General features: G+C 42.6%; 44 protein-coding genes. 29 read left to right on the forward strand and 15 right to left on the reverse strand.

From position 1 onward, the window contains the following. Positions 1-229 precede the first annotated feature (229 nt). The 21 genes from FHW89_RS07700 (at position 230) to FHW89_RS07800 (ending at position 18,424) form a co-directional block, all read left to right on the forward strand. Positions 230-2,098: a DNA topoisomerase 3 gene (locus tag FHW89_RS07700; protein ID WP_172334455.1), complete on the forward strand. Its 1,869-nt coding sequence runs from the start codon at positions 230-232 to the stop codon at positions 2,096-2,098. A 235-nt stretch (positions 2,099-2,333) separates the two neighbouring features. Then, a complete protein-coding gene (locus FHW89_RS07705) occupies positions 2,334-3,512 on the forward strand; it encodes an alpha/beta hydrolase-fold protein (RefSeq protein WP_172334456.1) in 1,179 nt (392 codons plus the stop codon). Positions 3,513-4,012: 500 nt separating this feature from the next. After that, entirely contained in the window at positions 4,013-5,344 is a 1,332-nt protein-coding gene (locus tag FHW89_RS07710) for a hypothetical protein (protein ID WP_172334457.1), read from the forward strand. Between the two features lie 490 nt (positions 5,345-5,834). Further along, the gene (locus FHW89_RS07715) at positions 5,835-6,437 is read left to right on the forward strand and encodes a phosphatase PAP2 family protein (RefSeq protein WP_172334458.1); all 603 of its coding nucleotides are present in this window, start codon (positions 5,835-5,837) and stop codon (positions 6,435-6,437) included. 143 nt (positions 6,438-6,580) lie between these two features. Further along, positions 6,581-7,066 (forward strand): hypothetical protein, encoded by a 486-nt coding sequence (locus FHW89_RS07720; RefSeq protein ID WP_172334459.1) that lies wholly within the window; start codon positions 6,581-6,583, stop codon positions 7,064-7,066. Positions 7,067-7,087: 21 nt separating this feature from the next. Further along, positions 7,088-7,753 carry a hypothetical protein gene (locus FHW89_RS07725; RefSeq protein ID WP_172334460.1) on the forward strand — a complete coding sequence of 222 codons (666 nt, stop codon included), beginning with the start codon at positions 7,088-7,090 and terminating at the stop codon, positions 7,751-7,753. After that, positions 7,734-8,531, forward strand: coding sequence for a sensor histidine kinase (locus FHW89_RS07730; RefSeq protein ID WP_172334461.1), 798 nt, complete (start codon positions 7,734-7,736; stop codon positions 8,529-8,531). Before FHW89_RS07725 ends, FHW89_RS07730 begins: the two co-directional genes overlap by 20 nt. A gap of 169 nt (positions 8,532-8,700) precedes the next feature. Further along, on the forward strand, positions 8,701-8,865 hold the full coding sequence (locus FHW89_RS07735) for a hypothetical protein (RefSeq protein WP_172334462.1): 165 nt from the start codon (positions 8,701-8,703) through the stop codon (positions 8,863-8,865). Continuing rightward, entirely contained in the window at positions 8,865-9,152 is a 288-nt protein-coding gene (locus FHW89_RS07740; RefSeq protein WP_253952207.1) for a response regulator transcription factor, read from the forward strand. The genes FHW89_RS07735 and FHW89_RS07740 overlap by 1 nt, the downstream gene beginning before the upstream one ends. Before the next feature lie 135 nt (positions 9,153-9,287). After that, positions 9,288-9,935, forward strand: coding sequence for a response regulator transcription factor (locus tag FHW89_RS07745; RefSeq protein ID WP_172334464.1), 648 nt, complete (start codon positions 9,288-9,290; stop codon positions 9,933-9,935). A 359-nt stretch (positions 9,936-10,294) separates the two neighbouring features. Further along, complete coding sequence (locus FHW89_RS07750; protein WP_172334465.1) at positions 10,295-10,609, forward strand: hypothetical protein; 315 nt, start codon at positions 10,295-10,297, stop codon at positions 10,607-10,609. 65 nt (positions 10,610-10,674) lie between these two features. Beyond that, the gene (locus tag FHW89_RS07755) at positions 10,675-11,226 is read left to right on the forward strand and encodes a hypothetical protein (RefSeq protein WP_172334466.1); all 552 of its coding nucleotides are present in this window, start codon (positions 10,675-10,677) and stop codon (positions 11,224-11,226) included. A gap of 7 nt (positions 11,227-11,233) precedes the next feature. Next, positions 11,234-12,055 carry a hypothetical protein gene (locus FHW89_RS07760; protein ID WP_172334467.1) on the forward strand — a complete coding sequence of 274 codons (822 nt, stop codon included), beginning with the start codon at positions 11,234-11,236 and terminating at the stop codon, positions 12,053-12,055. Then, positions 12,040-12,459 (forward strand): thiol-disulfide oxidoreductase DCC family protein, encoded by a 420-nt coding sequence (locus FHW89_RS07765; RefSeq protein ID WP_172334468.1) that lies wholly within the window; start codon positions 12,040-12,042, stop codon positions 12,457-12,459. Before FHW89_RS07760 ends, FHW89_RS07765 begins: the two co-directional genes overlap by 16 nt. 48 nt (positions 12,460-12,507) lie before the next feature. Beyond that, positions 12,508-13,332 carry a lipase family protein gene (locus tag FHW89_RS07770; protein ID WP_172334469.1) on the forward strand — a complete coding sequence of 275 codons (825 nt, stop codon included), beginning with the start codon at positions 12,508-12,510 and terminating at the stop codon, positions 13,330-13,332. 133 nt (positions 13,333-13,465) lie between these two features. After that, positions 13,466-14,320, forward strand: coding sequence for a lipase family protein (locus tag FHW89_RS07775; protein WP_172334470.1), 855 nt, complete (start codon positions 13,466-13,468; stop codon positions 14,318-14,320). Between the two features lie 39 nt (positions 14,321-14,359). Continuing rightward, positions 14,360-15,208, forward strand: coding sequence for a lipase family protein (locus FHW89_RS07780; RefSeq protein WP_172334471.1), 849 nt, complete (start codon positions 14,360-14,362; stop codon positions 15,206-15,208). Positions 15,209-15,352: 144 nt separating this feature from the next. Next, positions 15,353-15,607 (forward strand): hypothetical protein, encoded by a 255-nt coding sequence (locus tag FHW89_RS07785; protein WP_172334472.1) that lies wholly within the window; start codon positions 15,353-15,355, stop codon positions 15,605-15,607. A gap of 196 nt (positions 15,608-15,803) precedes the next feature. Next, positions 15,804-16,622, forward strand: coding sequence for a helix-turn-helix domain-containing protein (locus tag FHW89_RS07790; protein ID WP_172334473.1), 819 nt, complete (start codon positions 15,804-15,806; stop codon positions 16,620-16,622). Positions 16,623-17,137: 515 nt separating this feature from the next. Further along, positions 17,138-17,518, forward strand: coding sequence for a DUF4440 domain-containing protein (locus tag FHW89_RS07795; protein WP_172334474.1), 381 nt, complete (start codon positions 17,138-17,140; stop codon positions 17,516-17,518). A gap of 132 nt (positions 17,519-17,650) precedes the next feature. After that, positions 17,651-18,424: an isocitrate lyase/phosphoenolpyruvate mutase family protein gene (locus tag FHW89_RS07800; protein ID WP_172334475.1), complete on the forward strand. Its 774-nt coding sequence runs from the start codon at positions 17,651-17,653 to the stop codon at positions 18,422-18,424. Between the two features lie 319 nt (positions 18,425-18,743). Here the strand turns inward: FHW89_RS07800 and FHW89_RS07805 are convergent, their stop codons facing one another. Then, positions 18,744-19,340: an RNA polymerase sigma factor gene (locus FHW89_RS07805; RefSeq protein ID WP_371742435.1), complete on the reverse strand. Its 597-nt coding sequence runs from the start codon at positions 19,338-19,340 to the stop codon at positions 18,744-18,746. A 228-nt stretch (positions 19,341-19,568) separates the two neighbouring features. Between FHW89_RS07805 and FHW89_RS07810 the strand changes: the two genes are divergently transcribed. The 3 genes from FHW89_RS07810 (at position 19,569) to FHW89_RS07820 (ending at position 25,792) form a co-directional block, all read left to right on the forward strand. Then, positions 19,569-20,573, forward strand: coding sequence for a FecR family protein (locus FHW89_RS07810; RefSeq protein WP_172334476.1), 1,005 nt, complete (start codon positions 19,569-19,571; stop codon positions 20,571-20,573). A gap of 289 nt (positions 20,574-20,862) precedes the next feature. Then, the gene (locus FHW89_RS07815) at positions 20,863-24,111 is read left to right on the forward strand and encodes a SusC/RagA family TonB-linked outer membrane protein (RefSeq protein WP_172334477.1); all 3,249 of its coding nucleotides are present in this window, start codon (positions 20,863-20,865) and stop codon (positions 24,109-24,111) included. Between the two features lie 10 nt (positions 24,112-24,121). Beyond that, positions 24,122-25,792, forward strand: coding sequence for a RagB/SusD family nutrient uptake outer membrane protein (locus tag FHW89_RS07820; protein ID WP_172334478.1), 1,671 nt, complete (start codon positions 24,122-24,124; stop codon positions 25,790-25,792). Between the two features lie 72 nt (positions 25,793-25,864). On the opposite strand, the gene FHW89_RS07825 is transcribed toward FHW89_RS07820, so the two are convergent. After that, on the reverse strand, positions 25,865-28,291 hold the full coding sequence (locus FHW89_RS07825) for a TonB-dependent receptor (protein WP_172334479.1): 2,427 nt from the start codon (positions 28,289-28,291) through the stop codon (positions 25,865-25,867). Positions 28,292-28,515: 224 nt separating this feature from the next. Here FHW89_RS07825 and FHW89_RS07830 point away from each other — a divergent pair, with 224 nt between their 5' ends. Both FHW89_RS07830 and FHW89_RS07835 read left to right on the forward strand, forming a co-directional pair. Further along, on the forward strand, positions 28,516-29,544 hold the full coding sequence (locus tag FHW89_RS07830) for an aldo/keto reductase (RefSeq protein WP_172334480.1): 1,029 nt from the start codon (positions 28,516-28,518) through the stop codon (positions 29,542-29,544). A gap of 65 nt (positions 29,545-29,609) precedes the next feature. Beyond that, positions 29,610-30,596: a DUF1080 domain-containing protein gene (locus FHW89_RS07835; RefSeq protein WP_172334481.1), complete on the forward strand. Its 987-nt coding sequence runs from the start codon at positions 29,610-29,612 to the stop codon at positions 30,594-30,596. A 91-nt stretch (positions 30,597-30,687) separates the two neighbouring features. Here the strand turns inward: FHW89_RS07835 and FHW89_RS07840 are convergent, their stop codons facing one another. The 12 genes from FHW89_RS07840 to FHW89_RS07895 all read right to left on the reverse strand — a co-directional run bounded on the left by FHW89_RS07840 (position 30,688) and on the right by FHW89_RS07895 (position 52,651). Continuing rightward, positions 30,688-31,092: a DoxX family protein gene (locus FHW89_RS07840; RefSeq protein ID WP_172334482.1), complete on the reverse strand. Its 405-nt coding sequence runs from the start codon at positions 31,090-31,092 to the stop codon at positions 30,688-30,690. A gap of 184 nt (positions 31,093-31,276) precedes the next feature. Then, the gene (locus tag FHW89_RS07845; protein WP_172334483.1) at positions 31,277-32,797 is read right to left on the reverse strand and encodes a glycoside hydrolase; all 1,521 of its coding nucleotides are present in this window, start codon (positions 32,795-32,797) and stop codon (positions 31,277-31,279) included. Positions 32,798-32,847: 50 nt separating this feature from the next. Next, the gene (locus FHW89_RS07850) at positions 32,848-34,344 is read right to left on the reverse strand and encodes an RICIN domain-containing protein (protein ID WP_216650512.1); all 1,497 of its coding nucleotides are present in this window, start codon (positions 34,342-34,344) and stop codon (positions 32,848-32,850) included. Positions 34,345-34,478: 134 nt separating this feature from the next. Then, the gene (locus FHW89_RS07855) at positions 34,479-34,859 is read right to left on the reverse strand and encodes a hypothetical protein (protein ID WP_172334484.1); all 381 of its coding nucleotides are present in this window, start codon (positions 34,857-34,859) and stop codon (positions 34,479-34,481) included. Positions 34,860-34,945: 86 nt separating this feature from the next. After that, positions 34,946-36,625 (reverse strand): RagB/SusD family nutrient uptake outer membrane protein, encoded by a 1,680-nt coding sequence (locus tag FHW89_RS07860; protein WP_172334485.1) that lies wholly within the window; start codon positions 36,623-36,625, stop codon positions 34,946-34,948. A gap of 11 nt (positions 36,626-36,636) precedes the next feature. Continuing rightward, entirely contained in the window at positions 36,637-39,855 is a 3,219-nt protein-coding gene (locus tag FHW89_RS07865; RefSeq protein WP_216650513.1) for a TonB-dependent receptor, read from the reverse strand. Positions 39,856-40,763: 908 nt separating this feature from the next. Continuing rightward, positions 40,764-44,945: a hybrid sensor histidine kinase/response regulator transcription factor gene (locus tag FHW89_RS07870; RefSeq protein ID WP_172334486.1), complete on the reverse strand. Its 4,182-nt coding sequence runs from the start codon at positions 44,943-44,945 to the stop codon at positions 40,764-40,766. 198 nt (positions 44,946-45,143) lie between these two features. Next, positions 45,144-45,902 carry a DUF6515 family protein gene (locus FHW89_RS07875; protein ID WP_172334487.1) on the reverse strand — a complete coding sequence of 253 codons (759 nt, stop codon included), beginning with the start codon at positions 45,900-45,902 and terminating at the stop codon, positions 45,144-45,146. 203 nt (positions 45,903-46,105) lie between these two features. Further along, positions 46,106-47,335 carry an alkaline phosphatase family protein gene (locus FHW89_RS07880; protein ID WP_172334488.1) on the reverse strand — a complete coding sequence of 410 codons (1,230 nt, stop codon included), beginning with the start codon at positions 47,333-47,335 and terminating at the stop codon, positions 46,106-46,108. Positions 47,336-47,397: 62 nt separating this feature from the next. Then, positions 47,398-48,855, reverse strand: a complete 1,458-nt coding sequence (locus tag FHW89_RS07885) for a SusD/RagB family nutrient-binding outer membrane lipoprotein (RefSeq protein WP_172334489.1) — start codon at positions 48,853-48,855, stop codon at positions 47,398-47,400. An 11-nt stretch (positions 48,856-48,866) separates the two neighbouring features. Further along, positions 48,867-52,112: a SusC/RagA family TonB-linked outer membrane protein gene (locus FHW89_RS07890; protein WP_172334490.1), complete on the reverse strand. Its 3,246-nt coding sequence runs from the start codon at positions 52,110-52,112 to the stop codon at positions 48,867-48,869. A 251-nt stretch (positions 52,113-52,363) separates the two neighbouring features. Beyond that, a complete protein-coding gene (locus FHW89_RS07895; protein ID WP_172334491.1) occupies positions 52,364-52,651 on the reverse strand; it encodes a hypothetical protein in 288 nt (95 codons plus the stop codon). Positions 52,652-52,822: 171 nt separating this feature from the next. On the opposite strand from FHW89_RS07895, the gene FHW89_RS07900 reads away from it, so the two are divergent. The 3 genes from FHW89_RS07900 to FHW89_RS07910 all read left to right on the forward strand — a co-directional run bounded on the left by FHW89_RS07900 (position 52,823) and on the right by FHW89_RS07910 (position 55,645). Further along, the gene (locus FHW89_RS07900; RefSeq protein ID WP_172334492.1) at positions 52,823-53,431 is read left to right on the forward strand and encodes a TetR family transcriptional regulator; all 609 of its coding nucleotides are present in this window, start codon (positions 52,823-52,825) and stop codon (positions 53,429-53,431) included. Between the two features lie 420 nt (positions 53,432-53,851). After that, a complete protein-coding gene (locus tag FHW89_RS07905; protein WP_172334493.1) occupies positions 53,852-54,487 on the forward strand; it encodes a TetR/AcrR family transcriptional regulator in 636 nt (211 codons plus the stop codon). 105 nt (positions 54,488-54,592) lie between these two features. Continuing rightward, positions 54,593-55,645, forward strand: coding sequence for an aldo/keto reductase (locus tag FHW89_RS07910; RefSeq protein ID WP_172334494.1), 1,053 nt, complete (start codon positions 54,593-54,595; stop codon positions 55,643-55,645). Between the two features lie 295 nt (positions 55,646-55,940). Here the strand turns inward: FHW89_RS07910 and FHW89_RS07915 are convergent, their stop codons facing one another. Continuing rightward, complete coding sequence (locus tag FHW89_RS07915; protein WP_172334495.1) at positions 55,941-57,299, reverse strand: ATP-binding protein; 1,359 nt, start codon at positions 57,297-57,299, stop codon at positions 55,941-55,943. Positions 57,300-57,671: the final 372 nt, after the last annotated feature.

A 57,671-nucleotide genomic window follows, 5' to 3' on the forward strand; every position in this document is an offset into this window, starting at 1 on the left:
GGTGGGAAAAATAAAATGTCTGTCTTAAATGCCGTAAGAAACAAAATCATACACCGAATCTTTGCTGTCATTAAAAACCAAATACCTTATCAAAATCATTTGCTTTTATCATAGAAATCGCAATGACGTAATATAGAGATTAAGCTCCCATTTTTCCACATTCATTGTACCAACCGCCCCATTTATCTAACTTTCACCCCTCAAATTAATTTTGAGCGCCATCCTGTACATGAAAGTTATCATTGCCGAAAAACCATCCGTAGCCCGCGAAATTGCCAAAGTATTTGGCGCTACCACCAAAAAGGATGGGTATATGGAAGGCAAGGGTTATACCTTTACCTGGGCTTTTGGTCACCTTTTGCAGCTGGCCCCCCCGCAGGAGTACGGCTTTTACGGCTGGAGCGTTCAAAACCTGCCTATGCTGCCGCCCAAGTTTAAGCTCAGCATCCGCAAGGTAAAAACCAAGGATGGCATTGTTGACGATCCATCGGTAAAAAAACAATTAGATACCATCAAGGCCCTGTTTGACGAAGCTACCGAGATCATTGTAGCAACGGATGCCGGGCGCGAAGGTGAGCTCATCTTCCGCTACATTTATTATTACCTCAAATGCAAGAAGCCTTTTAAAAGGCTCTGGATCTCATCGCAAACAGATGAAGCGATTAAAGAGGGTTTCCGCAACCTGAAACCTGGCTCTGATTATGATACCCTGTTCAATTCGGCACATTGCCGCTCGCAGTCGGATTGGCTGGTGGGCATGAACGCCACGCAGGCGCTCAGTATTTCGGCCGGTACAAGGGCCGTGCTTTCGCTGGGCAGGGTGCAAACGCCTACACTGGCCATGATCTGCTCGCGATACCTCGAAAACAAGAACTTTGTGCCGCAACTGTATTACCAGGTGAGCATCCAGGTAGATAAGGACGGCCAGATCTTCAGGGCCATATCTACCGAAAGTTTCAAAACCACCGAAGAGGCCCAGGCCGTGGTGGATAAGGTGGAGGATGTGCCATCGGGTTTCCCTAATGGTGGGCACATTGTAAGTGTGGAGGCCAAACCCCGCAAGGAACCACCGCCGCTGCTGCACGATTTGAGCAGCCTGCAGCAGGAAGCCAATAAACGCAAAGGTTTTACGGCCGATCAAACGCTTGGTCTGCTGCAAACGCTATATGAGGGCAAGCTGGTTACCTATCCGCGTACCGGCAGCCGCTATATTGGCGATGATGTATTTGCCACCGTACCGGCATTGATCGAAAAATTTAACGAACACCCCGAGTTTGGCAAACAGGCTGCTTTTTTGGCTACCGTAAAACTCAACAAACGCAGCGTGAACGCCAAAAAGGTAACGGATCACCACGCTATACTGCCTACCGGCGAAAAGCCATACCAACTCTCGGGCGATCTGCAGGCCATTTACGACCTGGTGGCCGCACGTATGCTGGAGGCCTTTCACCAGGAATGTATCAAGGAGATCACCAAGATCACCGTGCAATCGGGCTCGCTGTTTACTGCCAGCGGCACGGTGATCAGCTCGGCCGGATGGCGTTCGGTACTCAATGACCCCGACGAGGAAAAGAAGGACGAAGAAAACGCGAGCCTGCCCAAAGTACAACAGGACGAGCGCCTGCCTATCCCCGAAAAAGCATTATTGGAGAAACAAACCAAGCCCAAACCACTGTACAACGAAGCATCGCTGTTAAAAGCGCTGGAAACCGCGGGTAAGGAAATTGAGGACGAAGAGCTGCGCTACGCCATGAAGGATAGCGGCCTGGGTACACCTGCCACCCGTGCATCCATCATCGAAACCCTCATCAAACGCGATTACATCACCCGCGAAAAAAAGAACCTGGTTCCTACAACAACCGGGCTCAGCGTATACAACGTAGTTAAAGATCAAAAAATAGCCCAGGCCGAACTGACCGGCAACTGGGAAAAACGGTTGGAAGAGATCCGCTCCGGTGCTTCGGTGGATGATTTTCAACAGGAGATCAAAACCTATACCCGCAACATTACCCAGGAACTGCTGCAAGCCGGCAAAAGCCTCATGGCGGCTCGCAAAGAAGTCGCCCCGACCCAGCCTGCTCCAAAGGAGAATGCATAAGAAAACCTGAGCTCCTCTATGCAGTCGCTCGGCTCCAGCCGAGTGACGACTATTTACAGGCCTCCGGCCTGCGATTCATCAAATAGCACTTAATTTTTCACAGCGGCCGGAGGCCGGGTAATAACGGTCACTCGGCATGAGCCGAGCGACTGCGGATAATGTGATGTTTTTACTTTTTATGATCGACAAACAATTACCCCTAATTTTTATTTTCTTTGTTTAAAGTATATTAATAATGATACCCTGTTATAAACCCATCCGCATCACATTTATCCTGTTTCTGCTATTGATCTGTAGTAAAAACCTATTTGCCCAAATAGACAGTGTTACGGTGAATAACGACAAAACAGTGGTATTAACCTCCAAAGCATTAGGCGAAAAACGGGGTATTTGGATACACTTGCCTGCCGATTATAACACTACCTCAACTACCTACCCTGTGTTATATCTGCTTGATGGCGACAGTCATTTTAAATACGTTTCGGAGGCGGTTGAATTTCTGTCGGATTACGACCGTAACCGGATGCCGCAAATGATCGTGGTGGCTATTTTAAATATCGACCGTACCCGCGATTTTACGCCCATTCATTCCCTGCTTTTTGATGGCAAAGTAGATACTACAAGGATGGGCAAAACAGGCGGTGGACCTAAATTTCTGCAATTCATCAAGAACGAGCTGGTGCCTTATATCGACAAAAATTATCGTACCGAGCCTTATCGTATCCTTTCGGCACACTCTTTAGGCGGCATATTTGCCCTCTATGCCAAGGAGGCCGCTCCCGATCTTTTTCAGGCCAATATTTTGATCAGTCCGGCAATTTACGGTGGCAATACAAAAATTCTGACCGATTTTGCTCCGTTCCTGCAAAGTCACCAGCAGTTGAAGGGAAAAACCTTTATTACCATCGGGAACGAGGACAGGCAAAAGGTAGATTCGCTGATGCTGGTATTAAAAACCACCGCCCCAGCCTCCTTTACCTGGAAATTTGAGCAGTACCCTGAAGAAAATCATTTTTCGGTTACCTATAAAAGCGTTTATGATGGACTGCGCTTCATTTATAAAAACTGGTTTATTGACTATTACAGCAATGTTAAAATGTCCATGGCAGATATAAATAGCCATTTCGGCAGGTTATCCGACGAGTTTGGCTATACGATGAGCCCGAGCGAAGGTTTCCTGAACAGCTGCGGTTACCAGCAATTGAATTTAAAAAACATAGAAGAAGCCATTGACATATTTAAGGAAAATACACAAAGGCACCCCACATCTTTCAATACCTATGATAGCCTGGGCGAAGCTTATATGAAACATGGTGATAAAGCCCTGGCTATCAAAAACTACAAAAAATCGATCGAACTGAACCCTAACAACACTGGCGGAAAAGAGATGTTAAAGCAGCTGGAGGGTAAATAGTTGATGAAACGACAGCTATCTTAAAAAGGGTGTCATACTGATGTTTTTCAAGTTCCCTCCCCACGGGAGGGGTGCGGTTGGTTGTGCAGTGGCAGGGAGGGGTTTATGCGAGCGACAGATTTACGACACGACGAAACCCCTTCCTCCCCTTCCCGAGGGAAGGAATCGCACACGCCCCGGCCTTCATACAAAATTCTGATGTTTTCCAGTTCCCTCCCCACGGGAGGGGTGCGGTTGGTTGTGCAGTGGCAGGGAGGGGTTTATGCGAGCGACAGATTTACGACACGACGAAACCCCTTCCTCCCCTTCCCGAGGGAAGGAATCGCACACGCCCCGACTTTTAAAATAAAGCAAAATCTTCGCACTCGTTCAGCTATTTTTCAGTTGCCAATTGCCCGGGTAAGTCGCTTTATCTTGTGTTAGTATGTTACCAATTGGGTATTCCCCCTAATTTTGAGTTTCTTTGTTCAAAGCAAATGCAGGCTATTCAGTAATTAAAAATGGAAGCAACCAAACCAATTGCCGTTAATGGCCTGTTCAAAAACAAAAGTTGGGGAAGCATTACCTTTTTTATCATCGTTATCCTTTTGCTTTTGCCCAATCTTTTTACACCCTTAAGATTAAATACCGATGGCATCCGGTACCTGAAAATCATAGAATATCTTACCGGCAACCTCGGCCCCAACAGTGATGCCGCTCATGATTTTTTCCCGCATGGATACCCTCTATTCTTATTAGCACTTAGCAGGCTGCATCTGTTAAGCCCGCTATCCATCACTTTGATCAATATGGTATCGATGCTGCTGGCGTCATCCCTGTTGGCCATACGTCTGAAAATAGAAAATCGCCTGGTTTTTATGGCACTAACCATGCTCTCGACCATCAATGTAAAACAATTTACGCTACCTATAGCGGATGAACTTTTTACCCTGCTGTTTTTAGCCAGTATTTACCTGTGGACAAGCGTTTTTAAAAAACACTGGTTGTACATTATTCCCGCATTAGCCGCAACCCTGGTTAGTTTATATGTGCGCACAGCAGGCATAGCATTGGTTATAGGAATATTACTATACCTGGTTTATTTAAATAAGGGCATATTATTCGGACAAAAAAAATTACTGTGGATATGGTTGTGCAGCGTTATTATTGTCCTGGCTGCTTTTGTATCTCAACTTCCGCTGATTGAAAAAAGAGTGGCTTATATCCGTCAGCTAAACCTGGGCATGATGGCTCATCACCCGGCATCCATATTTGACCGCCTGGCCATACATTTTAAAGAGCTTGGCGAAATCATGACCAACATACCATACAGTAAGCTATCAACGGTAATAAATCCTGCCGCGAGCAACTATTTATTGATAGCGACAGGTTTGCTGATGTGTTTTATCCTTTACAAAGTAGTTGTAAACCGCCAATTAGTGAATACTCCTGCATTTTGGGTATTTACGGTTTACCTGTTGATGATTTTTCTTTGGCCCTTTTATGACGCGCGTTTTTTAACACCGTTAGTCCCCATACTCATTTACTCGGTATTTTATTACTTCGGCAGCATGCTTAAACCGGTATATATCAAATATGGTTATGCCTGCATTTTTGTGTTGTTCGGATTTTTGAGCCTTGTCTATTCCGCTGCCTTATCATTAAGTAATACGTTTTTTTTAAAACATTATGGCTCCGATGCATCATTAACAGATAAATACAGGATACATTTTAGCAAGCAGCAAAAAAACACACCCAACCCGCCACATTATAGTATCGATACAGATGAGGTTCTGTTTTTGTTAGAAAAATATGATGGCAAACCCTTGCTACCGAAGATTGATGGCAATTAAATGCGGTGTTATCAATTAAATGATTAAAAACCGTCGTCTTAAAACCGGATATATAATGGTCTTAGCAAAAATGCCGGCGTTAACCAACCCTGTGGATGGTTTAAAAAATGAATAAAATTGAATAAATGGCATTTTTTGCCATTTGATTTCTACTAAATCGTTATAGTTGGTAATTTTTTTATCAAAAAGATAATTACCGCCTATTGTACTATAAATTTTTTTTATATACTTGCGCCATCTATAAGGTAAGCATCCTGCTTACTTATTGTGATAAGGTTTAGGTTGAAAGTCCCCGGCGGCGAGCGCTTTGGGGACTTTCGTTTTAAACAGTGTTTCAAAAATATTGCATACATACTTTACGGGTATTATCTCAGTGTTAAGTTTTAACTTATCTTGATAAATATTAACACCGGGGCCTAATAATGCCTTAAACTCCCTACATTTGAAATAAGTATCCTATATTTATGGTAATACTAAACCTGCTATACCTATGACGCTGGTCTTAAAAACGTATCTTTTTTATTTCCTTTTATTATTCAGTTTATTATTTAGTATCTCATCACGGGCGCAATCGGGCCTTCAGCAACTGGACGATCGGATCATGATCGATCTGCAAGATCACCGCACACCAGAGCAAACCGGTGTATTCATGTTCCTGTCGCGCACACATTTATATGGTGATATTGGCGTTCCTGTAGGCTTGCTGGCGGCAGGTGTGATCAGCAATGATAAACAAATGCGGCAAAACTCTTTATATGTGGCCAGCAGTACGGCATTATCGGCCGGGCTCACGTATTTGATCAAACACATTGTTAAGAGGCCGCGCCCTTTTATACAAAATATTAATATTGTGCCGGTTTACCGGGCGGGCAGTACCTCTTTTCCCTCGGGGCATACGTCCAGCAGTTTTGCTACTGCTACTGCCCTTTCCAGGGCTTATCCAAAGTGGTATGTGATCGCGCCCGCATTTTTGTGGGCGGGCTCGGTAAGTTATTCGCGTATGTACCTCGGAGTACATTACCCTACCGATGTTGCAGCAGGAGCCGCTTTGGGCGTGGGATCGACTTTTATGTTGCAATCGTTAAAAAAATAACACCCAGGCACAAGGAATTTAACCATAAAGCAACAACACCATTGCCAACTACGTAGAAATACGGTATAAAAAATTCAGGTACTTATACGCTTACCCACTTCAATGCCATCCTATAAATTTGTTATATAAAACTAAACACTACTATGGACGAGATTCAAACTCTAAAATTTTTCTGGTTAAAATACGAGACCAGCGCCATCCGGAATATGATAGCTAACTCCCCCGGTATTGATAATTTTGTGTTCTCTTATTTTTTTTCCAGCACTACCGATGATAGTAAACCACTGCAGCTGATCGCATACGGACATATGTCGCCGGCCAATCAATACAGCAGCTATTATGATACATTGGAAGATTATAACAACAACGCTTTAGAGTTGAGCGGTCCGCTTGTTATGAGTAATAACGTAATATCACTTGCTGCTATGCTATTGCTTATCGATACCACTGACCCCGATGGCGATAAACCAGATTACCTGGTATTTATACCGGATGTTAACGATAGCCATCATGTTTATTATGATGTTGACCGTTATAAGAGAACCGGCTCAGGTGATATCGTATTGCCTGGTAACCCGGTAACCGATCCGATCAACACGAATCCGTCTCCACCCGCAACCTTTAACTAAACTACCTGACCATATTCCCGAATGTTTAAAGTATTTCAGATCGTTATTGACTGGTCAGAAGTTTGGGCGCTCTTAATACCTATATCCTTATTACTATTTAGAAAACAGCCGGCTTTACTTAAGCCGGTTGTTTTTTACGTTTGTATAGCGCTTTTTATTAACCTGGCCATCGACTTAACCTGGAAGATCCGGACCATTTTACCTGCCAAATACAATTCCAATAACTATCTGTACAATCTGCATTCCATTATACGTTTCTTTTTATTCAGCACATTTTTTATACGGCTAAAACAACCCTTTTTAACAACTATAAAAAAAATTATTCCGTTTTGTTTCCTGGCCTTTGTGATCATCAATTTTTGTTTTTACGAAAACTTTTTTGATTACTGGAAACTAAGCAGCCGCCTGCTATCGGTTGAGGCCATTTTGCTTTTGTTTTACACCTTACAATACTATTTATTTAAGATAAATGACAGTCCGGAGGTTAACATTTTTAATTCCGACTTCTGGATAGTTACCGGTTTAGGCATTTATGTTACTATTAATTTCTTTATATTTCTTTTATACAACGAGTTAACCATACGTATGGAGCATTTTGCCATTAGCTTATGGAATGCGCATAACATTTCGTACGTAATTTTTAACTTGTTTATAGCCAAAGGTTTTTATGAATCAAGGGAGCACTGATATTCGATTGTTACTGGTAGTGGGGATTGCCGCCATGTTGATGCTTTTTATAAGCCTGTTACTCATTTTTATATTTACGCAACGTAAAAAACTACAGTTTCAAAATGAGCTGCAGGCTATGCAAAACGCGCAGAAAAACCAGCTGATAGAAGCGGCTGTAAGAAGCGAAGAAATTGAACGCCACCGCATTGCCGAAGAACTGCATGACGAGGTAGGTGCCATACTGGGGGCATCAAGCCTCCATTTTAACAGTGTCAGGATAGAAGACCCCGACGAAAGCAATCAAAGCATTTATCAAAAAGGCAAAGATCTGCTTGACGAGGGCATCAACAAAATCAGGGGCTTGTCGCACAGTCTGCATTCCAACATATTGCAGGAGTTTGGTTTAAATGAGGCCCTGAGCCACTTTTGCGGTAAAATATCTCATGAATCTGTTGTTGAGATCAGCGTAACCCTCGATCCCAGTTACCCAACCCAGGTAGGGCAAAACGACATCAGCATTTACCGCATAGTACAGGAGCTTATCAACAATATAAATAAACACGCCAAAGCCACAAAAATATTTGTGCGCTCTATTTATTTAAATAAAACGTTGATGATCACCTTAACACATAACGGGAAGGGGCTTACACAATCGCATTTTGAGGAACTTCGGTTTAAAAAAGATGGTCTGGGCTTAAAAAATATACAAAACCGGATAATTCTGCTCAAAGCCGATCTTAAGTTTTCCCATCATGCCGGAGGGTATGCTATCGATATTTCCGTACCGGTCGACTAGAATAACCTTTAGTTAATCAGATCGCTCCTTTTGTTAATCATTGTAAAAAAAAGTATTCAGACTATTCATTTTTTTAATTAAAAGCGCAAATACTGCGTTTACAGCCGTTAATAACATTCCATGCTTTTTTTTCGTAAAAGTTTAATTATTTTTACGGCATACCCCTATTATGATGCCCAAAATAAAAATAGCCATAGCTGATGATTATACTATATTCAGAGATGGGCTAAAAGTAGGATTTGATCAGGATGAAAATCTGGAGGTTGTACTTGAAGCAGAGAATGGCGAAGAGCTGCTGGAGCAAATAAACTTATACAACCAGATGTTATTTTGATGGATCTGAAAATGCCCATTATGGGTGGAATAGAAGCCACCAGGTATATACGCAAAAAATATAAGCACATTAAAATATTAATAGTAACCATGTATGATGAGGCCAGGTTTATTATACACCTGATGGAAAACGGAGCCAATGGCTACCTGCTTAAAAATGCCGAATCAAAAGAGATACGCAGGGCCATTTATCTGGTTCATGAGGATGGATATTATTTTAATGATATTGTAAGCAAAGCGTTGTTAAAAAAATTGACATCATTATCCCGGTCAATTAATTTAAACTAGCTGATTATTATTAAAATAACATTTTAACCTTATTAAACATACCTGATATAATACCGACATACAGCTCTCGGAATATTTTTTTTACTATTTTTTACAGAAAATTAATTATTTTTAAGGCCTTCAACCTAAACAATAATGCAAAAAATAAAAGTAGCTATAGCCGATGATTATGCCATATTCAGAGATGGGTTAAAAGTAGGCCTTAACCGGGATAAAAACCTGGAAGTAGTACTTGAAGCAGATAATGGCGAAGAATTATTACAACAGATTGAACTTATACAACCTGATGTTATTTTAATGGACCTGAAGATGCCGATTATGGATGGCATGGAAGCTACCCGGCACATTCGCAAAAAATATGATAACATTAAAATTCTGATCGTAACCATGTACGATGAGGCCAAGTTTATCATCCACCTGATGGAAAACGGCGCCAACGGCTACCTGCTCAAAAATGCCGACCCCAAGGAGATCCGCAAGGCTATCTACTCTGTTCATGAAGATGGCTATTACTTTAACGATATTGTTAACAAGGCCTTATTAAAAAAGCTGGTGATCAAAGGCAATGTTAAACCATCATTTAACCAGGACATTGAATTTTCTGAACGCGAACTGGATGTTTTGAAAATGATATGTAACGAAAAAACTGCTACCGAAATAGGTACAGAGCTATTTTTAAGCCCGCGCTCTGTTGAAGGCATCAGGCAACGCATTATTGAAAAGGTTGGTGTGCGTAATACAGCCGGCCTGGTGATGTTTGCCGTTAAAAATGGTGTGATATAACACCTTCTGTTATTCCTATAATTTTCATCACAAAATACATTTAGGCGGTTATGCTTCTGTAACCGCCTAAATTTACTTGCGTTTTTGCTGCATTTTCCGAAGTATTAATCTAGTAATCCTATAGTCTTTAAGGTTTACCACCAGCCAAAACAAGCTATTTCGGGCTAAAAAAGACAACTATCTGCAAAACAGGCCATTGCTTACAACTTATAATACTACGTGAAAATACCCGATATCACGAATAAGTATTTCTACTGTGGCAAAACGCGCCGCCGCTCCCGTACTTTATGTTGTGCAATGAAGCTTCAAAGAAGGCACAAAAACTAAATTATTTACATCTAATCAAAAAAAACAACAAAATGGCAAAGTTAAGTTTAACCCAGGCAGAATTAGCTGCCCTTGACGCATTGATCGCTGAATTAAAAGGTGACAACAAAACAGTAGAAGCTGAGGTAGGTTCAGCTGCATTTATCGCTGCTATAGCTAAAACAGCTATTGCCGCTACTAAAGTAGCCGTTAAAGCAACTCCGGTTGTTGCCGACGTTGCTCAAGTAGCTACAGCTTTTATTGGAGCTAGTGCAGCTAACGATGAAGTTAGCAAATCGCTGGATGCTCATGCAAAAGAAGGTTTATCATTAGATAAACTAATTGAGCTTCGCAAAAAATTCAACTAATTAAACCTATAAAGGAGAGCATCGGCCAATGCTCTCCTTTCTTTAATCATTAAATAAATAAAATTATGATGGCAAAATTAGATGCGGCTGTTATCTATGAAACCATAGTAACAGTTTTCCTGGCCTTTTGGTTTTTGATAACCATCGTTTGCCAGTTTAGAGATAGCGTATTATCAAACTTTTTTAAACATAAGGTAGATATATTCGGTTTGATCCCTTTGTGGACATTTTTTGCTCCACATCCCGGCAAAAGGGATTATCACCTCCTGTATCGCGATAAAATTACCGAAGATAATTACAGCGAGTGGCATGAGATCGACATCACCGAAGAACGTAGCTTTTGGTCGTGGTTATGGAACCCCGAAAAGCGCGACAAAAAGATATTGTCAGATGTAGTGCAAAGCCTGGTAACTATGATACCAACGTACCGCAAAGAAGAATTGGGCCTTAACCTGCTTATGTTTTCGATGCCCTATATCATTGTATTGCATGCTGTAAGTCAGCGGCAAAAACAATCAGCCGAGGTGTCCCGTCAGTTTATGCTGGCCGAAACATCGGGCTATCAAAAAGAAACAGACCCCGCCCTGGTATTACTATCCGTTTTTCACCAAATATAAAACAGCCATGATATCATTTAACAATACCACGCAGCTTATACTCCTTATCCTGAGCGTTGGCGTATTCATATCGGCCCTGGAGTATATCAAAAAAATTCAAGTGTTCTCATCAAACGGACTGCTCTCGTGGAACGTGATGCAACTTAGATGGACCCAACAAGATCAAAAACCATTATTAAAACCGCTTTCCAAATTATTTAATGAACGTGGACTGGCAGCCTTATTTGTTATTCGTTGCCTGCTCATTATTTCACTGTTATTTTACCCACTGCAATCAACCATGGGTTGGGTACTGTTAAGCCTGTTAGGGTTGAGCCTGCTGATCAGCTCGCTGATCACCTATTACGGCAGCGACGGATCTGACCAGATGACCATTCTAATTGTTATTACTCTGGTTGCATGCAATTTGCCGGGCCTCGGTACACCCAAACTTGCCGAAATTGGCTTGTGGTTTATCGGCCTGCAAGCCTGCCTGTCATACACCGTAGCGGGTATTGCCAAACTGGTATCGGCCGAGTGGCGCGCCGGAACAGCCGTTAAGGACGTATTTTCGACAAAAACCTATGGCTCCAAGAAAGCTACCCTATTTCTTCAAAAGTATCCGGCGGCTAATGGCTTTCTGTGCTGGAACGTGATGATCATGGAAACCTTATTTCCGCTGTGCTTGTTTTTACCCTGGCAGTATGCGATGATCTTCCTGATATGGGGTTTTACATTCCATTTCCTTACCGCGCTTATTATGGGTCTTAATTCCTTTTTCTGGGCATTTATGGCTACTTATCCGGCGCTTTACTTTATTAATCATCAAATGCCATGGCACCTGTTTTAGATAACCGTAAGGATATCATTCTGTTTGATGGGGTGTGCAATTTCTGCAACAGCTATATCAACTATGTAATAGCCCATGATAAGGCCGACAGGTTTGCATTTGCCCCCTTACAGAGCTATACGGCGGTACGCATGGCGGCCAGGTTTGGGATTGATTTCCAGGAATTGAACAGCGTTGTGGTGATCCATGGCGATGAGGTTTATACCGAAGCCGCCGCCGTGATCCATATTATTAAAAAACTGAGTAGCATTTGGCTGCCGCTGGCCTACCTGGCCCAACTGGTACCCACATCCATCGGCAACCGGATCTACCGGTCATTCGCGCAGAAACGGTACAATTTGTTTGGGCAGTCGGCAACCTGTATGGTGCCTACTGCACAGGTAAAACATAAATTTTTAAGCTAGATACACCTATTATTTAAATCATCAACCACCATTAAAATTCATTTAAGTATGAAAGATCAAAACGCCAGTGTGCAATCAGATGCATATGAGTATGCATGGAAATTTTTAAAAGTAGCAATTGAATTTCATAAAGATCCTAAAAACGCAGATATATTGAGTCCTAGACAGAATCAATATACAAACTTCCCGGCAGGGTATAAATTAGTAGCAAACATCGTGATGAACGATACTATATATGCCAATTTACCCATTCCAGCTTATTATGGTTTTATAGCTGCTGAAACTGCTAACAGTAAGAACATTGTTGTTGCTATCCGTGGAACTCAAACCAATCTGGAATGGGACATCGATGCCAAAACCGCGCTTGTAGATTTGCAACCTGAAAACCCAAAGGCAGGCAAAGTAGAAAAGGGCTTTTTAAAACTATACAACAGTCTCCAACTTTGGGCTCCGGGAACGAATGTTGAGACTAATCTGGGGAACCTGGGATACAATAATATAACGATGATTGGCCACAGCTTGGGATCGGGCATAGTAACTTTATATGGCGCGCACCTGGCTGCAGTTAAAAAAAGCAATGTAATTATTCATACCCTGGCTTCGCCACACGTCGGCAATAAGGATTTTGTTGATTATTACAGCTCTGTTGTCAAAGACAGCAACAGTCATCGCTTTTACAACATACTGGATAAAGTTCCTAACCAGCCTCAAGATAAAGATCAAAATTATAAGCACGTTCCGGGAGGCTATCCGCTTAAGCCTGATTTCCATGTAAACAATACCGACAAATGCAACCATTCGTTTGATACCTATTTGTATCTGCTGGAGGGCAATTCTAAAACAGCCATATTGGATCTGGAATGTCGTGCTTAATAAGATCTACATAAATTAAAAACAACACATGATAAGCTGACAGATCTGCTTTGCACGTGGTGGCAAATTATACCACCACGCGCATGGCAGAACTGCACAATAAGAAAATCACTTCTATCAAAAAAATTAAACCATGAAAAATCAAAACCTTAGCGCTACCGTACCACCAAGCGCGCTCCAGTATGGCTTTTTTGTAAAAGCAGCCATTGACGTTTATACCCTTTATCCAACGGTACTGAGCCCTACCCAGGATCAATACCCAAGCTTTCCGAGTGGGTACACCTTATTAGCCAACATCCAGATGAACGATTTTTTCGGGACCGATAAAACCACCGTTTATTTTGGTTTTATAGCCGTTGATAATGCCAACCCAACAAGCATCGTTGTTGCCATCCGCGGAACAAAAAGCATCATGGAATGGTGGGATGATTTCCAGGTTTTACCAACACCCTGCCCATTTGCACCCAACTCGGGTAAAGTAGAAAGTGGCTTTTTAGAGCTTTATAGCAGCCTCCAGGTTTCTACTCCGGGAGGTACAGGCAACACCATTGCCCTGAGGGAAACCGTACTTACAGGCCTAAATAGCGAATTTGACCTGGGTAAATACAAACAGGTAACCATGGTTGGTCATAGCCTGGGATCGAGCCTGGCAACTTTATATGGTGTAGACATGGCTGCCAAAAACCCAGACAAGGCAGTATCCATTTACACCTTCGCTTCGCCATGTGTTGGTGATCAGGATTTTGTTAATTATTACAATACCATCATTCACGAAAGCTACCGAATTTACAACGAACCGGATATCGTTCCTAAATCGTTGTTATTACTGGGCTATAGCCACGTTCCGGTAGGCATTGAGGTAAACTCGCTGCTATTTCCATGGATAAAACAAACCATAGGCTGCTTCCATTCATTGGGCACGTATTTATTCCTGGTGGGTGGCCAGGCAAGCCTTGTAGGTGCTCCATGCACCGTTACTGCACCATAACAACTACATTAATAATGTAACAGCACAAAAATTTCAACCATGAAAAATCAAAAATTTGGCGTTATGCCCCCATCCGCTTTGGATTATGGGTATTTTGTAAAGGCCGCTTATGACGTTTACAATGCTTTGCCTGATGTATTGAGCCCTACCCAGGATCAGTATCCTGAATTCCCGAGCGGCTATCGTTTGCTTTTCAACATCCAGATGAGCAATTTCTTCGGACCTGTCTTAAAGCCGGTTTATTTTGGATTTGCCGCTATCAACCTGTCAAACCCCTCCAGCATTGTTATTGCCATACGCGGTACTATAGGCTGGATGGAATGGTGGGACAACCTGCATGCCTATCCGGTGCCATGCCCGTTTGCACCTAACTCAGGTAATGTTGTAGCAGGCTTTTTAGATCTGTATAACAGTTTGCAGATCCTGATACCCGGGGCCTCGTCATCTGAAAAAGCCATCGCCTTGAGCGAAACCGTGGTTCCGGGTTTGAAAAGCGTATTTAACCTGGACAATTATACCCAGGTAACCGTAGCCGGACACAGCCTTGGAGCAAGCCTGGCAACTTTATATGGGTTACATATGGCAGCTGCTAATAACAAACGGTCGGTTGCTATTTATACCTACGCGTCGCCATGTACCGGCAATGCCGATTTTGTAAAATATTACAATACCGTTATTTCTGAAAGCTACCGTATTTATAACGAGCCCGACGTGGTGCCTAAAATTTTGCTATGGCTGGGATATAGTGCCGTACCTGTAGGTTTCGAGCTCAATTCTTTGCTCGATCCGAACGTAAAACAATCTATAGGGTGCTACCATTACCTCACCACTTATCTATACCTGTTAGGCGCGCCGGCCAGTATTCTGGGTACCTGCGCAACAACCTAAGCCCTTAATTTATCTATATATAATACCTACCCGTGAAAAGCAAAAGCCCGTAAATGGAAACATTTATGGGCTTTGTTATTAACACACAATTCATGATGGCTTAAACCTGAGTTTGCAGTGTAATGCTATTATTAGATCAAAAAGATGCGTATCTCCTTCCCCAAAAAAATGTTCCAGCATTTTTATACCTGTCCGCTTGATCTGTTGGAAGAAGAACTATCCCGTTCATCTATCCGGATGAAGTTACAGGAAGGCCCTAAAACCGACCAGGACCGCGCACTGTATCAAAACGAGCTTGACCACCTGAGCGTGCTCAAATACATCAACCAGTTACGCAAAGGCAAGCTAAGCCGTGAAGATTTTGGGCAGAAGGTGGAATTGGCTGATAACCCGGCATAAAAAAATTCCCAAAACATTTCCGTTTTATACAATTCCATCGGTTTTATTCTTTATTTATTTGTATTGCTTATTTAAAAGTTAGCTGAATGTAATAAGACATGTATTTAACAGTCAAACAGTTATTTTGCTTAACTTTATAACAGATTGTTTGGGATAGATAAATTATCCTTCGGGGTATATCGCAATTGAGCAACAGATGATATTTAAAGAATTTGCACCGGCCGAGCGGCTTAAGCCATATATTAAATGCTTGTATTTTTACGAGTCGGACTCGGCTGTGAATTATGACGATATCGTATTCCCGAGCGGTAACACCGAAATAATTTTTAACCTGGGGCAGGGCCACTGGCAAGCCAAAAAGGATGGCGCTTTTTATACCACCCCGCCTATTGAGCTCTGGGGGCAGATCACCAAACCATTATCCATCAAATCAATTGGCCAAAATACCATGATGGGTGTACGCTTCTATCCCCACTCGGCCGCTTATTTTTTTAATGAAAGCGTTGCCGAATTTAACAACGAGGTTGTTGATGCCACCGACCTGATGGGAGCCTCCTTAAAAACCCTTTATGCCCGCCTGCTCGACCTTAACGATCTGGACAAAAGATTAGCTCTAATAGAAGAGTATTTATGGAGCAGATTGGTTCTGTTTGAAAAAAAGCACAGCAAGATCAACTTCATTGGCCAAATTGTGCATAGTTTATATAAAGGCAATTCCGGCAACGAAAAAATAGAGGATATCTCCTATCGTAACAATATATCGGCACGTTACCTCAATATGTTGTTTTCGCAATACACCGGGCTGCCGCCTAAATTATTCTGCAAAATAAACCGCTTTCAGCACAGCCTGAACCTGGTGAATAACAACGGACAAAACCTAACCAATATAGCCTATGAGTCGGGGTATTTTGACCAGTCGCACTTTATAAGGGAATTTAAATCGTTCACGGGTATAACACCCAATTCTTTTGCCGCGCAGGCATCGCCTATTAACCAGGTACTGGCTGGTAATTAATATTCATTTGCTATTTGATAGTCGGGCTTCCCATCCCACAAGAAAGGTATGGTAAACTCGTGCAATGACAGAATTAAGTTTAAAAGCATGGGATATGCGCGATTCTCTCCATTTGGAAAGAGTAGAGCGGAGTTTTATACAGGCTATCTGACGAATATCTATTCCGTTCCCACTGCATGACGTCATTATTTAGGAATACTCCGTAGGAGTAAAAGCTTTGTAGCAAACAAATAATAAGCATTTAGCATGCCCGTAGGTATGCAACCTGAGTATAGTACCTACGGCACTGAGTGTGAATTGGCTTTTTTCTACAAAGCTTTAACCCCGATGGGGTTTGCAAAATCGCTTGCTTAATAACATTATCCCTTTCCAGTGAAGGAACGGCACCATCAATGTCTTTCAATTTAATGGTTTCTGAAGTTCATTCTAAAAAGCATTCATTGCCGATTTGTACAATTTCCGGGGCTCAGCACCTCATAATTTTGTATCAAACAACAATTAAAAAATCAACAAAAATGAAATTAGCAAAAAACCCAGAAGAAGTGCACGCTACATTGGCGAACGCTTTTAACACCGGAGATGTAAACACTGTATTAAGTATGTATGATGTTAGCGGCATTATTGTACCTGAACCAGGCAAACCTGTTTCGGGAAAACAAAACTTTGAAGAAGCCATCAAAGGCATATTATCCATTAAAGGTACAATGGATATCAAAACCGTTTACTGCATCCAAACCGGCGATACGGCTTTGGGCCGCTCTGAATGGAGCATTACCGATAATGGCGAGGTTAAAATAAGCGCCAAAGGAATTGAAGTAATGAAACAACAAGCTGACGGCAGCTGGAAAATTTTATTCGACCATGCCTTCGGCGCCGAAACTGATCTTGTAGCCTGATATCAGCAGCAATTACAAAAAAGGCCGGCAAATTTGCCGGCCTTTTTTGTTTTAATGATAGCACTTCCGATTTGTACAATTTCCGGATAGCCAGCTACCCTAAATTTGTATCAACAACAATAAAATAAGATCATGAAAAATAAATTTGAAGCCTTTGTAGCCCTTCATCAGCAAGCAGAACCGCTATTAATAGGCAACGCCTGGAATGTACAAAGTGCCAGGGTATTTGAGCAAAAAAATTTTAAAGCGATAGCCACATCCAGTTTATCTGTAGCAGAAACTTTGGGTTATGAGGACGGGCAGGATATGCCTTTTGAGGATTACCTGTTTGTAGCGAAACATATCGCGGCATCGGTATCACTACCTTTCTCTGTCGACCTGGAAGGCGGTTATGGTGATACTCCGGAGCAGATAGCCGGTAATATCATTCAGTTATACAATTCGGGTGTATCGGGTATCAATATCGAGGACTCGGTGGTGGTTAAGGGACAAAGAAGTATTGAGAAAGCGGAAATCTTTGCCGAAAAACTCAGGCAGATATGCGCGCTGTTACATGCCGAAAACATAAAGATGTTTATCAATGTCCGGTCCGATTCATTTCTGCTCGGTTTGTCCAATGCTTTAGAAGATGCGCTAAACCGGATAAGCCAATATCAAAATACGGGCGTGCATGGTTTATTTTTCCCCTGCGTAAGCCAGGTATCCGACATGCAAAAGCTTACCCAAAGCTCAAAGCTGCCCATTAATGTGATGTGCGTGCCGGGTCTGCCCAATTTTAAGCAGTTACAAAGCGCCGGTGTAAAAAGGATAAGCATAGGGCCATTTTTGAACAAAGCGATATATCAAAAAATGGGCACTGGCATTGATCAAATGGTTGAGGAAGGTAGTTTTGACAGCCTTTTTTAACCTATGCTTAAAAGCTGGTAAGTCCCGCCAAACCCTCCCCAAGGGAGAGTAATAGCCCATCATTGGCGGTTATTCTCAAACGGGTGTTATACTGATCTCCGTCGAAGCATGGTGGGCAGGCCTTTGTGCTCTACCCTTCGACGGAGCAGGGTGACAGCCCCCTTTTGGGGTTATTTTGTTAAAAAAGTGGGTTTACATGGTTTACACTTTTCATGGTTAACATTGATTTATACGATTGATTATCAACTAAATATGAAAAAATATAATCAATTTGTGTAAACCCACTTTTTTACTCATTTAAGTACCCCTCGCGTACTGTTTAATTCATATAGTATATGGATAAGCACAATAGCATAAAATACCCCACATCTGATTGTGCAAACTGGCCTTTCAGATTTTTGAGCGCGGCAACCAAATGGTTTTTTACCGTGTTCCTGGATATCTGCAGGCGCTCAGCTATCTGCTCATAGGAAAGCCCCTCTTCCCTGCTTAGCCTAAAAACTAATTGTTGCTGTGGAGGTAAATTATTCAACGCCGATGCTGCAAATTCCTGTAAACTATTTAGTGTGATCTGCTCTTCGGCTTCATTATGCAATTCGGTTATAGATGCCCACAAACGTTCCAGGCCCTCTTTTGACGCGGCTGTTTTTTTGATAGAGTTAAGCGTTAACCGGCGGCCAATGGTAAACAGGTAAGGGCCTATAGGATACTCTTCTTTTAACTTTTCGCGGTTTATCCAAAGACTTAAAAACGATTCCTGCACCATCTCTTCACTTTGCTCTTTACTTTTTAAAAACCGGTAAGTAAAATTATAAAGCCGTTTACCATATATGTTGTACAATTCGCGAAAAGCTGCCTGATCTGAGTTTTTCAGACGGCTTACATAGTTCGCGGCAGGGGTCTCCAATAGCTTCACAAAATCGGGTTGATGGGTCTACGATAAATCAAATCTAAAAAATATTAGCAATAAACTATATATAATAAAAACGGCTTTTTAAGCTAATGTAAAACGTTTTTTCTTTATGCCATGAATTTAGGGATACCTGCAATAAATAAAAAAATATTTTTTTGAAATCGCACTAGTCCTTAAGCAATCTCTGGTTGTATTACGCCATATATTACCCCTCTGATATTAGCTAATACTATGAATAATAAAAGCATCAATAACCTGCTTAAACAATACCTCAATAACACCATCACTAAAGATGACCTGGAGCAGCTGATGCATTACATTTCTCAGGCATCAACAGATGATGACCTTTCGCGATCAATGAAAGAACAATGGGAATTGGACGAAAACAGTTACCCGTTTGATGATCTGCAAAATGAACTTCTCTATCAAAAAATAGTGGCCGATCCCCGGTTTAGCGGTGATGGGTCTACTACTCCTAAGCCTGTTTTTCCATTCAGGCGGTTTATTTCCATAGCCGCCGGTTTATTACTTTTTTTAGGGATAGGCTTTGCTGGCTACCGTTATTTAAAGCCCGCCGCTCACCCACAAGAGATAGCTTACGAAGAGAAAATAGTCCCCTTCGGTCAAAAGATACAGATACAACTGGCTGACGGTACCGTTGTTTGGATCAACTCGGGCAGCAAACTAAGATTCCCAGCAAAATTTACCGGGGAAAAAAGGGAACTGTACCTGGACGGCGAAGCTTATTTTGATGTAGCGCATGACCCATCAAGGCCTTTTATTATTCATACGGGCAAAGTGGCCACGCAGGTATTGGGCACCGCCTTTGATATTAAAGCTTACGGATCAAATGAATTTGATGTAACAGTAGCACGCGGCAAAGTAAGCGTAGGGCTTATAGATCAGCAATTAGGCGTATTAACCGCCCAGGAGGGTTTAAGTTATAACAGCATCAGTAAACTATCAAAAAAATACCCGGTAACGCTCTCTAAATTAAGATGGATGTTCGGCGATCTCATTTTTGATAATATGAAGATGAGCGATGCCGTGGAAACCCTGCAGAGATGGTATGATGTTAAAATAACATTGACCGATCCGCAGATCCGCTCGCGCCGGTTTAGCGCCTCGTTTTTAAAACACGAACATATAAGCCAGGTGTTAGACGTGCTGAGCGCAATAGCGCATTTTACCTATAAGCAGCAAGGGAAAAACTTTATTATCCAAAAACAACAATAATCCAATAATTAACCATACCCCATTAACCTAAATAGCAGAAAAGCATGAAAAAAACCTAACTCCCACCAAGCCGCCGCTTACCAATGGCGCACTTTTATAAAAAAACCGCTGTGGCGCCAACCACAACGGCTTTTAGTTGATAGCAGAGCTGATATCTCTGCTTATCTGATTGAGTTTAAACAAGTTTGTGAACCGCTTAAATCAAAGTAAAATTATGAAATTTTTACTGTTAAAATTTTTTTCTCCTCCCCAAAGGGATTCTTTATCAATCTCAATTTTCCTAAATGTCATGAGGTATACCACCGTAACCTTAACTGTTTTGACTATTTGCTGCAGCACATTGCTGGCCAGTGAAATAAAAGGGCAAACTATAAGGGATATTAATGTTAACCTGGGTGTTAACAATAACAACCTGGAATACGCGATAAAGCAAATTGAAAAGCAAACAGATTTTCGGTTTGCCTTTAAGCGTAGTGAAATGAAAGATTATAAGCACATCGTACTATCTAAGGCAACCCGCACGGTAGAAGAAACGCTTTTGTTATTACTTAGCCGTACCGACTTGATGTACAAGCAATGGAATAACTACATCTTATTGGTACCTAAACCGGCACCGGTCAGCAAACTACCAGGAGCCAAGGCTCCGGTAGTGGCCGATGATATTACGGTAAGAGGAAAGGTAACCGATAAGACAACCGGCGAACCACTTATCGGTGTATCTATCCGGGTAAAAGGCGGTACTCTGGGCGTGGTGACGGATGCCAGTGGTTCTTATAGTATTTTAGTACCTGATAATGGTATACTGGTAGCCTCCTATATTGGTTATCAAACTGCAGAAGTTCCTGTTAATAAAGGCCGTCTGCTCAACATATCGCTACAACCCGCAGCCAATAACCTCAATGAGATCGTAGTAGTAGGTTATGGCTCGCAAAAGAAAGGCGAGATCACATCAGCCACAGCCCATACCGATACAGCCGATTTCAGGCAGAGCGGTTCGCGCAACGCGCTTGATCTGATACAAGGTAAAGTTGCAGGCTTACAAATTACCCGTACAGGCGGCTCAAACCCTAACTCAGGTGTGGCCATACAATTGCGGGGTGTGGTAACCGTAACCGGCGATTCGGGTCCGCTGATTGTAATTGATGGTATACCAGGCGGTAACCTTGATCTTTTACAACAGGACGATATTGAATCAATAGACGTATTGAAAGACGGATCTGGTGCCGCCATTTATGGTACAAGCGCCAATGCAGGTGTAATTTTGGTAACTACCAAAAAAGGAAAAGCAGGTCCGCCACAATATGCTTATTCCAACTACTTCAGAAGGGAGTACCTGTCTAAGCGCCCAGATTTTTTAACCGCGGCCGAATTTAGGGATAAGATCAATTCGAAACAGCTTGATGCTACCGATTATGGTCATACCTCCGATTTTTTTAACGACCTGGTACATAAAAATAACCTGTCGCAAAATCACAACTTTTCGTTGATGGGCGGAACCGACAAGACCAGCTATCGTGCCAGTCTCAATTATCGTAACCTGGAGGGCTTTGCCAAACAAAATGATCGCAGGGAATACACCCTTCGTTTAAATGTTAACCAAAAAGGCCTTAAAGACCGTTTAACTACACAAATAAACCTGGTTACCAACTTTAACAATGCCAATTTATTGGGCGGCGGCGGTTGGGAAGATCAGTTGAGCAAAAACCCTACACTATCTAACTATAATCCCGACGGCAGCTTTTATTTTGAAAACACCAGTACCAACCAGCTTGCCCGTTTAATGCAGGAAACCAATAAGCGTAAACAGCAAACTACCGCTGCCGACGCCAAAATGGATCTGCAGATTATTGATGGCTTAAAAGCTTCAATTTTTGGTTCGGTACAACGCGACAGTTATATTGATGGCGCCTACCGCGATCTGAAAAGTGAGTTTTCCATTGAGAATGATGTTTATAAAAATGGAGGTTATGCATCAAGGGCAACTGCTTTAAACCAGAACTTTGCAGTTGAGCCTACCATTCAGTATAACCGTACGTTTGCCCATGACCAAACCCTTACCGCCATATTTGGTTATAGTTACCGCTATAATGTTAGCGAAGGTTTTAACGCCAATAACTATGGTTTTGTAAACGACATTTTTGAAGAAAACAACCTCGGCGCCGGTAACCAGCTATCTGCCGGTAAAGCAGGCATGGGCAGCTATAAGAACGATAATAAACTGATTGCCTTTTTTGGCAGGGTAAACTATTCGTTTCAAGATAAATACCTGGCTCAATTTATATTACGTAAAGAAGGCTCATCCAGATTTGGCGCCAACCACAAATGGGGTTATTTCCCGGCTGCTTCTGCCGGTTGGGCGGTTACGCGGGAGGATTTCATGAAGAATGTAAACTTCGTTAATTACCTTAAACTAAGGGTTGGTTATGGTATTACCGGTAACTCGGGCTTTAGTAATTATGCCTCACTGGTTACGCTTGGTACAGGTGGTATCTATCGCTTCCCCGATGGTGAATATCGCCAAACCTATGGCCCAGACCGTAACCCTAACCCCGATTTGCGTTATGAGAAAAAGAAAGAGCTGAACATCGGTGCCGACTTTACTATTTTTAACAACCGTATTACCGGCGCTATAGATGTGTACAACCGTAAAACACAGGATCTGCTGGATACCTATGTAACACCACAGCCTCCGTTCATCCGTTCAAGTATCTATGCCAACGTGGGTACCATATCGGCCAAGGGTATTGAGTTATCATTAAGTTTTGCTGCCATCAAAAACAAAAACTTTAAATGGAACATGGACTTAGCCGCCAGCACTACCAAAAATACGCTGGATTCCTATTCTAATTCTATTTACAAACAGGAGTATAAAACCTTTGGCGACATAGGTGGCTTTGGAGCTCTGGGTGATGCTATCCGTACATACGAAGGAGGTAAGCTTGGCGAATTCTGGGGTAAACGCTTCGCCGGCTTTGATGCTGATGGTAAATGGTTGTTTTACAAACGCGACGGCTCAAAAGTACATAACGACCAGATCAATAACTCCTTTGATCGTAACGTTACGGATTATGCGCCTATTGGTAATGCCATACCCAAATATTACGCATCATGGACCAATACTTTTAATTACAAAGGCTTTGACCTGAGGGTGTTTTTAAGGGGCAAGTTTGACTACGACATCCTGAATACTACCGCTATATCCTACGGTAACAAGGTAAGCAAAAGCAACCTTTTAAGAACCGCCTTTACCAAATATGCCCAGATCAATGATACCTATATGTACTCTGATTACTACCTGGAAAGCGGATCATTTGTAAAGCTTGACGAGGTAACGTTTGGTTATACTTTTAAGTTAAAAACCAATTACATACGTAATCTGCGTGTTTATGTATCCGGGCAAAACCTGGCTACCATGACCAAATACACCGGTAACGACCCAGATTTTATTGCTGATACCGGCTTAGGCCCAGGTATTGACGGCCGTGGCCCGTACCCAAGCACCCGTACTTTTTTACTTGGATTAAATGTTGGTTTCTAATCTGTATAACATGAAAAAATTAAATTATCTGATAAAATACAGTTTGCTGATAACTGTATTGATATGCGGGAATGCTTGTACGAAGCTTGATGAAAAAGCTTATGACACCCTGCTCACAAACAACTTTTATAATAATAAGAACGAAGTTCTTTCGGCTGTTTTGCGGCCATACACCCATGCCAATGCCTGGGTTACCCCATCGGGCCAGGATGGCTGGTGGCGCCCCAGCGAACTCTCGGCCGATCAGCTTGCCTGGCCAACTAAAGGCCGCCACGGCGAAGATGGCGGTAAGTGGAAAAGGCTGCACTACCATACCTGGACCAATGACGAAGGCGGAATAAACAATGCCTGGTCATTAATGTACTGGGGCATGGGCCTGTGTAATGACCCAATCGAGAACATTACTAAACTGGACCTGAACCGATTGGGCATCACTCAAGCAGAAAAAGATGCTTATATAGCCGAACTAAAACTGCTCCGTGCTTTTCACTACTTAAAACTGATGGACCTGTTTGGCAACATACCTATTGTAACCCAGGTAGGTATACCTGCAAAACCCCCAACCGCAGCGCGCAAAGATGTTTTTGCCTTTGTTGAAAAAGAGATCAAAGACAATATTGATAAAGCACCCAAACTTTCGCGCGATATGCTTGGCCGGATGACACAGGCCGGTGGATATGCCATGCTGGTAGAATTATACCTCAATGCCGAAAAATGGTCGGGCACACCCAGATGGGACGATTGTATAGCTGCCGCTAATAAATTGATCAATGGCGAAGCCGGCGGTCAGAATGGCGCCATGGCCCTTGATCCAAATATCAATGATCAATTTAAACCTACAAATGATCAGTCGAAAGAGGTTATTTTTTCTATCACGTATGAATTCCAGAAGGCTAATTTCCAACCCTCGTGGACAGGTGAGTTTTATCACTTCCAGCAGCAATTCATCTACGGTGGCAGCCGTAACGGTAACGACGGTGTTGTTTTAATACCTGGTGTATATACCACATTTGATGATAAGGACCTCCGGAAAAAAGGATGGTTGCTACAAGGCCCAATGCTCCGTTTTGACAACAATCAACCGGTAATAGCAACGGGTGGTAATGAGTATGATGGTCAGCCCCTTGTATTTGTAGATAATATACGTAAAAACAAAGTTGCCGCGCAAAACGGCACCGATCCTAACGCTTTACCATCTACCATGAGCGAAGGTGAAGAAAACAGTGGTGTACGGTTCAATAAATATAAACTGGGTAACCAGGTAGCCGGTTTTGGTGGTATAGCGCCAGATCCTAACTATAACAACACCGACTGGAACATTTACCGCTTAACCTGGATATACTTTGCCAAAGCCGAAGCTATTATGCGTAAAAATGGCGGTGCAGCCACAGCCGAAGCCGTGCAATTGATCAATGATTGTAAAAAACGGGCTTATAACCCTGCCGACTGGGCAGCCGTTGCTTACACACCCACTACTTTAACGCTTAACGAGCTACTGGCAGAAAGAGGCAGGGAGTTTATTTTTGAAGGTTTCCGCAGGGATGACCTGATCCGCTTTGGTAAGTTTAGCACTGCAAGCTGGTGGGATCATCAGCCCAGCAATTCCAACAAAGAGTTGTTCCCTATACCACAACAACAAAGAGCGCTTAATTCGGCGCTGACACAAAACCCGGGTTATTAATAAAACCTCCATAAAAAAAGCGCGATCGGTAATTGATCGCGCTTTTTTTATGGATATACCTTTCTTACTTAGTTAAAACTTATATGCCAGGCTTAAAGTAAAATTTCTTTGCGCTTGCGGGGTTATTGAGTATGTGCCAACATAATACTGTTTGTTGGTAATGTTGTTTAAGTTAAACGTAACCCTATAGCTATCGGCGGTATAAAATAAACTGGTGTTGATCAGTACATAACTTGGCAGGTAAAATATACCGGTTACACTGTTATCTATTGTTTTTTGTTCGCTGGCATAGTTACCGCCAACACCAAAACCAAAGTTTTTTAAATTCCCCCTGGTAAATTTGTAGGTAGCCCAGAAATTGGCCATATCCGGAGCACCCTGGCCGCCTGGAGTTCTGCCGGGTTGATTATAAAAATCATCGGCAAAACCTTTTACTATTTTGATGGAGTTGTGGCTGTACGCCGCTATAAGATTTAATCCAGGGGCCGGATTAGCATTCACATCCAATTCAAAACCTTTACTGCTTACTGTACCACCTTGCAGGTAAGCATTTGGATTATCCGGATTGGGATATACCCTGTCAGAAACCCGGATATCATAGTATGACGCGGTAATATTTAACTTATCTGAAAGCAGGTTGGTTTTTACACCAGCCTCCCACTGGTTAGCATGTTCTGGTTTAAATGATTGCGTACCGTTTGGATCCCCATCTTTAGTGTAACTGGCTCTCGGATCTACATTGACAAACGCGTTCATATAGTTGGCAAAAATCGAAACCTTATCCATAACCGGCTGATAAACCAATCCAAATTTTGGCGACAGATATGTTTGATTGTAGTTTGTAGTGTTGTCGCCGCCGGCACTCTTTGATACATAATGATCAACCCTTAAACTGGCCATACCAGCTAAAGCGGGTGTAAAATTAATTACGTCCGAAACATAAGCGCTGTAGGCACTATTGGTAACATTGGTTCTGCTCCCGGGCTTGGTTGCCAAAATATTATCAACCAGGGCTTGGGACAGATATACAGGAGGTATGGTATCCGTTTTCCCAGGAACAGGGTATGCCACTTCGCCGCTTTGCGGTGTTACATGCCTCACTAAAGCGTATCCCGATCCATTACTGATGGCATTGCGGCTAAAATAATCTAAACCGATCAGTAAACGGTTCCGCATGTTGCCTACCTTGAAATCACCATTAAAGTTTTGCTGCACATCGGTTGTACTGGTGGTTTGCTGGTCTTTATGAAAGGTTTGCCCAAAATACTGATCAGTTGGTACCGCGTCCTCATAAATATAGTTGTAGTAACCATTTGATTTTACCGTTGAGCGCGAAAGCACCGTTTGTGATGTCCACTGATTGGATATTTTATATAGCATTTGCGCCTGTAAATTAAACCTGGGGTTTTTCATCGTCAGATCATTGCTCATGAATGATTCGTTGTAATTCAGGTTTAAATCCTTCACATTTTTAAAAGGCAATGGGCTATACCTGTCCGATGGATAAAAAATCGGTGCTACAGCCCTTTCTTCCTGAAATATCTCTGTCAGCACATGAAAGGAAAGCTTATCATTCACTTCATACACCAATGACGGCGCAATAAAAAAAGATTTTTGAAAGCCCGCGTTCTGAAAATTATTCTGGTCGGTATATGCCGTATTTACCCGCAATGCTATTTTTTCTGTTTTGCTCAATGGGGTGTTCACATCCGCGCTTACCCGGTTTAGGCCAAAGCTGCCCAAGTTATAGGTAATCTCGCCACCGGTTGTAAAATAGGGCTTTTTGGTGATGGTATTGATCAAACCACCATAGTTTAAATACGCCCCGCCGAACAAAGTACCCGACGGACCTTTGATCACTTGTACCTCTTCCACATCGGCCAAATCAAGATCGCCGTTGGTTATGCCAGGTAAACCATTGATTAATACTGCCTGGGCTTGAAAACCGCGTATCGCAAAAAAGGTAGCACCATCACCACCCCTGCCTGTTGATCCCCAGGTTTTCATAACTCCCGGTACATTCCGCAACGCGTCATCATAAGAGGTAATGCCCTGTTGTTTTATAATTTCTGACGAAACCGAGTTATAAACCTGCGGGTTCTCCAGGTTCTTTAAGGGCATTTTGGCCACAATAGCGTTTACCTTATTTGTTTTTTTTGTTGAAATGACAATCTCCTGCAACTGGGTGGAGTTTTCTTTCAAAATGAAGTTAACAATTAGAGTTTCACCTGACCGTGTCTCAATTGTTTGTTCCTTTTTCTCCAATCCTACAAAAGATGCCACTACCGTATATGATCCCGGTGTTACCCGTTTAATCTGGTAACGTCCGTTTCCATCGGTTAAAGTTGCTTTGTTAGTGCCTTTTATAGCTATGCTCACCAGGTCGGCTGGTTTTCCGTCGGCTGTTTTCACAGAGCCGGTAATGGTTGCCGTCTGCGCTAATAAGGTTAGCGAAGGCAGCAGGAGCAAGATTAAAGAATAAGTAAGTTTTTTTATCATAGTTGGTGTTATTGATATGTGGCAAAAGTATCGTTTAAATCGCTCCCAAACAATATTGCTTATGTCGGTTCTGTACCAGAATTTGGGATTCATTTTTTAGTGTATCGGCATACTTCTTACAGATGATATTTTTTGCGTATAAGGTTAGTTTTCACCTATATAATAAAATACATTTTTAATAAATTAGGTCGTCTTTTAATACCAAAAACCAAACCGTTAAACCTATGAAATATGGCAAATTAGGCAATACAGGCCTTATTGTATCGAAACTATCTTTTGGAGCTATGACTTTCGGCGACGATCCCTCGATCTCATCCATCTATAAAGTTAATGAGCAAACCGCGCAGGAAATGGTTGATAAGGCACTAAATGCTGGTATCAACTTTTTTGATACCGCTGACGGCTACGCCGGCGGACAATCAGAAATTATGCTGGGAAAAGTGCTCGCCGCACACCGTAAAAATGTGATTATTGCCACTAAAGCCGGTTTCAGAACCGGCGATCCCATCACTCAGGCCGGCTTATCCAAAAGGCATCTTTTGTTTTCATGCGAAAAAAGCTTAAAGCAGCTAAATACCGACTATATCGACCTTTATATTTTGCATAAGGAAGATCCCTTTACCCCATTAGAAGAAACCCTCGAAGCGCTTAACAGCCTGGTTGTGGCCGGTAAAGTAAGGTACGTTGGTTTCTCTAACTGGTCGGCCTGGCGATCGGCCCTGGCTTACCAGATGCAAAAAGATAATGGATGGGAGCCTTTTTGCAATGGCCAAATGAATTACTCCTTAGTAGGGCGTGATGTGGAGCATGATATTGTTCCGTTTATGGAATACGCTAAGATAGGGATGACGGTTTGGAGCCCGCTTGCCAGTGGCTTTTTAAGCGGTAAATACACCCGTGAAAATTTGAAAGACCCCGAAAACCGCCTTTCAGGGTTCGACCTGCTGCCATTTGATAAGGAATTTGGCTTTAAAGTAGTAGATGCCCTAAAAGTTATTGCCGCTGAACACCAGGCCAGTGTAGCCCAGGTGGCACTGGCCTGGCTGCTAACCAAGCCAATTGTATCAAGCATCATCGTGGGCGCCAGTAAAATGCATCAATTGGAAGATAACCTGCAGGCTATTGACCTGGAACTTAAACAAACGGAAATAGATTTATTGAATGACCTAACAAAACCAACAATTATGTATCCTCATTGGTTTAATCAACAATTGATAGATCCTAAACACCAGGAAATATTCGCGCGGCATTAATTTTTAATTGCCGGATATTGCCTGCTTTGATCAAATATTGAATGTTAGTTTGTAATTTAGAGATTATGAAAAATCCACCAGTTTTAAACCACAAGGGAATTTTCCGTTTTATACGGGTACAGATCATTTTGTCATTGTTCGTTTTTTTGGCGATCAGTGCTTCAGCTGCTTCATTAAAAAAAGCTGCTGATCCGGCAGTCATCGGGCGATGGGACATAACGATAGACAAAGCGGGTAAAAGTCTGCCGTCATGGTTGGAGGTGCAAAAATCCGGCACACACATCCTCATTGGCCGTTTTACCTATGCTTTTGGAAGCGCCAGACCTATATCAGAAATTAAACCGCATGATGGTAAGTACAGCTTCTCTATTCCACCTCAATGGGAAGAGGGAAACCGGAATATGGACTTTGAATTTGAGCTCAAGGGCGAGGAATTAGTAGGCACCATGGTGTATACCGATGGAGTAACCTATCATTTTACCGGGGTACGGGCGCCATCATTAATAAGAGCCAAAGACCCTGTTTGGGGTACACCCATCAAATTGTTTAATGGTAAGGATACCAAAGGCTGGCACACCGATGGCAAAAACCAGTGGACTGTAGAGTCGGGCATTTTGCGCAGCCTGCACTCCGGCGCCAACCTCATCACCGATAAAACTTTTAACGATTTTAAATTGCATATCGAATTCCGCTACCAAAAAGGCAGCAACAGCGGTGTTTACCTGAGGGGCAGATACGAAGTGCAGGTGATGGATGTTAAAACCGGCGAACCTGAACCTATAAACAACCAGTTCAGCGCTATTTACGGCTTCCTGCCCCCAAACAAAATGATGGCGAAGGACGCGGGACAATGGCAATCATACGATATTACACTGGTAGGCAGGTTGGTTACTATAGTAGCTAACGGCACTACCGTTATAAGCAGACAGGAGATCCCAGGCATTACTGGCGGGGCCATCAACAGTAAAGAAGGCGAACCAGGCCCTATTTTGATCCAGGGAGATCACGGACCGATAGATTACCGGAACATTGTGATCACACCTGCAAAATAAAGCTGGTGATGATTCTAAATAAAACAAAAAGGCCTGAGCACTCACTCAGGCCTTTTTGTTTTAAAGCGCCATTCTACTTTAAACATGGCTATTAATTCATGGCATAGTTAACCGGTTTAACGTAGGTAGCAGGATATACTTTCCGGAACATGGTATAAGTTACCGTTACCATAATAAACGCGATAATGGCATCTACGGCACTGGCCAGCCCCAGCACACTTACCTTGGAGGCAAAAGCGAAGATGATATCGAAGTAAACACCCGCGAACACCCACTCTTTTAACCGGAGCAGTTTACCGGGTATTAAAAGAACAACAATACCTATTACTTTGGCAACACCTAATATGTAAATAAAGTGAGGCGGGTAACCCAATTTTAAGGTAATGTCCCAAACGAGCTTGTTGGTAGTGAGCTCACAAATTCCGCTTGTGCCAAACCATAAAGAGGTAAGCGCGGTTCCTATCCAATAGATTGTTTTTGTTGTTTTAGTTGTCATGATTTCTTGTTTTTAATTTGTTTATTGATTCAAAAATGGGCTTTACTTACTGTATAACAGAGTAGTTTTAAAGCGAACCGGACAAAACGCACGACGGGAAAGACATTTTAATTAGTAAACTATAAATTAAGCCCCGTACCAATAGCTGGCACGGGGCTTAATTTATAGATATGGGATACGCTTTTTATTTAATCGCTCCCGTAAGGGTAATAACAGAACGTGCCGGGATAGTTATTTTTGAACCATCAATTTTACGGGCTTTAAGTTCATCCGCCTGCGACGTTAGGTACGAGGTAGTAAACCGAACCTGAGTATTGAACCCCGTAATTACTTCATCAGTATTAGGGTTGATGATAACAGCAACTATATTTTTTCCATCCTTAAAAGCCGAAACAAGCAGAGGTTTACTTGTGATAGATGAAATTGTCGCATCAACTCTTACTGCGCCTGGTTTGATGAACCGGCTATAGTTCCCCATGGCCCAAAGCATTTTGCTGGTGTAAAAATTACCATCGGTTTTGTTTTTATCTATGTAAATAAGACCATCTTTATAATCATAGGCCGAAATGGCCGTCCACCATTGCCATGCCGAAGCATTAGCCACCGTAAGATCGGTATGGATCACCGAAGCCAGGTACAGCGCTGCGTCTATACCGAGATCGCGTTTGTTGCCATCCATCTCACCCGCGTTGTCACCCAAAATACAATACTCCGATTGCCAGTAATCAAGCCCTTTTATGGCGGCTACACTATCGGCCAGGGTCTTACGCGCCTTCACAGCCGTTGCCATTGGCGATGTGGTAAAATAACTATGTGCCGCTATGGTTTTGCTAACCCCTGGCAGATCGCCAATGTAATTTGCCGATCCGGGCTTAAAAAAGTCATTTACTTGACTACCCTTCCCTGGTTTATCGCCTCTGGTAAATAAATAATTAATGCTCCCGGCTTCGCCTACAAGAATTTTTGAATCGATTTTTTCGGTCATAAACACTTTATTGATAGATTTTATGACCCCGGCAATTTCCTTGTTGTTATAAGGGCATCCCTCCTGCCCGCCATCACTCCAATCCCATTGGGGTTCGTTGATAGGGCTTATATAATCAAATTTAACGTTACTCACCTGCTCCACGCCTTTCACTACCCTTGACAGGTAGGCAGCGAAATTGTCATATTGATCGGCCGCAATATTTACTTTACCACCGCTGGCATAAGCCCTTTTATTTATGGTAAACTGCACTGGCGGACTATTCGTAAAACCCAAAAACTGCTTTACACCGCGTTTTTTCGCTGCTTTTAAAAACCACACCTGCCCGGCCTGATTTTGCCAATTGTAGCTACCGTCGGTATTTAAAAATGATTCGGCCCGGCGCCACTCATCTTTAATACCACTCTCTTCGCCCTGTTGGGCGCTGCCTGCACCTATATTGAAGCGCCACAGTGATAAACCGATTCCTTTGGGCGAGCCATCGGCACCAATATCATGGCTAAAAAGCAGGTCGGCTATTTTGTTTCGCTTAGCATCGGGCCAGTTACTCACAAACTGGCATGACCAGGCATCAGATGCACCAAAATTGCTGATAGTTTGGTAGGTTTTCGTAAAATCAATGTCAATGGTAGCCTCTTTATGCTGACCATTGGCCATCGAAATATTAAGCGCTAAGGCAATACCTGCCAGAAGGATTTTTTTTATTGTAGATATCATCATTATTCAGATCAACAATAAAGCAGGACCATCCGATCCTGCTTTATTATAATTTATTGTTGTACGATTTGCCATTGCTGGTTGTTACCACCACCCCATGTCCATTGGATGATGCCCGCGCCATTGGCAGTTGAAGCACCATTAACATCAAGTGCCAAACCGCTGTTACGGTTGATAGCTTTATATATACCATCGCTGGTGGCGGTAAGCTGCCATTGCTGGTTGTTGCCACCGTTCCATGGCCATTGGATAATACCCGCACCGTTGGCAGTTGAACTCATATTAACATCGAGCGCTTGCCCACTATTGCGGTTAGTAATTTTATAATATCCGCCTCCATTATCAGCAATTTGCCACTGCTGATTGTTACCACCATTTTGCGGCCATTGTATAATACCTGCGCCATTTGCGGTTGAACCGCCGTTAACATCAAGCGCCTGCCCGCTGTTGAGGTTCAGGAAGCGATAATAGGCTCCAGTATAAAAGGTATCGGTACCTCCAGCGCCAACACCCCAGGCATATTTTAAACGGCTTAAGCCCGACGCATTGGTGGTTGATACGGTTGGACTGGCAGCACTGCCTCCTAATTGCTGTATGGCATAGCCATCGCCGTTACGGATACCTGGCCAGTAAACACCGCCCATACCCAACGCCCTGATCACATTGGTTAGCCCCTGTATGTAGGCTATATCCACACTGCCGCCAATAGCACCGGTGTAACTGATGCCGCTGTTCATGGTATCGCCAAACTCCGTAAATACCGCACGGCTTCCATAGCTTCCAATATTGGCTTTAGCCCTGTTTTCCCATTGCGCCGCTGTGGTAAGTCCGCCGCTACTAAAAAAGGTATAATCGTGGATAGATAATAAGCAACCCGAGAACCGGCTGTCGGCACCCACCCCGGTAATATCCTGTGAATAAGAGGTTCCGCTGATGAGGATCCGGCCTTGTGGTATAGATGGATAATTACTTAGCCATTGCGCGCAAATGGTTGTCCAATCGGCCAGTGAATAACCATGCGGCTCATTAAATATCTCGAAGTATACATGTGAGTTACTACCGTATTTGTTCACAATGGTTTGCCACATGGACCAAAATTGGGTAGTGTTATCGATTTTGCCGTCTTCGGATGATTTGGCTTCCCAGTAACCCAGTATCACGTTCATTCCTTTACTCAGGGCCTTATCAATAACACCGGTATAGGAGTTCCACCAGGTTTGTGAAACGGTGGAGTAATTTACGGGCAACCGAACAGTATTGGCGCCTGTATTGGTTTGGATGCCTGATAATACCGCATCAGCTTTGCTGGATACAGTAGCATAACTATCGGCCGAAGTGAGTCCACTTAACACCAGTATGCCATCGCTAAAGTTATCGCCATCGGCCGCCCAGTTAACGCCCTTGAGCGCGCTTGCCGGTGTGGCATTAACTTTTATTGTTTTTGTGTTTACTTCATCCGGAGATGATGATCCTTTTACTGCGGTGATATCCTTTTTACATCCTGCCATCAAACAACACCCCGCTAATAATAAAATGCTTTGGTTTTTCATAATTTGGTATAGGTTAGTATGAGGTTAAAAAAAGGGGGACGAAAACATGTTTCCCTCCCCCCGAATAATTTTATCAGCTACCGGCACTTTGAGCTTGATTCAACCACCGGGAACTGAAAGTAAAAAGCTTACTGCTAATTAGTAATGCCTACTGTAAGGTTGTTCTGCGCGTTTATGGTGTAAACAGCCCCGTGACCATTGGCATTATTGATGAACGTTGGTGTGCTCCCGCCACCATCTAAACGATAATTGTAAGTACCCGGGCCGGTGGTATAAATGCCTACGGTATACTGTCCCGGAGTGATAGGGCCATAGCTACCGCTGGTTCCGGGGGCAACCGTGATGGTATGGGTGGTTGGACCGCTTAATTCAATAGTACACGTGTACGACGTTGTATTATAGTAATTAACACCGATAGTGAACGGGCGGCCCGCGGCATGTTTTTCAATTGTCATAGACTGAGAAAAGAAAAACGAAGAAAAACACAGGAAGAGAACGAACATTTTTGTTTTCATAATTGTATGGTTTTAATTGATTTGAAATGCGGTTTTAGAAGGAGGCCCAGTTGGGCCTCCATGATTGATATAGAGATTTGGGATTGTTAATTTGTGTAGCCGTCGTTTTGCTTTAACTGTCCGTTTGATGCTTGTATCTCAGCCAAAGGTATTGGCAACCAATAGTGCTGCGAATGAAAGGCCCGGCCGGTTAGCGCTACCTTTTGCGCATAGCTGTAACCTGATGCATTGGCAGCATTTATACCCACCGCAACACCGTAAGCCGGAACATTTTCTGTTTGATCGGCAATTTTCCATCTGCGTACATCATAAAAGCGGTGCTCTTCAAAAGCAAGCTCAATCCGTCTTTCATTTCTAATGGCGGTACGCATATCATCTTTTGATAAACCAGATAGGGCTGGCATATTTACAGATGCGCGCTGCCTGATAGTGTTAATGGCCTGGTAAACGCTCGCGTCGGGCCCTGCGGCTTCATTTTGTGCCTCGGCATAGTTGAGCAGGATCTCGGCATACCTGAAATAGATCCATGGCTGTGCACCCGCCTCGCTCGAATTGGTGATGGAATAATTATCGTTCGCAAATTTCCTCAGGTAATAACCTGTTTTACTCGCGTTTTGAGGATTCGGTCCCTGGTTGCTGTCTTTACCGCCAGGCAAAAATACCTGCACAACATTGCCTCTGTAGGGCGCCCCGTTGTAAAGAATAGTGGCGTAAAACCGTGGATCGCGGTTAACGTATGGATTTTGTGAATCATAGCCTGATGTTGGATCAGTGATGGCTTTGCCATTACTCATGGGATAAGCGTCTACCATATTTTGCAATGGTACATTACCACCGTAGCCACCATAGCTGTTAGGCCCATTATCCAACTCTATAGGCAAGTGGGCCGCTGTAACCGGGTAGAATAGCCTTTCAAATATAATTTCGTTACTATTAGGGGTTAAAAATAACTGGCCATAACCACCCTGGAACAAACTGTATTTGCCCAGATCCATAACCGCCTTAGCTGCCGCGGCGGCAGCCTGCCAGGAACCTGCATTATACAATGGGCTGGCGGCATAGAGCAATAGTCTTGATTTTAGTGCCAAAGCTGCTCCTTTTGTTGCCCTTCCTAAGGCCCATGATGTGCCGTTATCTACCGGAAGTCTCGAAGCGGCGTCGTCCAACTGAGTACTGGCATAAGTAATAGACTCCGTAATAGAAGCGCGGTTGAAAAGACTTGGGTCCTGCAGGTTATCTGTTAGCTCAGTTACCTTATCGCCCATTAATACAACACCGCCATAGTTACGGATGAGATCCTGGTACCTGAACGCCCTGATAAATTCAAGCTCGCCAATCAGTTTGTTTTTATGTCCGGCACTTAATGGTAAACCGTTTATTACACTCAAAGCATAATTACACTCCCGGATACTGCGGTAACTGCGTCCCCAGATCGTTCCGGCATCACCCAGGTTATTAGGAGCCAGCTGCCCCTGCTGGATCACCCAGGTGTTATCATTGTTGTTGTATATCGATTCGTCTGTTAATGAGCTCCAGAGCGCCCATTGAAAGCCACGACCAAAACCGGTATCATCATCTTCTTTATCCTGTAATTTAACACCGATATACCTGTTGATCACATAAGCTTCAAAAAGTGAGGTATCTGATAAAATAGAAGCGTTACTAATTCTATCTGTAGGCGGTGTGGACAGGAAATCTTTTTTACAGGATGTCATCAGTGCAACGCAAAGCGCCAGGCAGCCTGTTATATATTTTATACTTTTCATAATGCTGGATATTAAAATTTAATGTTTGCGCCCAGGTTAATTATCTTTTGTTGCGGATAGAACTGGCCACTGCCATACTGAGCGCCGCCGAATTGGCCACTGCCATTGGTTCCTTCAGGGTCGTAATCTTTCACTTTGGTAAACGTTAACAGGTTGAAACCGCTTACGAAAACCCTAACGCCCTTAATATGAAGCCTTGATAATGCTTGCGATGACAGTGTATAACCCAGCTGAACATTTTTCAGCCTCAAAAATGAAGCATCGTTAAGCCAGAAGGTATTGTTATAGGAACCACCGCTTACCGCGTTTGAAGCCCTGTCTGATACTTTGGGATATGATCCGTTTGGATTGCTTGGGCTCCAGGCGTTATTGGCCCATGAACTGTAAAAATTACCGATAACCCCTGATTCGGGCAGTACATACTGGCTTACCTGGGCCTGCCCTGCGAATAAAACCGACAGGTCGAAGTTTTTGTACCCGGCATTAAAACTAAAACCATAAACTATTTGCGGGATATTGCCATATTTTGAGCGCTCCTGGTCAGCAGCCGTTATTTGCCCATCATGGTTAACATCGGCATAAATAAGGTCGCCTACTTGCGCGCCGGCCACATGTGGTGTATTATCCAATTGCGCCTGGTTTCTGAAAATACCAGTTGCCTGGTATAACAAATAGGTGTTTAAAGGATTACCTGTTTGACGCTGGTAAGGTAATATGCCGGCGGCCTCGTCAATATAAATGATCTTGCTTTTGGCATAGGTAAAGTTGCCAGATACACCCCAGGAGAATGTTCCCGGGTGATTATAACCCAATGTTGCCTCGAAACCGGCGCTGTTAACCTTGCCAATATTTTCTGCAGGCACCAATGGATTGCCATCAGATGGGTTCACTATGCCGGAAGTGCCGGGAAGAGAGCCGTTACGGTAGGCCAGGATATCCGACCGCACCTGGCGGAAATAGATGGCCTCCAGTGTAAAGTTCTTTAAGAATACGGCGTTGATACCAATGTCTGTCTTTTTGGCCTTTTCCCAGGTAATATTAGGGTTTGCAAGTTTAGTTTGATCGATACCGGGTTGTGGTGACGCGCCTGAACCATTATCCAAAACCACCGCATTATTAAAGGCGTAATTATCGATATACTGGTAAGGAGCGATATTATCATCACCCAAAACACCGTAAGAAGCTCTGATCTTCAGATCGTCGATAAACTTAACTTTGTCCTGAAACCAGCGCTCTTTGGATATGCGGTAACCGGCAGATATAGATGGAAAATATCCCCATTGGTGACCCGGCGCAAAAAGCGATGAGCCATCCGCACGAAACTGAGCCTCTACCAAATATTTTTCGTCATAGTTATAGGCCAGCCTGCTGATCACACTACGGCGGTTATAGTTGTAGTTACCGTTGTTATCGCTGCTGCTGCCGCCATTGGTAGCATCGCTGGGGGCGCTGCCGCCTTGCGAAAGCTCAGGTGTAGTAGCCGTTGGAAAATTGTTCCGTTGGGCCCAGAAGAAATTGTAGGTATTTTTGCTTTGTTCATAAGCAACAAAGGCATTGATATTATTTTTACCTAACTGCCTTACAAAATTCAGCTTAATATTGGATGTAATGAGCGATTGGTTAAGCTGCGACTCATACAAATAGGGACGACCGTTTGAGCCACCCTGCGTGCTTGGCGTGTAAATATTGGTAGCGCTGTTATAGGTATAAACCGTGTACGGTGTATTAAATGTTTTGTTAAACACACCTGTTTTATCGGCCGAGAAGAAACCATCAAGCGAAAGCCCTTGTACGCCCGGGATATCATAACTTGCTTTAAGGATACCATTAAAAGTTTGCGTAGGGTTATTGATGGTACCGCCAATGCTTGTTGGCGTAAGGGCCGGGTTGGTATTATCGAAACCTGAGGTAGGCAAACCGTTGGGATAAAAAGCGGCAACGGTTGGATATCCCCGGTAAATACCCCGGAAATTATTAGCGGCCGAGGTAGTTGGAAATTGGCGGTCTTCCTCTCTGCCCTGTAAAGATAGCCCTACTTTAAACCCCTTGGCAACCGTAGCATCAATGTTCGATCTGAAGTTATATTGATTGTACTTTGCAGCACCATTTTTATAAAGGCCGCCTTGTGAGGTGATGCCAACAGAAGTGTAATATTTAATATCCTCGGAACCACCTGCAACCGTTACGTTCTGTTGGTTCTGCAACGCATAATTCTTTAATGTTAGTTTTTCCCAGTCGGTGTTTGGGTAATTAAGTGGGTCTGAACCATCTTTGAATTTCTGGATCTGAGCCGCGCTGTAAACCTGGTTAAAACCGCCGGTCGGGCTATCATAATAACTGATATCATTCAATATCTGCGCGTATGTTGGCGCGTCGGCCAGTTTAGGTAAACGTGTTGGCGAGCTGAACCCTTCATTAAAGTTATAGGAGATGGCAGCCTTACCTGTTTTACCATGTTTGGTTGTTATTAAAATAACACCGTTTGCCGCGCGATTACCGTACACCGCCGCGGACGCATCCTTCAATACCGAAACACTTTCTATATCATTTGGATCAAGACGCTCCAGGCCACCTATCTGGCCGGGGATACCATCAACAACAATCAGCACCGAATTGCTGCCGGTTGTAGCCAGGCCCCTGATCGAGATGTTTGAACCATCATACCCCGGTTCACCAGATCCGTTACTGGCAATAACGCCAGGTACACGACCCGCGAATGAACTTGAAACGTTAGGCTGAGGACTTTTAACCAGGTCACCTCCCTTTACCACGGAGATTGAGCCGGTGAGGGTTGCTTTTTTCTGCGTACCATAACCTACAACCACTACCTCATTCAATGATTTTGAATCGGCCTGTAGCTGTACATTGATGGTGGTTTGTCCGTTTAGGGGAACTTCATGAGTAGCATAACCGATATAGGTAAACACCAGCGTTCCAGATGAAGCATCGGGAACACTAAGCGAAAACTTACCATTAATATCCGTAACAACACCTGTTGATGTTCCTTTTAAGGTAACGCTTACACCGGGTAACGTTTCGCCTTTTTCGTCGGTAACCTTACCGCTTATTTTTACATCCTGTGCGTGGAGCACCTTGCCGCTGTTGGCAAAAGCCACCGAAGGTGCCTGGCAGATGATAAAACAGGTAATTGCCATACTTACCATGAACAGGAAAAAGCGGGGTGATCTTTTCCAATGAGGGGAATCCTTTACATGTAAATTTAGTTCCATATATTTTTAATTGGGGTTTAATAGGTTTAAACTTTACAGCGTAAAGGACACAGCTACGGGCAAACGGTTAAAGCTGGTGAATTGCCTTTCCAGCATCCGCGTCAGATCAGTGCCATGTACAGAAGTTCGGTTTAAACCATGGTTATTGGTAAGGCTAAAATGCGGGTAAATTACCCCAGGAAGTGAGGGGCAAATTCGGATTTAAAACGGGATAGAATCATCAAAAAAGGCCGTAGGAAGTATTTTTAGGCCTTTTTGCTGAGGGGGTAAACTCATATCATCAACTATTTGTGGACATATTTTCAATCCCCGCAGGGACTAAAAAAGTGGGTTTACATGGTTTACACTTTTTAGGATTTACATCTACACAATTGATTGACAATCAATAAATTAAATAAAAAAATCTATCAAAAAGTGGGTTTACATGTAAACCCACTTTTTGGTCTCCTGAAAGGTACATTGAGTTTGCTCCCGATCCAGTCTTATACCTCAGGGTCCCCTGTGAGAGACCCTGAGGGGACAGGAAATCCCATCGGGGTTAAAGCTTTGTAGAAAAAGATCTGACCTTAAAGCTAATGCCATAGGTACTGCACTCAGGTTGCATACCTACGGCATGCTAATGTCTATATTTTTGCTCACTACAAAGCTTTCACTCCTACGGAGTAACCTTAGATCCCTCCAGGGTCTCCTGGAAGGGACCCTGGGGGGACCGGAAACCCCACCGGGGTTAAAGCTTTGTAGAAAAATTCCGATTCAAATTCAGTGCCGTAGGTACTGCACTCAGGTTGCATACCTACGGCATGCTAATGTCTATATTTTTGTTCACTACAAAGCTTTACTCCTACGGAGTAACCTTAAGCAATGACATTGGAAACGGTTTAGATGGTGGCTTTCAGTAAACTCCTTCATCAATTATCCTTTACCATATCGCGGTTAACATTATAGTTATTGTGAAAAGGCTTGCGGTATTTTTTCACATATTCTGAAGGATTGATACCGAATAGCTTATTGAACTGCTCCCGGAAATATTTAAGATCATTGATGCCAACCATAGAAGCGGTTTCGTATACAGTGCTGTCGGTGCTTAACAAGATCTCCGCGGCTTTCCGCAGCCTGATAAAACGGATAAAGCCGTTGGCCGACTGTCCCGAGATGGATTTGATCCGTTTATACAAATTGGAATGACTCATACCGATCTCCGAAGCCAGGGTCTTTATACTAAACTCAGGATCGGTTAAATGCTGCTCTACAATTTTGAGGCATTTTTCCAGGAACTCTTTGTACTCAGGCGAGATCTTTAAATCGTTTGATTTGTTGAGCGTGATCTCGTTATAAAAATACTTTTGCAGGTTGTTCCTGCTTTTCAGGATGCCGTTGACACGGGCTACCAATATCTCTTTTTCAAAAGGTTTGCTGATGTAATCATCGGCCCCGCCTTCAATGCCTTTGAGTTTAATTTCGGGTGATGAACTGGCCGTTAGCAATATCACCGGGATATGATTTAACAGCGGATCTTCCTTGATACGACTGCATAGTTCAATGCCGCTTAATCCCTGCATCATCACATCACTGATCACAATATCGGGCACTAGTTGGCAAACCAATTCAAGTCCCGTGGTGCCATTATCCGCTTCAAATAGTTCAAACTCCCCGGCAAATATCTGTTTAAGGTAAACGCGGATCTGCTCATTGTCATCTATCAGCAGCATCGTTTTGGTATCTGAACTTAAAGCTTCAGAATTTTTGGTGGTGGCTACTATTTCGTCCCTGCCCAATTCACCCTTGTTTTCTATCAGCTCATCTAAAAACACGGAAGTTTCGGCTACATCCTCAAAAACAAATTGTTCGCCAAAATGATCCCTTCCTTTTAATAATGAAACATGGAACAAAGTACCTTGCCCCGGCTGGCTCGTATAGTTGATATTACCTTTATGGCTTTCAATAAATACCTTAACCAGATAAAGCCCTATGCCAAAGCCACCAGCCAGCGGTGCCGCGTTTTGCAACTGGTAAAACTTGTTGAATAGCTGATCGCCCACATCGCCGGCTATCCCGCAACCGCTATCTTTTATCCGGATACTGATCTGGGCATCATTATCGGTTATCGTGCAGCTTACCAGGCCATGTTCCGGGGTAAATTTTAAAGCGTTTGATATCAGGTTAAATAAGGCTATCTCCAATTTTTCCCTATCGGCAAATATCTCGATAGTTTCTTTTTCGCTCGAAAAATCAAATTGTATATGTTTGGTACGGGCCTGGTGGTTAAAACAAAGGAACACCTCACGGCAAAGCGCTACTATGTTCAATCTTACTATTTTAAGCTTATCCGTATCACTTTCGGCTTTTCTAAAAAGCAATAACTGATCAACCAGGCTCAGCAAGCGGCGCGCGTTACGGTAAACGATGTGCAAATTACCGGGGTCACTGCCCTCCCCTCCTTTGCCAAACAACATATCCTTAACCGGGTTAATAATCAGCGTTAACGGAGTACGAAACTCATGCGAAATATTGGTAAAAAAAGAAAGCTTGCGTTCATTAAGCTCCTTATCCTTTTCGGCGGATAGCTGGGCAACCTTTATTTCGTATTTAAGTTTGGTTTGCCTGGCTTTGTACAGCAGGTAGTAATAAATGATCAATCCTGCAATGGCGATATAGATCAAATAAGCCCACCATGTTTTATACCAAGGCGGCATGATCCTGATTTGGATGACAGCGCAATTTTTAAACCATATCCCATCCTGGTTAGCGGCTTTTACCTTAAAGGTATAGTCACCAGGTTCCAGGTACCGGTAAGTCGCCAGGCGTTGGTTGCCTACATAATTCCATGATTTATCGAGCCCTTCCAGTTTATAGGCAAAATTACCTTTTTGCGGATAGGTATAATTTAGCGAGGCATATTGAATAGAAAACACCGACTGATCTGGCTGTAAGGTAATCTGCCGGATTTCGCTGATGGCCTCGGGTAATACTGTACGATTTCCATCCAAAGCGCCAACTTCAACCTGTTTACCAAAAATTTGCAACCCGGTGATCATCACTTTGGGCTGATAATTACTTTGTGTTACTTTTTCAGGGTCAAAAAAGTTGAGGCCTTCTGTACCCCCAAAATACAGCAACCCGTTACTGGAATCGCGCAAAACCGATCCGGCATTAAATTGTCCTGCCTGCAAACCATCGGACTGGTCGTAGTTTACTATTTTGTTGGTGAGGATATTAATGTTCGAAATCCCTTTATTGGTGCTTAACCATAAGGAGTTATTGTCAGATGCTTTGATGGCCGATACGGTGTTGTTCGCCAGACCATTGGTTTCGTTAAATTTCTTAAAAATGGCTTTTTTAAGATCGTAGCAGATCAGGCCATCGCCCTCGGTTCCTAACCATAAATGGTGTTGATTATCAGCATAAATTGAAAAAATTACCTGGCTGGGTAAATTATTCTTTTCATCGGCTGTTTTAAAGTACCGGCTAAACCTGTTTTGTTTAAGGTCATAAAAATCCAGCCCTCCGCCGTAAGTACCTATCCATAAATTCCCGTTTTCATCTTCGGCAATGGAGCGTACGTCATATGAGGTAAGCCCGCTATTGGCCGGGGTATAATTGGTGAACGTTTTTGACGTGGCATCAAACAAACCTAAACCACCGCCATTTGTCCCAACCCATAAATTTTTGTGGCTATCCTGAAAGATCACCCTCACATCATTACCACCTAAACTTTTTTTATTATTCGGATCGTGCGCGTAATTGATGAAGGAATCTGTATTTTTTTGATACAGAAAAAGTCCCTTTGCATAGGTACCCAACCAGGTGTTCCCGTTTTTATCGCTGTAGCCATATAAAATAGCATTATCGGTAATGCTCCCGGGTTTACCGTCGGCTTTATATTGTTTGATCAGGTTGCCGTTTGAATTGGTTTTAAATATGCCTTCGCCATCGGTACCGAACCATAAAAATCCATCCTTATCCTGGCACATCCCATAAAATCTTATCAAACTTTCGCCGCTGGGTTCAATGCGTTTCCGGGTAATTTTGGAGAATTTATCCTTGATATTGCTCACCATATAAATACCATCACCGTAAGTACCCACCCAGGTATTTTTGTCTTTATCTATATAAAGCGCCTGCACAGAACGATGTGTAAGATAATAGCCATCATCGCCGGTTACCGGTTGCAGTAAAAAGCTTGCCGTATTATAATTGGGGTTGCTACCGAGGTTAATTTTATACAAGCCACCGTCCTGTAAGCCAACAAGCAATTGCTTATCGCTATCCTCAATAACCGAAATGTACCGCTTACTTTTTATACCGGGCTGATTGGTTTGCAGTAAAGTAAATTGATTTGATTGCCTGTTATAGTATAAAAGCCCGTTCCCGGTAGCTATCCAGATGTTGTGGAAATGGTCTTCAAAAATGTCATTGATGCGTGCGGTAGGGAGATTTTTTGTTGAGGGGATAGAGATACTTGTGTTGGTGATTATGCCATTTTTGTGGCTAAATATGTTGATACCACTTTCCTGTGTACCTACCCATAGCAGGCCCTTTGAATCTTCAAACAAACTGATAACCCGGTTACTTGATAGCCTGGGTAAATTGGTTTGCGTATAGTTAACAAACTTGACCGATTTAATATTAAAGTAGGAAAAACCTAAACCATAGGAGGTTACCCATAAATTACCACCGCGACTTTGTATAATATTACCAATATCGTTTTTAACTGTGCGGTTTGAAGTTAATCTGTAATGGCTAAATTTCTCGGTACGGGTATCCAGTTTACTGAGCCCATTGCGCGACGATACCCAAATGTTTCCATGCACATCGCAAAAAACCTTCTGAACATAGTTACTGGCCAAACTTGCAGAGTCACCCTGCCGCGATTTAAAAACTTTAAATGTAGCTCCGTCAAAACGGTTAAGCCCATCGTTTGTGGCAAACCACATAAAGCCCTTATCGTCCTGGGTAATGCTGTTTACAATACCAAAAGAAAGACCACTTTTTAAAGAATAGTTGAGGATTTTATTTTTTATGGGCGATTGGGCATAGCCCAGGGAAACGGCTAAAAAAAGAAAAAAACAAAGGGGGTATTTTTTTTCCATGAAAATAATTTCAGGTTAGCAAACATTATAATTGGGGATTAAAGCTAATTATTAATTGTTTAAAATACAATAATTATCAAAACATCTGTAATTTAAATACAAATGAGTGAAACCATATCATGTTTGTGATTGCCTGTAAAAAGATAATGGGAATAAGCAGAAGCACCTATTCCCATTATCTTTTTAGTTTCCTGTTATTTAAAGTTCGCCGCTTTTTTGAACCGGTGCGGCATCCTGCGATTCGTTGTCAACTTTCTCTGGGATGCTGATCACCCGATAGCTGGTTTGGTTATCATGTACTACCTCCTCCAGGTAAATATCATCGGGTGTTACCCAATATTTTTTACCTTTTAAATTCACTTTATGAGCGCCTGCCGGCAGCTGATCGGTCATATCGCCAACTGAAGGCATTTGCGTATTGGTTGAGTCGGCTGTAGCTGTTGTATTCTGATCGGTATTCAACACGCCATCTTTCCCGGCTACAACATAGGTGGTTTTACCGTCATCCTTAGTTATTTGCTGATAGTATACGCCATTGTATTCATAATACTGTATACCATTTATGGCAATAGATTGGGCACCTTCTGGTAACGACGGCACTTCGGCGCCTACAGGAGGAGCGGCAACCTCATAACCGCCATTGGCACCTGGCTGGTAAAATGTACCGCCATAGTAATAATATTGATTGGGTCCCCAGAAAAATGGATAGTAACCAAATGGCAGGACATTCACAAAAAGCCCGACATTGGCATATACATGCGGACGATAATACCCCCGGAAACCTGCATGAACGACTGGGCTCCGGTAACCGAAACCACCACCAAAATGGGCACGGCCAAACCCGCCTCTAAAACCACCAAAATGCCCGCCCCGTTGAGCCTGGGCGGTAGTTGCCACACCAAATACCAATAAACCTGCCAGTGACAGATTTATAAAGGACCTATTTAACGCTTTCATGACACTATTAATTAAAAATTGTATGAACCTAAAATTGCTTTCCCTCTCCTTAAAAAGCTATTATTTAGATGTGCAAACACCTTTTAAGTTTAAAGCCGAAATGTTAAAATTTGTTAATTTTTTAGAACAAAGCCAGTATTACAACCCACAAAAAAAGCACCTTTTACCAGGTGCTTTTTTTAATTAAATATTAGCAAGAAATTTTACTTTTTTGGAGTGATCACCACCCATTTATTGGTGGTATTATCTGGGGCTTCCAGTACTACTTTATAAAAATCAGAAGGCAGATCTTTTACATTCAGCAGCGCGTGCCGTTGTGCTATGGGATATTCGCCCATGAGCTTGTAATTATCCACACCACCGGTTTTGAAGTTGTTGGTAGGCGTAACATAAACCTTAACATTTCCTTTGGTATCCGATGCTTTCCAGGATACATCGATGCTGTTTTGAAAGTAATTTAATTTAACATCACTTACGGAAACGGCTCCGATCAAAGGCGTACCGTCAACTTCCCTGCCTGCATCTCCGGTTAGTTTCACATTCATGAACCTCGCTAAAGTAGGCATAATATCTACAATGCCCGGATCGGCAACATTGGCGTACTGATTTAGATTAGGGTAATTAGTCACCAACCAGGTATTGCGCTGACGATCTGACTGCCCGCCGTGGCCCCTGCCGTTGGCTTCGCTTCTGCCATGATCGGTGGTGATGATCAGCAGCCAGTCTTCGTTAAATTTTTTCTTGCGATAATTGATAGCCTCATAAACTTTTCCAACCTGCGCATCCATCATCTTTACCGCATCATAAAATTCCGGACTGTCGCCATGCGCATGGCCCATATCATCGGTGTATTCCAGGTAGATCCAGGACAGATCAGGCGCCACAGTTTTTATGCTGTTGCTGGCCTGAGCCACCACTTCCTCGTCAATGCGGTGCATATAGTCGCCTTTGTGCTTAAAATGAACCGTATCTAACTCAAAACCATCAGCTTTATAATCCATCTTAAGATTGCCGGTTTGTTTTAAGCCTTCGCCTATCAATTTGGTGCGGTTGTCTGTCCAGCTGGAATATACCCCAATTTTTTTCGCGGGATACTGCTCTTTAAAAAGCCTAAAAATAGTTTGATAATTATAATTCGGATCCTTGATATCGTTATCAGGTACGTTGTGCTTGTTAAGCCAGGTTCCGGTTAACAGACTATTGTAACCCACTGCCGAAATGGTAGGCGTTTCGTTATAAGTCCCTTTGTCACCACCCACATGTATCCGGAGGTATTTGCCATCTTTGATCACATTTTTGAGGTTCGGCAGATCCAGTTTTTCAATAACATCAGCCGGTATGCCATCTGCAATAATATATACCGCCTTTTTAACCTTTTGGGCATGTGCCGAAAGGGTTAGTGCCGAACACAGTATCAGCAATGTTTTTTTCATATTAACGATCATTTGCAATAGTTTTTAATTTTCTAAGATAATATAATCAGGTTACCTGGATATTATGGTTGTATGATCCAGGTTGTTGCATTGATGTCATCCCCACCTGGGAACTGCCGTTTAATGGCATCGTTTACGTTTTGCTGATTTAATTGCAACTCTGTTTGCGGATACAGGAAACGCTTAGGTACCCGTTTGTTGTTCAATACACCATCGCCAGAAACATCAAACGTTGGGAAACTGGTACGGCGGTTTTCAAAAAATGGCTGCCAGCCGCTGTTCATAAATGAAGCGATATACTTTTGAGTGATGATCTTTTGAATATCATCCGTCCCACTCAATTGCACCGCAGCCTGGGCAAGGTAACTGTTAATACCTGCCTGATCGATGCCATAAAAGGTCATGGAGGCCTGGATACCTTTCTGATAGTAATCGTTTGCGCTTCCGCTTATCCAACCCCGGGCAGCAGCTTCTGCTAAAATAAATTGCAGCTCTCCGTAACCCATGGCTATACTTGGCTCGTTGGTTGGATTGCTGTAAAAACGGGGATTGATCCTGGATATCTCACCGCTTACCTGTCTTTTCGCATTCACATCTACCGGGTCGCTGCCTTTGATGCCGCCGTAAGCTGTAAAGTCGTTATCTGCCGCGGAGGAATGATTTGGGGCCTTTTGAGCAAAGCTAAACAAGCGTGGATCTTTCAGTTGTTTAAGCATATCAACAAAAGTTTCTTCCATATAGTAAGCAGTCTGGATACTATTGTCATTATAATAAGGATAACGGTCATTATCCAGGTCATAAAACTTTAACTGCGCGTTATCGGCATTACTACCAAAAATTGGGTATTGCGCGGGATTGTTTACAATATCGGCAAAGCGTTGTTTAAAGTTATAAGCGGAGTTATTTGCCTTAATAGAAAGACTCATCAGTACCCTCAGCGATAAAGTATTGATAGCTTTTTTCCACTGCTGCATATTGCCGCCATAAATGATATCACCCTGAACAGATGGAGTGCCCGAGGTGATAAGCCCATTGGCCGCTTTCAGATCATCAAGGATAGCCAGGTAAATACTTTCCTGCTTATCATATACAGGAGTGGTTTGATTTTGCTCTCCCTGTAAAGCCTGGCTGTAAGGAATGTCACCAAAATTTTGGGTCAGCTGCAGGAAATACCAGGCCCTGAAAAATTTGCTGATGGGTAAATACTCGGGCTTGTTGATCGTAGTTGCCGATTGCTCCATTTTTATGACCTGGCGAAGGTTGTTGTAATTAGAAAAATCGCCGCGGGTCCAGCCATAGTATTGATAATTGGAGGCCGATTCGGTAACCGCCATCTGCCTTATAGCTAAGGCAACGCTAAGACTGGTTGACTGAAACGCGCTTTGTTCAACGGTGTTTAAAAGTAAATCAGGTGTAGCGGTTGTTGATTTATTGGGGTCTGTTTGAAACTCGCTAAACTTTTTACATCCTGGGGCACCTAAGGCCACGAAGGCCAGCAGTGCGAAAAATATCTTTTTCATCAATTTTCTGGTTAAAATTTAATGTTAGCATTAAAACCTATGGTGCGGGTTGACGGGGTTTGCAGGTTATCAACACCAGTGTCCGGATCTACGTTCGGAATTTTGGCAAACAGGAACAGGTTTCGGCCAACGGCAGATAGATTAAGTCCTTTGATAAATGATTTCTGAAGCCATTTGCCGGGTACCTGCCAGGTTAAACTGATCTCGCGGATCTTTAAAAATGTTTGCGAATAATAGTTGTAGTTGGTATTGGCCGAATTGCTGGTGTTGGTCATGTAATCGATATAGTTGACCGCCTTGGTATTTGGCGCAAATTTGCGGGTGTCGCTGGTAATGTTACCATTTGAATCATAGGTAACCGATCCGGAAGTTACTACCACACCTTGCCCTACATAAGTAGCCTTGCCTGCATTGGCTTCATCACGATAGTGGTTGAGTGTACCCATATTGGTACCGCCCCACCACATTTTCTGGTTAGTGGTTGAATACATTAAGCCGCCAACGCGTCCGTCAACCAATACTTTAAAGCTGAACTGCTTGTAAGTAAAGCTGTTCTCTATACCGTAGGTAAAATCCGGATCACCGTAACCTACGGATCTCGGGAAAGTGTCATCTAACGGGAAACCGTTGCTGCCATAAATAACATTGCCGCTTGGGTCTTTTTGATACACGCTGGTATAAATCTTATCTACACGGTCACCAACTTTCAGGTTATTCAAGGTTGGCGCGTTATTGTATATACCGGTTAAATAACGATGATAGGTGCTGAAATTAGCAGCGATGTCCCAACGAAAGCCAGGAATTTTTACTGGCGTGGCCGTTAAAACGAGCTCTAAACCTTTGCGTTTGTACGTGTTTCCGTTAACCAGTTGTGAGCTAAAACCGCTGGTGTTGGAAATGGGGATAGAGAAAATATTGTTAAAATCGCTGGTTTGGTAATAGGTGGCTTCCAATCCTATGCGGTTGTTAAAGAACTTGGTATCGATACCAACTTCCCAGCTGTTAGAAGTTTGGGGGTGCAGATTCGCGTTCAATATAGATGAACCATAGGAAAGAGAAGGAATATTATTCCAGGTATAGCCTTTTGAATAGGTTGGCAAATAGCTGTAAGTATAAGCGTTGTCATTCAACGTCGCACTTGAAACCTGCGACCATGACCCACGCGCTTTTAACAGACTGAACCAATCAGGCAGTTTGGTTAATTGCGAAATCACTACTGATGATCCGAATGAAGGATAAAAGAAGCTGTTGTTTTGAGTAGGTAAGGTCGAAATAATATCATTACGGCCGGTTGCGGTTAAGTAAATAGCATTTAGATATTCCAGATCCAAAACACCGTAAACGCTGCTGGTGCGCCGCTCTTCCAGGGCATTTGTGGCAGTAACCGGATTGGTTGAGTTACTTAAATTATAAAAACCGGGGATAGTTAAACCATCCGTTGCCGAACTACCATATTTATCATTACGATAATAATTAGAACCACCTACCTGCGCATGTAATTTGAATTTTTCTGAAAAGGTATGGTTAAAGTCGGCTATCAGATCTGATGTGATATCAAAGAAATTATCGTTCGAAACCGTAAAGTTACCCCTTGATTTATTACCATAACCAATATAGCTTTTAGGTTCGTCGTACGTCCTGTTCAGTCCGTAGGAGTTCATCCCGTTTCTGAACTGTATACTAAAGTCAGGGCTGATCTTATAATTCAGGTTCAATGATCCAAAAGTGCTGTTCTTATCATAACCCCTTAAGTATTCATAAGCCTGGAAATAAGGGTTATTGTAATAAGAGTTATTATAGTTGCGCTGTTGCAAGCCTACCTGTCCCGGAGCCCAATAATTGCGCAGATCCTTAACACTAACATCGGCACCGGTCCACAAGATCAGGTTGTATAAATAGTTTGTAGGGCCGTAACCAACCTCGGGGAAGTTTTTGGTATACTGCTTATTAAAGGTTATACGGGCGTCTGCGGTAAGATTATCAGACAAGTTATAGTTGCCCGACAGATTGAAGGATGTATTGTTCAAATCCGTATTAGGCACAATACCAACCTGGTAAACATTTGATACCGAGGCACGGAAAGCCCCTTTGTCTGAACTTTTGGTGATACTGATATTATTTGATGAAATAACGCCAGTTCTGAAAAAGTCCTGGACATTATCTTTACCCCTAGATACCCATGGTGTAGGGATTCTTTTACCCGTTTGCGGATCGATAGGGCTATCATATTGCGGTAATTCAACAAACCCACTTTTGGTTGATGGATCTTTCTGATCCAGTTTGGGCCCCCAGATCCAGCCGCCGCCTTCAGGGCCACCGCCAGAACCATCTACGTAGCTGTATTGACCTTTAAAACCATCACCATATTCGGTTTGCACCTTTGGTATTCTGATAAAGCTAGGTTGCAGCTCTGTAGATGAATTGATCTCCACACTCAGGTCTTTACCTTTACCCCGCTTGGTTGTGATCATGATGGCGCCGTTTTGACCGATAGAACCATACAGAGCAGACGCATTGGCCCCTTTCAATACAGTCATATTTTCGATATCATCGGCATTAACTTTCCAGATATCTGCCGATTGATCCGGAATACCATCAATTACGATCAATGGCTGACGGCCACGAAGAGTAATGGTAGGGCTCTGGAACAGATCTGTAGAGCTTTGAACGGTTAAACCTGCAACGCGGCCTGTTAAATTGGAGAAAACGTTAGGCTCACGTGCTTTCACCAAATCTTCGCCTTTTACCTCCTGAACAGCATAGCCAAGTTTTGCTTTCTCCTTTTTAACACCGAGTGCCGTAACAACTACTTCTGATAAACCTTTGGCATCATCTTCAAGCGTTATCTGATATTTCTTGCTATCTGTTACGGTTACTTCCTGGGTTTTGAAGCCCATAAATTTTAAAATCAGGATATCGCCAGGTTTAGCCTTAAGTGAAAAATCGCCCTCCTGGTTGGTTGTAGTACCGGTGTTGGTTCCTTTTACCAGGATAGACACACCCGGAAGAGGCAGATTTTTTTGATCGGTGACATGCCCCCTTATAATTTCAGCAGGCACTGATATCGAGGGGCTTAAATTAAATACCTGTTGATTCCCAACAGCATCTTTGCGCAGTGGATTACCGCGTCTGGGTAATGATGCAGGGGCATTATTCGCGCTGGCCGTAGTAGCACAAATGGCTACTGTGGCTACGCCAATAGCAAATGTTTTGTAAATCCATGATATTTCAAAACGTGGGTCAATTTTTTTTTGCATAAATTGGCAATTCGTTAATTAAATGTTCTACTGTTTAATGGCGATTCTTTTAACCGGCATCTCGCACATGCCGGTTAATATTTTACCCCGATTACCTGGAATGGGGTAAAGCATTTGCTCTGTTGCTTTCTTTTCTTTTTATAACTGTGTTTAACTTTTTACTCTTTGTTTGGCAGCCATGTGTTCTCTATACCTTCAGATGAGGTTTGTTACACTTTTATTTTCGCAGACCTACAATCAACAACATATACTTACTGATTATCAGCCGCATGACGTCTATTTCGTTTTCTCCATTTATCGTTATACATCCCATAAAATGCGATAAGGGCCCAGGCAATGTTGATGAAAGCAGCAGGATAAGAATGATCAACGTAAGTATTTATGCCCAGCAGGATGCCACCTAACAGATTAGAAATATGAAAAGCGTAGGATGAAAGCCTCCACTTTTTGGTAACAAGCAAATAATAGGATACCAGGAACAGTAATGTCCCCAGCCATCCCATGCCCTGGTAGATCATATTGATGTTACCGAAGCACATTGTCTAACAAATTCTTTTGTAAAATTTATTCATACGCCTTTTTTAGAAAACGATCAAAATAACTCATCGCATGTTAAGCTTTCGTAAATATAAAATTAAATAAACTGAACATTCAGTAAATTTATTTTTACAATTATATTTTTGTGCTTTTATGGTAAGTTTGACGAACATATGGGCAGAAAAAGTTTAAAAGAAGATCAGCAAAAAAGAATAATCGAAGCCTTTTATCAAATCGCGAAAAATGAAGGGATTGAAAACACTTCATTTGGCAAGGTGGCAAAGGAGCTGGATATGCATCCGAGCCTGGTGGTACATTATTTCTCCACCAAAGAGGAGATGCTACTTGGGCTGATCGACTTTATTATCAGCAGTTACGAAAAAATATATATTCCTGAAAATGAAAGCATTGATCCGTTAAACCGGCTGATTGAAGTTTTAAATAACATTTTCTCAAGAAAATGGGATAGTTATATTGACGACAGTATTTTTTACAATTGTTTCGCGCTGATATTCAGAAACCCCCTGATCAAGTTTAAATTTAAAGAAATGCATCTCCTGCTAAGAGAATGGCTTAAAAATCTAATTCAGGAGTGCATGGACAAGAAACTGATAGACTGCGCAGAAGCAGAACTTGCTTCGGATTTAATTTTTGTGATCTCCGATGGGGCCTATTATTTTTTAAGCATGATTAATGATCAGGCTGATTACGAAAAACATGCAAAAAGATATAAAATTGAAGCGTTTAAAATATTAGGCCTGAATTCTCAACTTATTTTATGATTTACTTAACGTTTAGATCATAAATAAGCTTACTTGCCGATACAGAAAATAATTAATATCTGATAATCAAGGAGTTATGCAACTTCAGTTACAAGATAGTTACAGACATTTCGACCTAATAAAAGGACGCTCCACAATCTGAGAGATGTGGATAACTTGTCAAAAGTATGCATTACTTTTCACTATTTGTCATTTTTTTTAAAAAAAATCAGGTGTGATTTAAAATCGTGATGCGAAATCTTCATACTAAGAGGAAGAGATAGCCATGGTACATAGGTATTCTCTTGCATCCTAAACTACTTACGGTGGTACAAAATCTTACTTTTAAGCTTTCTTAATAAATCCATATACGTTCGGCTTACCTTTCTTTTTTGATGATTTAAAAAACAAAATACAGACAATCATTTTATTTACTCGTAAATGACGAAACAAAAATATAACGGTCATTATATTTGTCACGTGAATCAATCGAAAACAGAGCGAACCCGTGCGTATATCATTGAGATGACCGCACCTATCTTCAATAAGCAAGGTTATGCGGGTACGTCGATTACGGATCTCACTGCTGCAACCAAATTGACCAGCGGCAGTATTTACGGCAACTTCGCTAATAAAGAGGAAGTGGCATTGGCTGCGCTCGATTATAATATCAGCTGTTTTATGAAGGCTTTAAGCTCCGCGACTGCTAAAGCCAAAACACCCAAAGACAAACTGTTCGGTTATATCAAAGCTTTCAGCAGTTCCGGCAGTATGCGTTTCCATGACGGGGGCTGCCCGATCCAGAATGCGCTGTGTGATGCGGATGACACAATGGAACCATTGCGCCAAAGAGCGGCCGAAGGGCTAAAAGCCTGGAAACAGGAACTAGCGGCCATAGTTGACCAAGGTATATTGGAAGGAATTTTTAAAGCCGATACCAAAAGTGATCAAATTGCCCTGCATGTAATAGCCTTATGCGAATTTGCGATGTCTACCTACAGCGCCACCAAAAGCCTGAAGCAAACAGACGAGATCCTGGATATGGCCATTGAGGTTGCCAAAGCCATTATAGTATAACCCATTTTTTTACCTAATAATATAACGACCATTATTTTTTAAATAGACTTAAACACGACACAAAATATAACGATCATTATTTTTTTTACATTTTAATTATTCATCATGAAGTATCAAATTTTCGGACAAAAGTCCGGCTTAAGAGTATCAACGCTTGCTTTAGGTACCGGCAATTTCGGCACCGCCTGGCCGTTCGGCGCCAGCAAGGAAGACTCCAAATTAGTATTCGACCGTTATGCAGAAGCGGGCGGTAATTTTATTGACACGGCAGACGGTTACCAGGCTGGCCAGTCAGAATCCTTTCTTGGTGATTTCCTGACCAGCGAACGGGATAACTTTGTACTGGCTTCCAAATACAGTATGGGTACCCGGGACATGCAAACCACAGGCAACAGTCGCAAAACGATGATGCGGGCAGTTGAAGAAAGCTTAAAACGATTGAAAACCGACAGACTTGATCTTTACTGGGTACATCTCTCGGATGGCCAAACGCCGACTGAAGAAATTGTCAGAGGCCTGGATGATCTGGTAAGTGCGGGTAAGATCAATTACGCTGGCTTTTCGAATTTCCCAGCCTGGCGCATCGCTAACGCCGCATTATTGGCCGACCTCAGAGGCTGGGCTCCGATCATCGGCATACAGGTGGAATACAACCTGATTGAACGCACTGCCGACCGTGAACTGTTACCAATGGCTGAAGCTCTGGGATTGGGTGTTGCTTTCTGGTCGCCGCTGGCAGGTGGTACACTAACCGGTAAATACCGTAAGGAAACCGACCCTAACTCACGTAAGGCCCTGGCCGGAGGTTTCCTGGTTAAGGATTCAAAAAATGAAAGGGAAACCCGTATCCTGGATTTACTGGAATCGATAGCAGCAGAAACAGGCAACCAGGTCATAGATGTAGCGCTTGCCTGGATTCGTCAGAAACATGATCAGTCAACCTTATCAACGATAACGGTGATCGGCTCCAGGAATGTTAGCCAACTGGATGCTAATCTTTCATCATTGGAACTGACTCTAACCAAAGATCAGATCAGCCATCTGAATGAAGCTAGCCAGATTGAATTGGGTTCTCCTCATGAAGTCATTGCTGCTTCGCAAGGCATGCTGTTTGGCGGCTCAACCGGCCAGATCGAGATCAAGCATTCGGTTGCCTGATGGAGCAATGGGGGCTAAACCGCCCCCATTGTCTTAATTTACCACATGGATCACAATACAGTCATGAACAACCTACAGGAAACTGAAGTAATCATATTACTCACCTCTTTAGCCAGTAGATAAGAATCGAAATGCTGATCTTTAAACTTCCCGGAAATTTTGTCTAGTGCTTCCACAATTGGAATCGGATCTTCCTATCATCGTATGATTTACACAATTCATTGGCCCACGAACCAAAAACAACGAAATTACTTTCTTCAAAGTAAACATGTTATTCAAACACCCCTATAAGCATTTAACTATTGTCAATTTTATTTTGAAACCACTGTAGATAGCGTTCTGTCTGAGAAGCCAGATAATAAGGTAAATTGAGCAAATGATATTTTTTTCCCTCAGGAGTTATAGCTTCTGTAATCAATATTTCCCCGGCGTAGAACCGTACAGCCATTTGATGGGAAGCTAAATCCATGTATAAATGCAGGGATTTAAGTTTCCCCTCTGTCCCAGATTTTACTTCAATTGGAATGAGTTTACCTTCAAACGGCCAAATAAAATCCACTTCAGCAGAAGAAGTCGCTTTTTCCCTTACCCAAAAGTTAAGACTGCTTAAAGCGTTGTATTGTGAAGCCAACAGTTCTTGTCCAACCAGATGTTCGATCATCGTACCCTGATATACTTTATTTAAATCATTGGTACCTAATATCTCTTTTTGAATACCTGCAAAATAATTGAGCATGCCAGTATCCAGAATTTGTAATCGTGGTGATTTTTTATGATCGGGTAGCAATGGGAGTTTGGTATCAGTAGATGGGTAAAGCAACTGTATAAGCAATGCATTTTCCAAAGTCCGCAGTGCTTCACTCATATCCCGGGAACGGTAAGAAGAGTTACCGAAACCTTCAAATTTTATACGTTTTCCAGCTTGTGAAAACGATGCCCGGATAGCATGCCGAATGTATTGTACCTGCGAACTTGTTGCTGCATACTTCTCTACATCATCTATATAAGCTACAATGAGAGATTCGTAAATAGTTTGTAATGCAGTTAAATCCGTACTTAAGCTGTAATTATTCACGATTTCGGGCATTCCACCAATCAATGCATAAGTGTGAAAAAGCTGCAACAATTTAGTATGTGTAAATTGCGGAGCTGGCGTGGTTTCTAAATACTCTAACGCAGCACTTTCACCAATGGCATCCAAAAATTCAGGAAATGAGGCAGGTCGCAGTACTTTGTATTCTACCCGTCCAACAGGAAAACTTATGTTTTTGTTAAATAAAGTTTCGAGCATACTACCAGCAGCAATTATTGCTATACCAGGTTCCGACTCATAGAAATAGCGTAAAATATTCAATGCTTCCGGCACCTCTTGTATCTCATCAATAAAAATAAGGGTTTTTCCCTTTTTTGATAGCGCTTTATCTTTTATAAAAAATAAGGTTTGTACTAACACCTCAATGTTATTGAATTGCTCAAACGGTAATCTATCGTTAGCTAATTCCAAATTGAGATAAATGTATTGCTCAAATCGCTTTGCGAATTGATTGATCATAGTCGTCTTTCCAACTTGTCTTGCACCCCTAATTACCAGCGGCTTACGGTCATGTTTATTTAACCATTTTTCTAATTCCGCTACGATACTTCTTTTGAACATGGCACAAAATTAGGGTAAATAATTTAATTTTATGGCACAAAATTAGGGTAACATTCAGTTGTCTTTGGCGCATAATTAGGGTAACTTTTTTTATAAATAAATATGGATGTCTCCGAAATATGCTGGAAAAATATTTTTCTCCGCAAATTTGCGGACTTTACGATCCTTATTCGCCGCAAACATCGAACAAGTAAAAAATTACTTCGTAATAGTTGATCATGAAAAGACTCAATCTCACCCGCGAAGAAATTTATGATTTAGTTTGGGAGAAACCCGTTTCGCGCTTAGCAGGAGAACTGGGAGTCACAAAAGGTATTTCGATGAGTATTTTGAAATGGGAAAAGCGGTATTTTCGGACAATTCGGTCGCCGG

This window comes from Mucilaginibacter sp. SG564 (assembly GCF_013149275.1).
Lineage (GTDB): Bacteria > Bacteroidota > Bacteroidia > Sphingobacteriales > Sphingobacteriaceae > Mucilaginibacter.

What these genes read in the sequence shown, in the direction of transcription:
- FHW89_RS07700 (WP_172334455.1), top strand. Translation starts at nt 230, where the DNA reads ATGAAAGTTATCATTGCCGAAAAACCATCCGTAGCCCGCGAAATTGCC.
- FHW89_RS07705 (WP_172334456.1), top strand. Translation starts at nt 2,334, where the DNA reads ATGATACCCTGTTATAAACCCATCCGCATCACATTTATCCTGTTTCTG.
- FHW89_RS07710 (WP_172334457.1), top strand. Translation starts at nt 4,013, where the DNA reads ATGGAAGCAACCAAACCAATTGCCGTTAATGGCCTGTTCAAAAACAAA.
- FHW89_RS07715 (WP_172334458.1), top strand. Translation starts at nt 5,835, where the DNA reads ATGACGCTGGTCTTAAAAACGTATCTTTTTTATTTCCTTTTATTATTC.
- FHW89_RS07720 (WP_172334459.1), top strand. Translation starts at nt 6,581, where the DNA reads ATGGACGAGATTCAAACTCTAAAATTTTTCTGGTTAAAATACGAGACC.
- FHW89_RS07725 (WP_172334460.1), top strand. Translation starts at nt 7,088, where the DNA reads ATGTTTAAAGTATTTCAGATCGTTATTGACTGGTCAGAAGTTTGGGCG.
- FHW89_RS07730 (WP_172334461.1), top strand. Translation starts at nt 7,734, where the DNA reads ATGAATCAAGGGAGCACTGATATTCGATTGTTACTGGTAGTGGGGATT.
- FHW89_RS07735 (WP_172334462.1), top strand. Translation starts at nt 8,701, where the DNA reads ATGATGCCCAAAATAAAAATAGCCATAGCTGATGATTATACTATATTC.
- FHW89_RS07740 (WP_253952207.1), top strand. Translation starts at nt 8,865, where the DNA reads ATGGATCTGAAAATGCCCATTATGGGTGGAATAGAAGCCACCAGGTAT.
- FHW89_RS07745 (WP_172334464.1), top strand. Translation starts at nt 9,288, where the DNA reads ATGCAAAAAATAAAAGTAGCTATAGCCGATGATTATGCCATATTCAGA.
- FHW89_RS07750 (WP_172334465.1), top strand. Translation starts at nt 10,295, where the DNA reads ATGGCAAAGTTAAGTTTAACCCAGGCAGAATTAGCTGCCCTTGACGCA.
- FHW89_RS07755 (WP_172334466.1), top strand. Translation starts at nt 10,675, where the DNA reads ATGATGGCAAAATTAGATGCGGCTGTTATCTATGAAACCATAGTAACA.
- FHW89_RS07760 (WP_172334467.1), top strand. Translation starts at nt 11,234, where the DNA reads ATGATATCATTTAACAATACCACGCAGCTTATACTCCTTATCCTGAGC.
- FHW89_RS07765 (WP_172334468.1), top strand. Translation starts at nt 12,040, where the DNA reads ATGGCACCTGTTTTAGATAACCGTAAGGATATCATTCTGTTTGATGGG.
- FHW89_RS07770 (WP_172334469.1), top strand. Translation starts at nt 12,508, where the DNA reads ATGAAAGATCAAAACGCCAGTGTGCAATCAGATGCATATGAGTATGCA.
- FHW89_RS07775 (WP_172334470.1), top strand. Translation starts at nt 13,466, where the DNA reads ATGAAAAATCAAAACCTTAGCGCTACCGTACCACCAAGCGCGCTCCAG.
- FHW89_RS07780 (WP_172334471.1), top strand. Translation starts at nt 14,360, where the DNA reads ATGAAAAATCAAAAATTTGGCGTTATGCCCCCATCCGCTTTGGATTAT.
- FHW89_RS07785 (WP_172334472.1), top strand. Translation starts at nt 15,353, where the DNA reads ATGCGTATCTCCTTCCCCAAAAAAATGTTCCAGCATTTTTATACCTGT.
- FHW89_RS07790 (WP_172334473.1), top strand. Translation starts at nt 15,804, where the DNA reads ATGATATTTAAAGAATTTGCACCGGCCGAGCGGCTTAAGCCATATATT.
- FHW89_RS07795 (WP_172334474.1), top strand. Translation starts at nt 17,138, where the DNA reads ATGAAATTAGCAAAAAACCCAGAAGAAGTGCACGCTACATTGGCGAAC.
- FHW89_RS07800 (WP_172334475.1), top strand. Translation starts at nt 17,651, where the DNA reads ATGAAAAATAAATTTGAAGCCTTTGTAGCCCTTCATCAGCAAGCAGAA.
- FHW89_RS07810 (WP_172334476.1), top strand. Translation starts at nt 19,569, where the DNA reads ATGAATAATAAAAGCATCAATAACCTGCTTAAACAATACCTCAATAAC.
- FHW89_RS07815 (WP_172334477.1), top strand. Translation starts at nt 20,863, where the DNA reads ATGAGGTATACCACCGTAACCTTAACTGTTTTGACTATTTGCTGCAGC.
- FHW89_RS07820 (WP_172334478.1), top strand. Translation starts at nt 24,122, where the DNA reads ATGAAAAAATTAAATTATCTGATAAAATACAGTTTGCTGATAACTGTA.
- FHW89_RS07825 (WP_172334479.1), bottom strand. Translation starts at nt 28,291, where the DNA reads ATGATAAAAAAACTTACTTATTCTTTAATCTTGCTCCTGCTGCCTTCG.
- FHW89_RS07830 (WP_172334480.1), top strand. Translation starts at nt 28,516, where the DNA reads ATGAAATATGGCAAATTAGGCAATACAGGCCTTATTGTATCGAAACTA.
- FHW89_RS07835 (WP_172334481.1), top strand. Translation starts at nt 29,610, where the DNA reads ATGAAAAATCCACCAGTTTTAAACCACAAGGGAATTTTCCGTTTTATA.
- FHW89_RS07840 (WP_172334482.1), bottom strand. Translation starts at nt 31,092, where the DNA reads ATGACAACTAAAACAACAAAAACAATCTATTGGATAGGAACCGCGCTT.
- FHW89_RS07845 (WP_172334483.1), bottom strand. Translation starts at nt 32,797, where the DNA reads ATGATGATATCTACAATAAAAAAAATCCTTCTGGCAGGTATTGCCTTA.
- FHW89_RS07850 (WP_216650512.1), bottom strand. Translation starts at nt 34,344, where the DNA reads ATGAAAAACCAAAGCATTTTATTATTAGCGGGGTGTTGTTTGATGGCA.
- FHW89_RS07855 (WP_172334484.1), bottom strand. Translation starts at nt 34,859, where the DNA reads ATGAAAACAAAAATGTTCGTTCTCTTCCTGTGTTTTTCTTCGTTTTTC.
- FHW89_RS07860 (WP_172334485.1), bottom strand. Translation starts at nt 36,625, where the DNA reads ATGAAAAGTATAAAATATATAACAGGCTGCCTGGCGCTTTGCGTTGCA.
- FHW89_RS07865 (WP_216650513.1), bottom strand. Translation starts at nt 39,855, where the DNA reads ATGGAACTAAATTTACATGTAAAGGATTCCCCTCATTGGAAAAGATCA.
- FHW89_RS07870 (WP_172334486.1), bottom strand. Translation starts at nt 44,945, where the DNA reads ATGGAAAAAAAATACCCCCTTTGTTTTTTTCTTTTTTTAGCCGTTTCC.
- FHW89_RS07875 (WP_172334487.1), bottom strand. Translation starts at nt 45,902, where the DNA reads ATGAAAGCGTTAAATAGGTCCTTTATAAATCTGTCACTGGCAGGTTTA.
- FHW89_RS07880 (WP_172334488.1), bottom strand. Translation starts at nt 47,335, where the DNA reads ATGAAAAAAACATTGCTGATACTGTGTTCGGCACTAACCCTTTCGGCA.
- FHW89_RS07885 (WP_172334489.1), bottom strand. Translation starts at nt 48,855, where the DNA reads ATGAAAAAGATATTTTTCGCACTGCTGGCCTTCGTGGCCTTAGGTGCC.
- FHW89_RS07890 (WP_172334490.1), bottom strand. Translation starts at nt 52,112, where the DNA reads ATGCAAAAAAAAATTGACCCACGTTTTGAAATATCATGGATTTACAAA.
- FHW89_RS07895 (WP_172334491.1), bottom strand. Translation starts at nt 52,651, where the DNA reads ATGTGCTTCGGTAACATCAATATGATCTACCAGGGCATGGGATGGCTG.
- FHW89_RS07900 (WP_172334492.1), top strand. Translation starts at nt 52,823, where the DNA reads ATGGGCAGAAAAAGTTTAAAAGAAGATCAGCAAAAAAGAATAATCGAA.
- FHW89_RS07905 (WP_172334493.1), top strand. Translation starts at nt 53,852, where the DNA reads ATGACGAAACAAAAATATAACGGTCATTATATTTGTCACGTGAATCAA.
- FHW89_RS07910 (WP_172334494.1), top strand. Translation starts at nt 54,593, where the DNA reads ATGAAGTATCAAATTTTCGGACAAAAGTCCGGCTTAAGAGTATCAACG.
- FHW89_RS07915 (WP_172334495.1), bottom strand. Translation starts at nt 57,299, where the DNA reads ATGTTCAAAAGAAGTATCGTAGCGGAATTAGAAAAATGGTTAAATAAA.